Below are 57671 nucleotides of genomic sequence, written 5' to 3'. Positions count from 1 at the left end.
GGCCACAGCTCCACCACCGAGACCGACGAGGCCGGGGGAGCCAGCCAGCTGGAACGGTCGGCGGGGGTGATGCGGTACGCCTCGGCGTGGGTGGCGACCCGGTGGGCGATCGCCCGGTGGGTCACCCCGACGAGCTTGGGCCGACCCGTCGACCCGGAGGTGTGCACCGCGTACGCGAGCTGGTCCCCGTGCACCCGGACGCCGGGCCCCTCGGCGGAGGGTTCGGCGTCGAAGGAGCCGAAGGAGCCGAAGGAGCCGGAAGAGCCGGAAGAGCCGGAAGAGCCGGAAGAGCCGGAAGAGTCGAGGGGGCCGGGGGCGTCGAGGGGGCCGTCGATCACCACGGGAGCGCCGTCGAGGACCTCGGCGACGCGGTCCTCGGGCCAGCCGGGGTCGAGCAGCACCGCCGCGCCGCCCGCCTTGCAGACGGCGAGCAGCGCGACGAGCAGGTCGGGGGAGCGGTCGAGCCGCAGGGGGACGAGGGTCTCGGGGCCGACGCCGCGTCGCAGGAGCGCGCGGGCGAGGCCGTTGGCACGGGCGTCGAGGTCCCGATAAGTGAACAGGACGGCCCCGGAAACCAGGGCCGTCCTGTCCGGTGCCTCGGACGCCTTTCTCTCGAACAGCGTGTGGACGGTGTCCACCTGTCCTCCGTTCCTCACCCGGCCTTGGCGTCGTGGATCCCGCGAGCCGGGATCTCGCCGGTGGCGACCTGGTTGAGGATGAGCCGCGCCCACTCCTCCACGCTGCGGTTCATCCGGCGGGCCGCGTCACGCCACGACTGTTCCTGGTCGACCGGTACGTCGATGTGGATGACGGCCTTCTCCTTGGCGGCCTCCGCGGCGCGGCCGGAGGCCGACAGGGCGGCGGTGCGGTGCGCCTTGATCTGGCTGCGGAGCCGGTTTCTGGACCAGCTGAAGCGCTCGGCGCGGTCGAGCCAGAGCATCTGCTCGTGCTCGGGAAGCGCGGCCACTTCCGCGTGGTGCTGAAGGCTGAGCTTATCCCGCCGGCGGGATACCGGGAATCGCCGCGCGACCCACGCGTAATTGCGCAGGGTCTGGATATCGAGGGAGCTCTCCTCGACCGCTCTCTTGTAACGGTCGGTGTATTCGGTTTCGCCGTAGACCAGCCAGTCGCCGAGCCACCAGGCGGAGGAGTCGGCGATGAGGGAGATCTGGTGGCCGATCCGCCGCCAGGTGTCGAAGGGGAGGCTCGACGGGAGCTGGAGCCCGGTTCGCCGCGGCTTGGCGGACGCGTCCAGGGCCAGCTTGGAGCCCTGGGAGGAGGAGCGGCGCGGGGCCGGGACGGGGGGCCTCTCATCACTGGACGACGGGGCTTGGCGGTTCGCCTCTCGGTTGGGGGAGAGCACCTGCATGCGACTGTTCCTCCGGATTTCTGTGCACTTGGAGTGAGTCAGGCCGATCCCTTACCCGCCCTTTCGGAAAGCGCACTTTCGATCATGAGTAATTTTCGTTTGGTCTTCCTGAGGTACAACGGAAAGACGGGATCGAGCCGTTGACCAGCTGAGTCTCCAATCAGCTTGGCAATTTTTTTTGCTCTGTGATATACGCGCCTGTTCGGAATTCAACCTCTCGGAAATGGAATTGATCCATGACGTATACAAGGTTTCGGTCCGCGAATAAGCGCACGCTGCGTCGCTCCCTGATCGCGTACGGTCTCGCGGTCGTGCTGCCCTCCGTACTGGCGCTGCTGATGCTGGCGCTCGACCCGGGGACGGCCACCGGTCCCGTCCCGGTGCTCTCGGTGGAGCCGGGACGGGAGGAGGCGGTGCCCGCCACGCCCCTGCTGCTGTTGTCGATCACGACGGTCGTCGCGCTGGCCCATCTCGGCGGGGCCGTCTTCCGCAGGCTGGGCCAGCCCCGGGTGATCGGGGAGATGGCCGCGGGCATCGTGCTCGGCCCCTCGCTGCTCGGCGCCGTGTGGCCCGAGGCCTACGGCGCGCTGTTCCCCAGCGCGGTCATGCCGTACCTGAACCTGCTGGCCCAGTTCGGGCTCGCCTTCTTCATGTTCCTGGTCGGGCTGGAGCTGCGCGGCGACCTGCTGCGCGGGCGGGGCAGGATCGCGGTGCTCTGCGGCCAGGCGAGCGTGGCGATCCCGTTCGCGCTCGGGGTCGCGCTCGCCCTGCTGATCTACACGCCGCTGGCGGCCGCGCCCGTCGAGTTCCCGGTCTTCGCGCTGTTCATCGGCGCCGCGCTGAGCGTCACCGCGTTCCCCGTGCTCGCCAGGATCCTGCTGGAGCGCGGGCTCTTCCACACCCCGACCGGGGCGCTCACCGTCACCTGCGCCGCCATCGCCGACGTGACCGCGTGGCTGCTGCTCGCCGTGGCGGTCACCATGGCCAAGGGCTCCTCACCCGCCGAGGCGCTGCGCACGCTCGGCCTCACCGTCGCCTTCGCCGCCGTCATGGTCTGGGTGGTACGGCCGCTGCTGGCCCGGCTGCTGCGCCGGGGGCTCTCCCAGGAGGCGACGCTGCCCATCGTCATCGTCGGCCTGCTCGTCTCCGGGCTGCTGACCGAGCTGATCGGCATCCACCTGATCTTCGGCGCGTTCCTGTTCGGCGTCCTGTTCCCGCGCGACGGCGACGTGCGGCTGCGGCGGGTCCGCGAGCGCACCCAGGACTTCACCACCTCCTTCCTGCTGCCGCCCTTCTTCGCCTTCGTCGGGCTCAACACCCAGATCGGGCTGCTCAGCCAGGATCTGGCGATGTGGGGCTGGTGCCTGCTGATCCTCGTCGTCGCCGTGGCGGGCAAGGTCGGCGGGGTGCTGGTCATCGCCAGGCCGATGGGCGTGCCGGGGCGGGAGGCCATGCGGCTCGGGGTGCTGATGAACTGCCGGGGGGTGACCGAGCTGGTGATCCTGAGCATCGGCCTCGGCCTCGGCATCATCACCCAGGTGCTGTTCACGATGCTGGTGATCGTCGCCCTGGTCTCCACGGCCGCGACCGCGCCCCTGCTGGGGTTGCTGGACCGGTGGGACGCGCGGCGCGACGGGGAGGCGGCGCGGGACGGGCTGCCCGAAAAGCCAGGGGAGCCTGGGGAGCCGGGGGAGCCCGAGGGGGCGCCGGAGGGGGCGGGGGCGGCGCGCCGATCCGCCTGAGCGGGGGATCCGGGGGATCCGGGGAATCCCGGGGATCAGGGGAGCGGGCCGGGGGTTCCGGCCCGGTGGTCCGAGGGCCGGGAACGTGGTCCGAGGGCCAGGGGCCGGGAGCCAGGGGGCCGGGGGAAACGCTTCAGGGCCCCAACGCTTCAGGGACCCTTCGAGGACCGGGAGGCGGGGGAGCGGGTTTCCGGGAGGACGGGGTCAGGAGGCGCGGCGCAGCGCCCGGGGCTCGGTGCCCAGCTCGCGCAGCTTGGCGCGGACCTCGTCGGGGCTCTCCCCGGCGACGGTGAGCCGGGAGGTGGCGAACACCTCGCCGTCGGCGTCGGTGATCGGGTCGCCGCTGTAGGGGATCTCGCCGCTGAAGCGGGCCGCGCAGAGATGGTCGCGCAGCTCGGGCCGGGCGTGCAGGGAGAAGATCGGCAGCTGGGTCGCCATCGCGGCGAGCCGCATGGTGCCCGACACCCGGGGGTTGATCTCCAGCAGGTGCACCTCGCCGCTGCGGGTCAGCAGGAACTCCACCTCCAGGTAGCCGTGCGCCTCGGCCAGGTCGGCGAGCCGCTTGCCGACGGCCCGGAGCTTGCGCTCCCAGGTGCCGCCGAGCGCCGGGCTGGGGCACAGCCGCAGCCGCTGCCACGGCGGGACCAGGTCCGGCGAGGTCGCCCCCTTCCAGACCGGCGGGAACGTCGCCGTGCCGTGCTCGTCGCGGTAGATCAGCACCGAGTACTCGATCCCGTCGACGTACAGCTCGCTCATCTCGTTGGGGGCGAGGTCGTACTCGCCCGCGCGGGCCAGCCGGGTGCCGACGCTCTGCGTGCCGTGCCGGTCCTTGATGACCACGGGGGTGTCGGGGCCGGCCTCGGGCAGCGGCTCGCCGGCCCGCGCCCACGGCGGCGAGACCAGGCGGTAGCGGTCGAAGAACTCCTTCATCAGGATCTTGTCGCTGCCCAGCGAGGCGCACAGCCGCGACTGGCACTCGGCCTGGTGGCCGAGCTCGCGGAGGCGGAAGGCCAGCAGCTGGTCGCGGCCGAGCGTCGTGTGGCTGGAGTGGAAGACCACCGTCGCGCGCGGCGTCCGGCCGATCGCGCCGAGCAGTGGGGACACGTCGACGTGGTGGTCCTCGCCGGTGTAGACGATCCGGTCCTGCGGGCCGAGGTCGACGAAATGGCCGAACCAGCTCTCCAGGCTGGCGGGGGCGACGGCGTGGATGACGGGGGACGTTTGTCGGCTCATGTGGATTACTCCGGAATCGACGCTGGAAACACTGGAACGCTGGAAATACTGGAACGCTGCGAACAACGAGAACGCTGTGAGCGCTGTGAGCGCTGGAAACAGGAACGACGTTACGCGGTTCGCGCCATCGAGAATGCGTCGTCGAACGCCTCGACATACGCGCCGACCAGCGGGGAACCGGCCTCCCAGAGGAAATTCACCGGCAATTTCATCCACCTGGCGAACAATTCCGCGGAACGCGGGAACGGCCGGTCGTTCACCGCCGCCGCGGCCCGTACGGCGGCGGCGACCTGGGGGGACCAGTCGGGCGCGGTGCCCTGGAAGAGCGGGAAGACGTGCAGCGGCCGGGTGGCCGGGCCGCGCACCTTCAGGCCGCGCTCCTGACCGGCCGCGACCAGCCCGTCCCGGCTGAACGGGCACTCCGGCGTCACCTCGACGACCCCGTCGTACCAGGCTCCCATCGTGACGCCCTCGGCGATGGGGGAGGGCCGCACGCCGGGCAGCTCGGCGAGCCCGGCGGCCAGGGCGGACATGTTGGCCACCCTGCGCTCCACCAGCTCGTCCAGGCGGTCGAGGTGGCTCTGGGCGAGCACGGCGCCCGGCGTGGAGATGCGGAAGTTGCCGCCGAGGCCGGTCAGCAGGAACGGCTTGTAGCGGACGGCGTCGATGGTCAGGTCGGTGCGGTGCCGGAAGTTGGTCAGCAGGCAGGCGCGGGCGAAGACGTCCTCGGAGTCGGTGAGGAGCATGCCGCCCATGCCCCCGGAGATGAGCTTCCTGCCGCCCACGCTGAAGATCGAGATGTCGCCCATGGAGCCCACCGGCCGGCCCCGGTAGGTGGAGCCGTGGGCGTGCGAGCAGTCCTCGACCAGGGCGAGCCCGCGCCGGTCGGCCACCGCGCGCAGGGCGTCCATGTCGCAGCTGTGGCCCCACAGGTGGGTGACGACGATCGCGACCGTACGGGGGGTGACCAGCGCCTCCACGTCCGCCGCGGCCACGTTCCCGGTGGCGTCGCCCGCGTCGCAGAGCACCGGCACCGCGCCCAGCAGGAACAGCGGCGAGGCGGTGCTGAAGAACGTGAGGTCCGGGACGATCACCTCGTCGCCGGGCCCGATGCCCAGTGCGAAGTAGGCGGCGAGCAGCCCGGCCGTGCCGGAGGTGAGCGCCAGGGCGTGGGCGCGGCCGTGCCGCTCGGCGAACGACCGTTCCAGCTCGGCCAGCTCGGGGCCGTAGTCGTAGTCGAACGTGCGGCCCAGCGTCACCAGCTCGGCGACCTTGGCCGCCACGCCCTCGTCGTAGACCGGCCATTCGAGCGGGTGCGGGAGGCCCACGGGGGCCGCGAGCCCGCTCTCCCGCGTGTCCGCGCGGCCGGTCTCCTGTGTGGCCCGCGTGTCCGTGAGCCCGGTCTCCCGCGTGTCCGCGCGGCCGGATGCCGGCGGGCTCACGCGTCCGCCCCCTTGAGGGCGACGAGCCTGGTCACCGCGTGGGTGTGCGGCTCCTCGTGGCCCTTGTGCGTGTGCGTGGAGTCGGCGTCGGTGGCGCTCAGCACGGTCCATCCGGAGTACCTGGCGAGGTACCAGTCGTGGGGCAGCAGGACCGGCATCCGCATCTCGCCGGCGGGAGGTAGGTAGGCGTGGCCGCGGTTGAACATCAGCAGGGCGTTCACCCCTCCCGGCCTGGTCGCGGCCTGGAGCCTGGCGATGACGTCGGCGACCTGTTCCTCGTCCTCCAGCCAGTGCAGGACGCTGCACGCCAGCACCCCGTCGAACGAGGCGGGCTCCAGCCCGGCGGTGCGCGCGTCGCCCTGCCGCCACTCGATCCCGCCGGCGTCGCCCCACGCCCGCGCGCCGTTCTCCAGCGCGGCGGCCGACATGTCCATCGCCAGCACCCGCGCGCCCCGCTGGGCGAGGCGCACCGCGTTGCGTCCCTCGCCGCATCCCACGTCGAGGACGGCGGGCGCGTCCGTACCGGCCGGGGTGGCGGGCGGCCCGACCTCCGCGGGGGCTCCGGGCAGGGAGAGCGCGTCTCCCAGGACGTCGGAGATCCGGTCGGGCCTGCGCCCCCACAGGCAGGCGGTCCTGGTGTAGCGGGCGTCGCAGCCACCGTCGTCGTCGTAACCGTTCGGTTCTGTTTGAGGTCCCATCTGGCGGAGGCTAGGCGGGGCCTTGATCATCGTCAACGGGGGTGGACGGCCGCCCGGGGCGCCGCGTGCCGTGGGGCCTGTGCGGGTACGAGCTTCAACTTGTCGCGCCCGGAGCTCACCGGGGTGGGGTACTCACCGGTGAGACAGCCCTCGCACAAGCCCTCGCCCGCCGCGCTCCCGACCGTGTGGCGCATGCCCTCCACCGACAGGTACGCCAGGCTCGTCGCGCCGATGATCCGGCACACCTCCTCGGTCTCGCGGCCGGTCGCCACCAGCTCGCCGGTGTCGACGATGTCCACCCCGTAGTGGCAGGGCGCGATCAGCGCGGGCGCGGCGATCCGCACGTGCACCTCGCTCGCCCCCGACTCGCGCAGCAGCGTGACGATGCGCCGCATGGTGGACCCGCGCACGATCGAGTCGTCGACCACCACGACCCTCGCCCCGTCCACCGGCGAGCCGATCGAGAACTTGCGCCGCAGCTTGCGCTCGCGCCGCCGCTGGTCGGGCTCGATGAACGTCCTGCCCACCTGCTCGTCGCGGACGAGCGCCCCGGCGAGCGGGAGGCCCGCGGCCCGCGCGTACCCCCGGGCGGCGGGCACGCCGGAGGCGGGGACGGCCACCACCAGGTCGGCGTCCACCGGGGACTCCAGCGCGAGCCGCTCGCCGAACGCCATCCGGGTGGCACCGGTCCTGGTGCCGTCGATCCTGGAGTCCTGCCTGGTCAGGTAGAGGTGCTCGAACACGCAGAAGCTGCGCGGAGCGGGGGCGGCGACGCGGTGCGTCCCGGCCAGGCGGCCGTCGCGCAGGATCACCAGCTCACCCGGCTCCACCTCCCGCTGCTCCGGGCAGCCGAGCGCGTCGAGCGTGCAGGTCTCCGAGGCGACGACCGCCCTGCCCTCGGCGAACCCCACCACCAGGGGGCGCAGGCCGTGCGGGTCCCTGAAGGCCACGAGCCGGTCGCCGACGGCGCACACCACCGAGTACGCGCCGCCCAGCACCCGCACGGCCCGCGCGACCGCCGCCACGATCGGGTCGCCGGTGTGAAGGTCGCCGGCCTGGCAATCGGGGGCCTGGGGATCGAGGGCTCGGGAGTCGCCGGCCTGGGAATCGGGGGTGTCCAGGAAGTCGGGGGTGTCCAGGGCGTCGGCGAGGAGGGCGAGGATGACCTCGGAGTCGCTGGTCGAACGGAACCCGTACCCCTCGCGGCCGAGGCGGGCGCGCAGCTCGGCGGCGTTGGTGAGGTCCCCGTTGTGCGCCAGCGCGACGCGACGCGCCTCGTGGACGAAGGGCTGGGAGTTCTCCAGCAGCGTGGCGCCCGTGGTCGAGTACCGGGTGTGGGCGACCGCGAGCCTCCCGGCCGGCCAGTCGCCGCCGGTGGAGTCACCGCGGTCCGAGCGCGAGGCGAATCCCAGCGACCGCCTGACCTCCACGCCGTCCGGCCCGGCCACCGCGATGCCCCACGACTCCTGGCCGCGGTGCTGCAGGGTGACGAGCCCGTCGAAGGCCGGCTGCCCGGCGGTCCCGTCGAGAACAGATACGCCGGCTATTCCACACATAGCTCCCCTTAAACACCTTAACATTTCGCGGAAAGTACGTTAAATCGCTTCTGCTTGACCATGGCATTGTTTGATTGCAACGTCGGGTCGAATGACGAATGAGGCGAAGGAGAGCCGAATGGCCGAGACGGTGAAGACCGCCGAGTACACCGTGGTGCTCAATCACGAGGAGCAGTACTCCATATGGTGGGCCGACCGTGACATTCCCGAGGGCTGGCGGAGTGCCGGTCACAGTGGCACCCGCGAGGAGTGCCTGGCCCACATCGAGGAGGTGTGGACGGACATGCGCCCGCTGAGCCTGCGCCGCTGGATGGACGACGGCGAGCGCTCCTGACCCGCGGCCCCGCCGATGAACGGTCCCCGATCCTGACCCGCGGGCCCGCCGACGAACGGCCCCGAGGACGGTCCCCTAAGGAGGAGCCGATGGACACGATCCAGGAGCACGACGCGCGCCTGGTCGTCGAGGAATGGAACCGCACCGAGCTGGCCGACGAGCCGGCGACCGTCGTCGAACGGTTCGCCGCCCAGGTCGCGAGCTCCCCCGACGCCACCGCGCTGACGGACGAGGAGGGCACGACCCTCACCTACGACGAGGTACGCCGCGCCGCCAACCGCCTCGCCGGGCACCTGCTCGGTCTCGGCCTGCGCCGCGAGGACCGCTGCGCCATCTACCAGCGCCGCTCGGCCGGCACGGTCGTGTCCATGTTCGGGACGCTGGCCGCCGGGGGCGCGTACGTGCCGGTCGACGAGGGCAACCCGCCCGAGCGGGTCGAGGCGATCCTGCGCGACGCCGGGACCGCCGTGGTGCTCGCCGACTCCACCACCGAGGCCGAGGTGCCGCCGGGCCCGTGGTGCGTGGTGAACGTCGACGACCACCCCGGAAGCGACGAGAGCGACCCCGGGGTGCCGCTGCACCCGGCCAACCTCGCCTACGTCATGTACACCTCGGGCAGCACGGGGACGCCCAAGGGCGTGCTCATCGAGCACCGCGCGGTCACCGCGTTCGTCCGGGGCGCCCAGCACCTGTACGGGCTCTCGCCCCGGGACCGCTTCGTGCAGTTCTCCTCGATCGCCTTCGACGTCTCCACCTTCGACGCCTTCGGAGCGCTGCTGTCGGGAGCCGCCCTGCACGTCGCCTCCACCGAGACCCGCACCTCCTCCGAGCGCTTCCGCGACCTGCTGCGCGAGCGCCGCATCTCCGTCTACATGGGCACCCCCGGGGTGCTGAGGCTGCTGGAGCCCGGCGACTTCCCCGACCTGCGGGTCATCGCCGTCGGCGGCGAGAGCTACTCGGGCGAGTTCACCACCCGCTGGGCGGCCGGGCGCAGGTTCGTCAACAGCTACGGGCCCACCGAGACGACCGTCGGCGTCATCACCCAGGAGTGCGAGGGGCACTGGGACACCTCGCCGCCCATCGGCCGCGCCATGCCCAACCACCGGGCGTACGCGCTGGACGAGGAGATGCGCCCGGTGCCGATCGGCACGGTCGGCGAGCTGTACGTCGGCGGCCCCGGCCTCGGACGCGGCTACCTGGGTCTTCCCGGCACGAGCGCGGCCTCCTTCGTCCCCGACCCGTTCGCCACCGCGCCCGGTGAGCGGCTCTACCGCACCGGCGACCTGGTGCGCTGGACCCCCGAGGGCGAGCTGGTCTTCGCCGGGCGGGCCGACCGCCAGGTCAAGGTGCGCGGCGTCCGCGTCGAGCTGGAGGAGATCGAGGCGACCCTCTGCAGGCACCCCGACATCGCGCACGCGGTGGTCGAGGCGGAGGCGCGCGACGACGGCGACGCCCGCCTGATCGCCTACGTCGTCTCCACCGCGGAGGAGGCGCCCGGCGTGACCGAGCTGCGCGAGACCGCGGCCCGGTGGCTGACGGCGCCGCTGGTGCCCAACGAGTTCGTCCACGTGCCCGAGATCCCGCTCACCTCGGCGGGCAAGGTCGACCGCGACGCCCTGGCCGAGGCAAGGGGGGCCAGGGCGGCTGGAGGAGAGCACACCGGCCCGGCCGCCGAGACCGACGACGGCGAGTGGACGCCGACCCGGCGCAGGGTCGCCGAGGAGATCGTTAAACCGCTGCTCGGCGTCGACTCCCTCGGCCCGCACGACCACTTCTTCGAGCTGGGCGGCACCAGCATCCAGGTCATCCAGCTCCTCGGCAAGGTACGCACGATCTTCGGCATCGAGGTCCCGGTCGTCGAGTTCTTCGACCGGCCCACCATCGCCGGGGTCGCCGACGCCGTCGACTCCGAGGTCCGTTCCGACATCAAGGACATCGTCCGCGAGGGCTGGGACGACATCGCCGACCGCTACGCCGCCTTCCAGTCGGAGTTCTCCGACGGCCCCCGCATGACCTGGACCGACCACCTGCTCGGCATGCTGCCCGCCGAGGGCTCGGCCGTGCTGGAGCTGGGCGTCGGCGGCGGCCACGAGTCGTCGCGCCGCCTGTCCGAGGCGCACGACCTCACCGCCGTGGACATCTCCGCCGAGCAGCTCAAGCTCGCCGAGAAGACCCTGCCGGGCGCGACGCTCGTCCAGGCCGACATGGCCGAGGCGGAGTTCCCCGACGCCTCCTTCGACGCCGTCGTGTCCATCTACACCCTCACCCACCTGCCGAGGGAGGAGCTGCCCGGCCTGCTGCGCGACATCGCCCGCTGGCTGAAGCCGGGCGGGCTGCTGCTGGCCACGCTCATGACCGAGGACATCCCCGGCGCGGTGGAGGAGTGGTTCGGCTCGACGATGTTCTTCTCCGGCTTCCCCACCGAGGAGAACCTGCGCCTGCTGCGCGAGAAGGGCCTGGTCCCCGAGCGCGAGGAGGTCGTGGCGCAGCGGACACCGCTCGGGGAGTCGCGCTTCCTCTGGGTGATCGCGAGAAAGACGGAGGGACCCTCGTGACCGGTCTGCCCGTCCGCACCGCACCGCTGTCCTACCTCCAGGAGCAGCTCTGGTTCGTCGAGCAGGACGATCCGGGCAACGGCTCGTACAACGAGCTGAAGGTGCTCGTCCTGGACGGCACGCTCGACGCCGCCAGGCTCGGGCGGGCGCTGGAGCGGGTGGTCGCGCGGCACGACGTGCTGCGCACCACCTTCGTCTACCAGGGCTCGGAGCCGGTGCAGGCGGTCTGGGACCGGGGTCCCGTGCTGCGCGAGGCGGCCGTCGGCGGCGAGCAGGCGCTCATGGAGTACGCCCGCGAGGTCGCCGAGGCCCCCTACGACCTCGCCTCGGGACCGCTGCTGCGCGCCTCGCTCGTCACGCTCGGCGCGGACCGGCAGGCGCTCGTGCTCGGCGTCCACCACATCATCAGCGACGGGTTCTCGATGAACCTGCTGCTGGACGAGCTGGACGCCGCCTACCGGGACGAACTCCCCGGCGGTTCGCAGGGCGGATCTCCCGGTGAGACCCGGAGCGGGTCACATGGCGAGTCACCGGCCGGGGCGCCGGGTGAGTCACAGGCTGGGTCGCCGGGCGAGGCACCGATCGGGTCGCCGGGTGAGGCACCGGCCGGGGTGTCAGCCGAGCCGCCCGCCCAGTACGGCGACTTCGCTCGCTGGCAGCGCGAGCAGTTCGCCGGGGGCCGGCTCGCCGCCGACGTCGACCACTGGCGGCGCGAGCTCGACGGCGCGCCGACCGTGCTGGAACTGCCCGCCGACCGGCTCCGGCCGCGCCGCCGGGCCAGCGCGGGCAGGCGCGAGCGCTTCCCGCTCGACCCCGCCCTGACGGGCCCGCTCGGCGAGGTCGCCGAGCGGGTCGGCGGCACCGTCTTCACCGTGCTGCTGGCCGCCTTCGCCGCCACCCTCTACCGCTACACGGGGCGCGGCGACATGGTGCTCGGCACCGGCGCCCCCGGCCGCCCCGGGCGCGAGTTCGACGGCGCGCTCGGCTTCTTCGCCAACATCGTGCCCGTACGGCTGCGCCCGGCGGGCGAGCTCCCCTTCACCGACCTGGCCGACGCGGTCAGCGAGGCGGCCTTCGACGCCTTCGACCACCAGTACGTTCCCTTCGAGAAGCTCGTGGAGTTCCTGCAGCCCGAGCGCGACGCCGGGCACACCCCGCTCGTGCAGGTCGTCTTCACCATGTGGGACGCCGGGGCGGCCGAGCGCTCCATCGGCGGCGTGCCCGCCGCCGAGGTCGAGGTGACGCGCGGCCGGTCCCGCTTCGACGTCGCGGTCGAGGCCGTGCGCCGGGGCGACCGGGTCGACCTCTTCGTCGAGTACGACGACGCCCTCTTCGACGAGGCCACGGTCGCCCGCGTGATGCGCCACTACGACCGGGTGCTGCGGGCGGTCGCCGACGACCCCGCCCAGACCCTGGCGGACATCCCGATGATCACCCCGGAGGAGTGGGTCACCCTCACCCAGGGCGACGTGACCGTGCTCGACCACGACGGCAACGTGCTGCCCGCCGGAGCCGTCGGCCAGCTGGTCCACCGTTCCACGGGGGCCGGTCCCACCGGCCGCCTCGCCACCCGCAGGCCCGACGGGCGGGTGGTCGAGCGCGGACGCGAGGACCGGCTGGTCGGCATCGGCCCGTTCCAGGTGCAGCTGGAGGACGTCGAGGAGGTCCTGCGCGCCCATCCCTCCGTGCGGGACGCCGCCGTCGTCGCGGTCGAGGGCGGCGCGGGCCGCGAGCTGGTCGCCTACACCGTCGCCGGGCCGCCCCCCGACGCGCTGCGCGCCACCCTCGTCGAGCGGCTGCCGCAGTACATGGTGCCCGCCGTCATCGTGCCGGTGGACCGCATCCCGCGTGCCGACGACGGCCGCGTCGAGACCGCCCGGCTGCCCGACGCGGGCGAGCGCGACGAGCGGACCGAGCTGCCCGCCCTGGAGGCGGCGCTCTGCGTCATCTGGGCGCGCGTCATGAACCTCGACGAGGTGGAGCCCGACGACGACTTCTTCGCCCTGGGCGGCCACTCGATGCTGGCGGCCCGGCTGGTGCGCGAGATCGCCTCCGTGCTCGCCGTACGCGTACCGCTGATGGCCCTGTTCGAGAACTGCACCCCCGCCGACCTGGCCGACTACATGGCGGCCAAGCACCCCGCGCTGGAGCACACGCTCGGCGACGCGGGCCGCGCCGGTCGCGCGGGCCGTACGGCTCCCGAGAGGGAGATCGAGCGCGGCGGCGAGGAGCCCGACACCAGCGCGCTGTCCACCGCGCAGCTGCAGATCTGGATCAACGAGCAGCTCGCGGGCGGCGACGCCCGCGACTTCATCGCCGCCGTCACCTACCGGGTGCGCGGCCCGCTCGACGTGGACGCCCTGCGCGGCGCGTTCGACGCGCTCGTCGCGCGGCACGAGAACCTGCGCGCCCGGGTGGCGCTCGTCGGCGACGTGCCGGTGCTGCGCTTCGACCCCGGCGTACGCGTGGAGCTGCCCGTCGACGACCTCACCGGCCTGCCCGAGGACGAACGGGCGGAGGAGGCGGCCCGCCGCACCGCCCGCGACGCCGACACCGGCTTCGACCTGTCCACCGCGCCGCTCGTGCGGGCCACCCTCTACCGGCTCGGCGAGGACGACCACGTCCTCGCGCTCGTCCAGCACCACCTGGTCACCGACGGCGTGTCCATCGGGCTGCTCGTGGGCGAGCTGGGCCGCCTGTACTCCGAGCGGGACGCCGCGCCCGCCGCGCCGCACCTGCGCTTCGCCGACTACGTGGCCTGGGAGCAGGCCTGGCTCGGCGGGCCCGAGGCGGCCGCGTCGGAACGGTTCTGGCGCGAGCGGCTGCGCGAGGCGCCCGAACTGGTCCTGCCCAGGACGCGCGACGGGCGCCGCGAGGGCCGCGACACCGAGATGATCGCCCATCGCCTGCCGCACGCGGAGTCGCGGCGGCTGCTCGCGCTGGCCCGGCAGAGCAGGGCGACGCCCTACATGCTGGTGACGGCCGCGTTCGCGGCGATGCTGGCGCAGTGGAGCGGCCAGGACGACGTGGTGATCGGCACCACCGCCGACAACCGGCCGCTGCCCGGCCTGGAGGGCGTGGTCGGCTGCTTCGTCAACATGGTGGCGCTGCGCGTCGACTGCGGCGGCGACCCCACCTTCGCCGAGCTGGCCGGGCGGGTCCGCAGGACCGTGCTGGAGGCGTACGCCCACCAGAGCACCCCGTTCAACGAGGTGGTGCGGGCGTTGAGGATCCACCCGGATCCGCGCCGGATGCCGCTGTTCCAGGTGACGTCCGACTGGGCGGGCGACGGGCCCGCGATCCCCGAGCTGGCCGGGTGCGAGGTCGGGTTCGACTACGTGCACACCAGGGCCAACCGCTACGAGCTGGAGATGTACGCCGGGATGGCGGGGGAACTGGTCGTGCTCGACCTGGAGTACGCCGTCGAGCTGTGGGACCGAAAAGAGGTCGAGGAACGCCTGGACCGGGTGGCGGCGCTGCTCACCCGTGCCGTGGTGGAACCGGAGACCAGGATCTCGAAGCTGCTCTCCTGACCGGACACCGCTGACGAGGCGGCCTCCCCGCGCGGGGGAGGTCGCCTCACCACGTTCGGCGGGGTCCGGGGGACGGGAGGGCGAAGGCGACGGCCTTGCCGGTGGTGCCGGTGGTGCCGACCGTGGTGGGACGGACATGGCAGTAGCCGCGCGAGAGCCGGTGGGCCAGCAGCAGGCCGCGCCCGTTCTCGGCGAGCAGCGGCAGACCGATCTCCGTCACTGAGCGCAGCAGATTGAGGATGATGCCGACCTCATGCGGATCCGGGTCACTGTCGACGATCTCGCACCAGGTGGGGATGCCGTCCAGGCTGTGGATCCGCAGCTCGTACGGCGGGCGGGCGTGCCGCTCGGCGTTGGCGGCCAGTTCCGCCACGATGAGCTCGGCGGAGTCGATGTCGTCGATGGGCAGACCTGCGTCCCCAAGCACCTCGCGGACGACGGCGCGAGCGCGGCGCGAGGCGGAGCCGGGCGCCAGGACCTTCACCAACGTGCGGATTTCTCCGCCGGTGCATTCGCGATCCCTTGATGAGGTCAGGTCTTCATCAGCACTCAGGGGGACGTCACCGAATGGCCGCATGATCACACTCCGCTCATAGTTGGTAGCCATGAGCGGTAGAAAACCTGACGGGGACGGAATAGTGGGATCCGTCCTGTGCTCGTTCGGTGTGCCGGGCGAAGATGGTGGCCGCGATGGTCGGTGCCTGGTCGTTTCCCGGGGCTCTCGGCGCCACGACAGGAACGCGCCGGACAGGCTCATGGTGATGCCGTAGCCTCCTGGACGTGACTGATGAGGCCGCTCGGGAACGGGTGCCCGTACGGGGCAGGATTACCGACAGCGAGCTAGAACAGGTTGTGAAGGCGTTCGGCCTGGGGCGCGTCCTCGAGGTGGTGTTCCTGCCCTCGGGGATGATGAACCGCAACTGGCGCCTGGAGACCTCAGAGGGTGTGTTCGCCCTCAAGGAGATCGTTGACGTGCCGGTGCCGAAGGCCCGCCGCAGTCTCAACGTCCTGCAGGTGCTCGCGGTCGGCGGCCTACCGGTCTGCGCCCCGCACCTCACCGCGTCCGCGGACACCGTGGCCGAGATCGACGGCCGCAGCTACTGCCTGTTGCCCTGGGCCGCCGGAAGTCATCGCGCCGGCACCGATCTGGACGTGGGAGAAGCAGCCGATCTCGGGGTGCTCCTCGGGCGGATCCACCGCGAGCTGGCCGCGCCCGGTACGGGCCTGGAGTCGGCGGCCGAGCGACCCGGAGCGAAGGTGACTTCGCCGGAGGCCGCGACAGCCGAAGCCGACCGGTTCCTGCGCGTGATCGCCGGGTTGGAAGGACCGGAGCCGTTCGACATCGCCGCCGCCGAGGCGCTGGAGCGGCGCAAGACGCTGATCGCCGCCCATGCCGCGCAGCGCCCCGTGGGCGAGGTACAGAGAGGGCCGTTGGGCTGGACCCACGGGGACTTCCAGCCGCTCAACGTGCTCTGGGACGCCGGGAAGGTCACGGCGGTGCTCGACTGGGACCGGCTTGCCGTTCGCCCCTACGCCGAGGAGGTCGTCCGTACCGCCCAGGTGCAGTTCACCGTCGACGACGGCCGATCGGACCTGGAGCGGGTGTCGGCGTTCACCGCCGGGTACCGGAGCGTGGTGTCCATCGCCGACGAGGATCTGGTGGACGGCGTCGAGCGGCTGTGGTGGAAGCGCATGACCGACTTCTGGCAGCTGCAATGGCACTACGACAAGGGTGATCACGGGCCTGACCGGCTGTGGGTGTCGGGCGAGCGGCTGCTGCACTGGTGGAGCGCTCACCGCGACCAGGTGCGGGCCGCGTTCACCACCCACCCTTGAGCACGGCACCGGCTACGGCGGGATGATTCCGGCCGCGGCAAGCTCGGGCAGGCAGGAGCGGGTCATCGGCATGGCCCGGAGCCGCGCCTGGTCGGAGATGGCGTTCAAATGGGCTGAGGTGAGCAGACGGATGAGGGACGTCCAGGTGCCATGGTCGTGGGGAGGGGCGATCCGAGCCCGATCACCGATCGCTTCGGGGATGCCACCTCGGGATGAGCCCACAGCGAGCAGCCCGGCCAGAGCGGCTTCGACGATGACCCGGGGAAAGGCGTCCTCAACGACACTCGGGACGAGCAGCAACCGGTGTCGGCTGTACAGGTCGTTCATGTCGTAGGTGCGGGGCAGGTAGGTGACGTTGGGGTGGCGGGCGAATTCGTCGGCGGTGTCCCACCAGCCCGTAACCAGCGTGAAGTGCCGGTCGGGCAGAAGCTCAGCGAGCCGGTGCGTCAGCTCGGCGCCCTTGGCGGGCACCGGGTTGACCATGAGCAGATCTCCGTCACGGCTGACAGAGGGACCGGCGAAGTGGCGGAACGGCGGGTAGAACAGCACCGCGGCCTGGGACGGCGGAGTGCGTGAGAGCACGAACCGGGAAGTGGCCAGCGCGTAGTGCGGTTTGCCGTCCAAGACATGCAGCCCGGTTCTGGAGACCGAGTGCAGCCACCCGGCGACGGTCGTCCGCGAGCGGGCGGCGGCGGCCAGATCCGCTGATCTCTCCTGAGAGGTGATCAGCAGGTCGGGCGTGAACTCGTCGATGGCCGCCCGCAGCGCGGTGGAGAGCCGGGCCTGCGGCACCACTCGCACGTCGACGCCGTTCCACCTGTAACGCAGTTCGGCCGAGTGTTCCCGATGCTCGACAGGAGTGGCCATGCCGGTCAGGTGACGCAGCATCGACGGCAGCTGCGATGTCGTACCCCACGGAGGTTCGTGGGAGGCCAGGTAAATGGTGCGCCATCCGGCGTCGGCAAACTCCTCGGCGAGGAGCTGCTGGGAGACCTCGGCGCCACCGATCAGGAACGGGGGCGGAATACGTCGCCAGGCGAAAATGACCGTGCCGGTCGGGAGGGTCATGGTGTCTCTCCTCGATGGATCGGTGTGCTGTCTCGCTATGGCGACATTCCGTCCCACGCCACCAGAGATGAGCGAACGCTCACCCGTGCCGTGGTGGAACCGGAGACCAGGATCTCGAAGCTGCTCTCCTGACCGGACACCGCTGACGAGGCGGCCTTCCCGCGCGGGGGAGGCCGCCTCACCGTGTTCGGCGGGGAGGGCGAAGGCCTTGCCGAGGTGCCGGCAGGGCGATTGCGCGAACTTCGGGCGGTGTTTACATTGAGGGCGCGTTTCCGTGTGACATGCCGTCGGGGGCATCCGGGCGAGACCGAGAGAGGACGCCGCCGTGCCCGTGCCAGGTTCGCCGGAAACGGAAGCGCCGGATCCGGAACGGATCGGGGCGCGGGAGGACTTCGCCCGCGAGCTCACGCTGCTGCGGCTGCGCGCCGGGCTGACGGTCCGCCAGGTCGCGGCCAGATCCGACACCTTCCGCAACCACAGCACGATCGGTGACTGGTTCGCCGGGCGGGGACTGCCCTCCACCTCCTCGCGCGAACTGCTGGTACGGGTCCTGGAGTCCTGCGGGGTCGACGATCCGGCGCTGGTCGCGCGGTGGCTGTCGGCCTGGCAGCGGGTCAGGCGCACGCCGGGCCGTCGGCCCGCCGGCCCGGAGCCGTACCGGGGCCTGGCCGGTTTCGAGCCCGAGCACGCGGAGTGGTTCTTCGGGCGCGAGGCGCTCACCCGCGACCTGGTCGACCGCCTGGCCGCCGCCGCCGACGCGGGCGCCGCCACCGCCGCGGACGCCGCGGGCGTCCAGGTCGTCGTCGGGGTCTCCGGATCGGGCAAGTCGTCGCTGCTGCGCGCCGGGCTGGTCCACGCGGTGCGGCACGACGGGCTGCTCGGCCCCGGCTGGTCGGTGGCACTGTTCACCCCAGGCGCGCGCCCGTGCGACGAGCTCGCCGACCGGCTGGCCGCCGCGGCCGGCCTGCCCGCGGGCGACGTGGCCACCCGGCTGCGCGCCGATCCGGAGTGCGCCGCCGCGTACGCCGCGGCCGGGGAGCCGTCCCGCCTGCTGCTGGTCGTGGACCAGTTCGAGGAGCTGTTCACCACGTGCGCCGACGACGCGGAGCGGCGCGCCTTCGTGACCGCGCTGTGCGCGGCGGCCGGGCGGGGCGCGGTCCGCGTCGTCATCGGACTGCGCGCGGACTTCTACGCCCCGGCGCTGCGCCACCCCGAACTGGTCGCGGCGGTGCGGGCCGACCAGCTCACCGTGGGGCCGATGAGCGCGGCCGAGCTGCGCCGCGCGATCGTCGAACCCGCCCGCAAGGCGGGGGTCGAGGTCGAGGAGGGCCTGGTCGAACTGCTGGTCGGCGAGGTCGCCCCGCGCGGCGGAGACGACCGGGACGCCCCCGAGCACGCGGCCGGCGCGCTTCCGCTGCTGTCCCACGCGCTGTACGCCACCTGGCAGCACAGCCGGGACCGGCGGCTGACGGTCGCCGACTACCGTGCCGTCGGAGGGGTCGACCGCGCGGTGGCGACCAGCGCCGACGCGGTCTACGACGCTCTCGACGAGCCCCGGCGCCACCTGGCGCGGCGGCTGTTCCTCAGCCTGGTGCACGTCTCGCCCGGCACGGTGGACACCCGGCGCCGGGTGCCCACCGCCGACCTGCTCGCCGAGTGCGGCGACCCGGCCGGGCAGGTGACCGACGTCATCGGGCGCTTCGTCGAGCAGCGGCTGGTCACCCGCGACGCCGAGACGGTCGGCATCAGCCACGAGGCGCTGCTCACCGCGTGGCCGCTGCTGCGCGGCTGGCTGGAGGTCGACCGCGCCGGCCTGCTCACCGGACGCCGGCTCAACGAGGCGGCCGTGGCCTGGGATCGCGAGCACCGCGACGCGGGCGCGCTGTATCGGGGGACCCGGCTCGCGGTGGCGCGGGAGTGGGCGCAGACCGCCGGTCCGCACGCCGCCCCCGGCCCGGTGGCCCGCGAGTTCCTGGAGGCCTCCGCCGCGCGCGAGCTCGCCGAGCAGCGGGCCGCCCGGCGTCGGGCCCGGCGCCTGCGGCGGCTCGTCGCGGGCCTGACCGCGCTGCTGCTGCTCACGACCGCCGCCGTCGTCGTCGCGGTCCGCGGCGAGCAGACCCTGCGGACGCAGCGCGACACCGCCCTGGCCGGGAAGGTCGCCAACGAGGCCACCGCGCTGCGCCCGGCCGACCCGGCCCTCTCGGCGCAGCTGAGCCTGGCCGCGTACCGTCTGGCGCCCATCCCCGAGTCGCGCGGCGCGTTGCTGAGCACCTACGCCGCCCCGTACGCCACCCGGCTGACCGCGCACACCAGCGCGGTCTACGCCGCCCGATTCAGCCCGGACGGGAGCCTGCTGGTCACCGCGGGCATGGACCGGACGGTCCGGCTGTGGCGGACCGGCGGCGCGCGGCGGCCCGCGCCCCTGGCCACGCTGACCGGCCACGGCGCCGGCGTCACCTCGGCGGAGTTCGGCCCGGACGGGAAGATCCTGGCTACCGCCGGCGACGACCACACCGCCCGGCTGTGGGACGTCGCCGACCCCCGGCGCCCGGCGGCGCTGGCGACGCTCACCGGCCACAGCGCGGGCGTCATCGGCGCGGCGTTCGGCCGAGGCGGGCGGGTCCTCGCCACGGCGAGCTACGACCGCACCGTCCGGCTGTGGGACGTCTCCGACCCCCGTGCGCCCGTACCGGCCGCCGTCCTGCGGGGTTTCCCGAAAGGCGCCTCCGACGTGGCCTTCAGCCCGGACGGCCGGACCCTGGCCGCCACGGGCTCCGACAACCCGGTCCGGTTGTGGGACGTCGCCGACCCCGCCCGCCCGCGGCGCCTGCCCGACCTGCGCGGCCACACCGACCGGGTGCTCTCCGCGGTGTTCGGTCCCGGCGGCCGGGTGCTGGCCACCGGCGGTTTCGACAACACCGTCCGCCTGTGGGACGTGCGCGACCCGGAGGCGGCGCGCCCGCTGTCCACGCTGACCGGGCACGGCGGCGGCGTCGTCGCGCTGGCCTTCGACCGCGACGGGCACACCCTCGTCAGCGGCAGCTACGACCTGAGCGTACGGACCTGGGACGTCCGCGACCCGCGCCGGGCCGGCACGCCGGTGACGCTGGCGGGGCACGCGGGCATCGTCTACACGGTGGCCGTCGACCCGCGCGGCGGCACCGTCGTCAGCGGCGGGGCGGACACCAGCGTACGGCTGTGGGACCTGCGGCAGCCGATCCTGACCGGGCACCACGGCCAGGTCAGCGCGTTGGCGTTCACACCCGACCGGCGACTGCTGGCCACCGGCAGCCACCGCACCGCCCGCCTGTGGGACGTCGCGGACCCGCACCGGCCCCGGCTGTCGGCGACCCTGACCGGCCACACCGACGGGGTGACCGGGGTGGCGTTCCGGCCGGGGGCGCCCGTGCTCGCCACCGTCGGCCTCGACGACACCCTGCGCCTGTGGGACGTCACCCGGCCCGGCCGTCCGGCCCCGCTCTCGGCCCTGGACCTGAAGGCCGGGGACCTGTACGGCCTGGCGTTCAGCCCGGACGGCACGACCCTCGCCACCTTCGGCGAGGACTTGGACGTCGGGGTGTGGGACGTCACCGACGTCCGCCGGCCACGGCACGCCGCCACCCTGCGCGGGCACACCGACCTGGTCAACGCGGCCGCGTTCGCTCCCGGCGGGCGGATCCTCGCCACCGCGGGCGACGACCGCACCACCCGCCTGTGGGACGTGCGCGACCCGCGCCGGCCGGCCCCGCTCGCGACGATCGGAGCCCATTCCAACAGTGTCAACGCGGTCGCGTTCGGCCCGGACGGGCGGACCCTCGCCACCGCGGGCGACGACCACACCACCCGCCTGTGGGACCTGCGCGACCCGCGCAAGCCCGCCGCCCTGACCACGCTGAACGGGCACACCAGCCGCGTCAACGCGGTCGCGTTCGGCCCGGACGGGCGGACCCTCGCCACCGCGGGCACCGACCACACCGTGCGGCTGTGGGACACCACCCGGCCCCGGCGGGCCGCCTGGACCGCGACGCTGACCGCCCACACCGACGGCGTGCTGGCCGTCGCGTTCGGCTCCGACGGGCACACCCTCGCCACCGGCGGCAACGACGCCACCGCCCGCCTCTGGGAGACCGACCCCGGCAGGGTCTCCCGGCGGGTCTGCTCGCTCGCCGACGCGCCCATCGCCGAGGCGGAGTGGAGGCGGTACCTGCCGGACCTCGACCACCGGCCACCGTGCCGCTGACCCCGGCCGGCCCGCGCCCGCCCCGGCCACGCGCGGGATCGCCACGCCACGCGCGGGATCGCCACGCCACGCGCGGGATCGCCACGCCACGTGCGGGGCCTGACGCGAAGCCACGTGCGGAGCCTGACGTGAAGCCGGGCGCGGGGCCCGACGCGAAGCCGGGCGCGGGACCTGATGCGAAGCCGGGCGCGGGGTCGTCAAGCCCGGCGTTGGGGCCGCCGGGTGCGAGACGCCGGGCCCGCGCGCGGAGCCGCCGGGCCCGGCGCCGCTTACAGCGGTCACCCGGCCCGGCGGCGGGGGAGAGGAAGGTCAGGGGTTGACCAGGCCCACGGCGAAGGAGAGGTCGTCCAGGGTGAACTGGCTGATGCCGGCCATCCGCAGCGCCTGCGCCCGCACGGTGTAGGTGCCGGGGCCCAGCGACGGGGAGAACCGCTCCAGGGAGTGCGCCTCCTCGGCCCCGCCGGGAGTGTCGAACCGGTAGTCGGTGCTCGTGACGGGGTTGAGCTCCACGGTCGTCCCCGCGGAGTTGACGGCCACGATCCGCACCGAGCACCAGCCGGCCGGGTCACCGACGCAGATGGACTCGGCGGTGAACCGGGCGTCGACGAACCGGGTGGTGCCCGCGGGCACCGTGACGCTCGTCACGGCGGTCGGGACGTTCGACCACGTGGCGACCGTGTTGATGGTCCACGGGGTGCTCTCCCCGGTGAAGAACTGGGCGCTGGTCTGGGTGCCGTTCTGGGAGCTGGCGACGGCGCCGACGGCCGTCCCCGTCAGGGTGAGCGCGACGGCGAGGGCCGTCAGAGCGGGGGTGATCCTCCCGGTCCCGAAAAGCTTGGACATCGGGTTCCTTTCCGTGGTGCCGCCAGGCCCTGTGCCGACGGCGGTGAGCTCACACTCACGAGCCGTACGGGTCACCGGAAAGGGGGGCCCGAACTATCCGTACAGCCCCGTACACGCCCCACGACCTGGGCCACACGCCGCTCACCACCGGAGACCAGGCGGGATCCCGCCGTGGTGATCACCTCGCCGCGGGTCCGGCCGGGCCGCACCCCGGGACGGGCCACCGGAGGATGCCGGGCGCCGGGGAGAACGTCGCCGACCGGGTGCCGCGGGGCGGGCTGGGCGCCGCCGCCGGGCGCGAGCCGTCGTGGGGAACGCTCCTGCTGGGCCTGTGTGCCGAACACGGTATTGCCACGCGGTGCGGCGGCGTCGCGGGTGGCACGTCAGGTGCCGGGAGCGCGCGAGGCGGGAGGTGATGTGCCCCGAGTTCCCGGATGCCCGCTCAGTGGCAGTGCGGCCGGTGGTGGTCCTCGGACGAGGGGCCGAGATCGTCGTCGCGTCCGGCCTTGATCCGCGACCACTGGGCGGTCGGGCGGCCGTCCGTTCGGAACTGGCCGCCTCGGGCGTCCCAGTGCTGTGGCCAGCCCTCCGGCGAGTCCTCCCAGAACTCCTTCCGGCCGTGGACGGTCAGATCCAGCAGCCCGTACGACGGTGCCATCGGCTCGTTGCCGCGGCCGGTGGTCCAGTAGGTCTCGTAGACCTTGTCGTCGTCGCGGAGATAGGTGACCAGGATGCCGAAGTGCCGGTTGGCGACCAGCCGGTCCACGGAGTCCTCCGGCACCGAGTACCAGGGAATCGTCCAGCCCATGAAGTCGCGGTAGCGCGAGCTCTCCTCGTACGGTCCCTGGCAGAAGGTCGCGTAGCCGACGTCCCGCGAGTGCAGGTAGGACAGCTCGTTGATGTGGGTCGTGGAGAAGGTGCAGCCCTCGCACTGCTCCGCCGCGGGACTGCCGGTGTGCCACATCTGGAAGTAGGCGATCAGCTGGGACCGGCCGCCGAAGACGTCGATCAACGGCACCGGGCCGTCGGCTCCGGTCAGCGGGGTGCGCGGATCGACCTCGACCATCGGCAGCCGGCGGCGTTCGGCGGCCAGCGCGTCCCCGGCCCTGGTGTGGGCCTTCTCCTTGACCCGGAGTTCGTCGATCCTCGCCTGCCAGGTCCGCCGGTCGGCGACCTGCGGAAGGGGGTGTCCGGCTGCCGGTGTCTCTGTCATGCGACCTGTCTAGTCCAGGTGGGGAGTGCGGGACAACCCATCGGCCGATCGTGGAGCCGCTTCTCCAGCGCGTTCGGCCGCGGACGAACGGCTACGCCGGCACGCCGGCCGGGACCGGGATCGACGGGCCTCCGGCCTCCCGAGGCTCCCGGCCCAGCCGCCTGACCGGCCTGATCGACAGCAGCGCGGCCACCACGCCGACCGTCACCAGCGCCGACCCCAGCAGGAAGGTGCGCGGCTCGACCAGCGCGGTGACCGGACCGGCCAGCGCCTGCCCGGCCGCCATGCCCGCGACCGACCCGGCCACCTGGTAGGCGTTGACCCGGTTCACCACGTCCGGCGCGATCTGCGTCTGCACGCTGGTCGACCACATCACCGACCAGAACGCCAACGCGCACCCCCCGAGCAGGTGACCGGCCATCAGCGCCGGCAGCGGCAGCCCGAGCGCGACCGTCAGCGGCACCGCCACGTACCCGCTCAGCGCCACCGCCCCGGACACCAGCGGCCTGCGCGGCCTGAGCCTGATCGCCACCAGCCCGCCCAGCACGGTGCCGAGGCCGAGCGCCGCCATCACCCAGCCGTAGTCGGCCCCGATGATCTGCGACGACAGCGGCACGTACGGCCCGATCACCAGAACGCCCCAGAACACCCAGACCAGGATGACCGACCACATCCAGCTCCTGGCCCTGAACTCCTCCCAGCCCCTGCGCAGGTCGCTCAGCACGTCGGAGGGCTCCGGCCTGGGCACGGCGACCCGGACCAGCAGCAGGCACACCCCGCTGACCAGGAACGTCGCGGCGTCCACCGTGTAGACGAAGACCGGCCCGGCGACGACGACGAGGACCCCGGCCAGCGCGGGACCCGCCAGATGGGTGACCGCCTCGGCGATCTTCAGCGTCGCGTTGGCCCGCTGCGGGTCCTCGGCGACCAGGGAGACCATGCCGTTGACGCCCGGTTCGAACATTCCGGCGGCCATGCCCGAGAAGAACGCCGTCACCAGCAACAGGGCGTACGGCGGAGTGCCGTCCAGGAAGGCGACGGCGACGACCCCCTGGGTGACGACCCTGACCACGTCCGCGCCGATCATCAGGCGCCGGGCGCCGATCCGGTCGGCGACGACCCCGCCGAACAACATGACCAGCACGGCCGACGCGGTCCAGATCGCGAGCACGTAGCCGACGCCCGCGATCCCGTGGACCCTCCCGATCGCCAGCGCCGAGGCGACGGGCATCATCGCGTCACCGAGCAGCGAGATCGTGCGGGCCCCGAAGTAGAGGGTGAAGTTCCTCGTCCACATGGGCCCCAATTCTTGATTTTTCCAGATCAGAGCACTGGTGTCCTAGGTGACATCATTAGGTACATTTACGCCATGCCTCTGGACTGCCCGGAAACGCCCCCGGCGCACCCCGGCCCGCATCGCGTGGTCGCCCTGGTCGCCCCGGACCAGGAGCTCTACCCGGTCACCTCCGCCTCGGCCGTCTTCGGCTACCACGGCCCCGACATCCCCCGGTACTACAGTTTCAGCCAGTGCGCCGAACATCCCGGCTCCCTCCCCACCACCCTCGGCGTCCCCATCCAGGTGGACCGCGGCCTCGAGGCCCTCGACGACGCCGACACCGTGATCATCGCGAGCTGGTCCCGCACCCCCTCGCCCGCCGTACTCCACGCGGTGTCCCGAGCCCACGCCAGAGGCGCCCGCATCGTCGCCGTCTGGGCCGGGATCTTCGTCCCCGCCGCCCTGGGCCTCCTGGACGGCCGCCGCGCCTCCGTCCACTGGGAACTCTCCGGCGAACTCGCCGCCCGCCACCCCCGCGTCATCCCCGACGACACCGTCATCTACGTCGACCACGGCGACGTCGCCACCGCCGGAGCCTCGGCCGCCACCCTCGACCTCTGTCTTCACCAGGTCCTCCGGGAGCACGGCGCGGCCCACGCCATGCGCATCGGCCGCCAGCTCGCCGCCGGTCCGCACCGCGAGGGCTGCCAGCGCCAGTACCCTCCCCTCCCCACCACCGGCCCCATGCCGGACTCCCTGGCACCCCTGCTCGAATGGCTCATCTCGCGCCTGCACGACCAGATCACCGTCGAGGACATGGCCGCCCGCTCGGGCGTCTCCCCCCGTACCCTCACCCGCCAGTTCGCCGACCAGCTCGGTGTCCCGCCCGCCCGATGGCTGCTGGAACGCCGCCTGGCCGCCACGCGTGCCCTGCTGGAGGAGACCGACCTGCCCGTCGAGACCATCGCCACCCGCGTCGGCCTCTCCTCGGCGGTCAACCTGCGCCGCCGCTTCCACAACGCCCTGCGCACCACCCCGGCCGCCTACCGTCGTTCCTTCCGCTGAGGTCCTTCCTCCGAGGTCCTTTCACGCTGAAGGTCCCGGACGGGGTTCCGTCGCGTCTCCGGCGCCGACGAGTCCGCTGGTTCCGAACCCGTCCATCGGGTCACCTCCCGGCCCGGCCCGGCTTCGGCGTACCGCCGCGCGCCGTGCCCCCCGGCGTCTCACCGGCGTTGATCGAATCCTCGTATCGAATCTCGTGCGGATCTTCCGCGACTCCCGGGAACACGGCCGCGACATGGGGGGCGGTTGAAAGTTGGGTGACGATTAGCTTAGGCTTCCCTAAGTTACCCCAGTTATGGCTGTTACCTAAGCAGCCTTTTGATCCGGCTCGATATCGGGTTTCGCCCCTCCCCGCCCCTCCCCGCGAAGGCGGGACGCGACCCCGCGGTCCATGAAACGCAAGGAACACCATGCCGTTCACGCTCACCCGCGCGCGCCGCCACGCGCTCACCCTCTCCGCGGCGACCGCGCTCGTCCTCGCCCTCGGCGCCTGCTCGGCGGCGACGGAGACGAAGGAGGAGCCCGCCGCCGCACCGGCGAAGGCCGCGGCCGGAGCGTTCCCGGTGACGATCGACAGCACGCTCGGCCAGGCGACGATCACCGAGCAGCCTGAGCGCGTCGTCACCCTCGGGCAGGGGTCCACCGAGACCGCGATCGCGCTCGGCCACACGCCGGTGGGGATCGAGAGCTACCCGTGGGGCAGCGACAAGACCGGCTACCTCCCCTGGATCCACGAGGCGGTGACCAAGGCGGGCGGCACGCTGCCGAAGCAGTTCGCCGGCGCCGACAACCTCGACTTCGACACGATCGTCGAGCTCGACCCGGACGTGATCCTGGCCCCGTGGTCGGGAGTCACGCAGGAGCAGTACGACATCCTCTCGGACATCGCCCCGACCGTGGCCTACCCGGACCTGCCGTGGAGCACCGACTGGGACCAGCAGATCGACATCATCTCCCGGGCGCTGGGCAAGCCCGACGAGGGCGAGAAGCTGATCGAGCAGATCAAGCAGCGCTTCGCCGACGCCGTCGCGAGCCGTCCCCAGTACAAAGGCGTCACCTTCTCCTACACCTACACCTCGGGCCCCGGCACCCTCGGCGTGTTCAAGCCCGGCGAGCAGCGCGTCGCGATGGTCTCCTCCCTCGGGCTCACCGTCGACCCGGTGGTGAACACCTTCGAGGAGACCAAGGGCACCGACTCCTCCCTCATCGGCCTGGAGAACGCCCAGAAGCTCGCCGGCAGCGACCTGATCTTCACGTTCTACTCGGACGACAAGACCCGCACCGAGATCGAGGCGCAGAAGCTGTACGGGGCGATCCCGGCGATCAAGCGCGGCTCGGTCGTGGCGAGCGACGACACCTCCTTCGTCACCGGCTCCTCGCTCGTCAACCCGCTCACCGTGCCGTGGGTGATCGACCGCTACCTGCCGCTGATCGACAAGGCCGTCGCCGCCCTCGACAAGTAGGCCCGGTCAGCCTCGATGACCACCGACATCCGCGTCCCGCCGGGCACCGCCGCGCCTCCGGGCGCGGGCGCCGCCCGGCGGGTGTACCTCCTGACCGTCCTGGCCGTCACCCTCGCCGTGCTCGCGCTGGCCGTGTTCGCGAGCGTCGCGTTCGGCAGCCACCCCAACTCCCTCACCGACGTCATGGACGTCCTCTCCGGCGTCGCGGACCCCAACACCACCGCGGTCGTCGAGAGCCGCTACCCGCGTACCGCCCTCGGCCTGCTCGCCGGGCTCTGCCTCGCCGTCGCGGGCACGCTCCTGCAGGGCGTCACCCGCAACCCCCTCGCCGACCCCGGGCTGTTCGGGATCACCGGCGGGGCGGCCGCCGCCATCGTCACGGCCACGGCCTTCCTCGGCGCGTCGGGCCACTCGGCCGCCGTGTGGTGGGCGCTGCCCGGGGCGCTCCTGGCCGGGCTCGTCGTCCACGTCCTCGGGTCGGCGGGCTCCGGCGGCGGCCTCGTGCGGCTCGTCCTCGCCGGCGCGGTCGTCTCGGCGGTGCTGATGGCGTACGTCCAGGCGGTGACCCTGAGCATGCCGAAGGTCTTCGACAGCTACCGCTACTGGGTGGTCGGCGCCCTGGGGGGAAGGGACTTCGACGTCCTCGTCTCGGTCCTCCCGCCGGCCGTGCTCGGTCTCCTCCTCGCGGCGGCGCTGGGCTCCGGCCTCAACACGCTCGCGCTCGGCGACGAGTCCGCCTCGGCGCTCGGCGCGAACCCCGCCCTGACGCGTTCGGGCGGGCTCCTCGCCGCGATCCTGCTGAGCACCGCGGCGACCGCGGCGGTCGGCCCCATCGCCTTCGTCGGCCTGGCCGTGCCGCACATCGTCAGGGCGCTCGTCGGGGTCGACTTCCGCGCGCAGCTCGCCTTCTCCGCCCTGGCCGGTCCCGCCCTGCTGCTCCTGGCGGACGTCGCCGGCCGCCTGGTCCTGCGCCCGCAGGAGCTGATGGTCGGCGTCGTGACCGCGTTCATCGGGGCACCGGCGCTGCTGATCGCCGTACGCATGATGAGGGGGACCGTATGACACGGGCCCGCGCCGCACGCACGATGAGAGGGCCTGTGACACGGGCCCGCGCCGCACGTGTGACCGGAGGCCGTATGACATGGGCCCGCGTCGCACGCGTGACGAGGGGGACCGTATGACACGGACCCGCGCCGCCGCGCCGCGCGGCTTCGTCACGCTCGGGCCCGCGGTGGCGATCCCGGTCGCGCGCGCCTCCCTCGTCACCGCGGCCGTCACGGTCGCGCTCGTCGCCGTGGCCGCCGTCGCCACCCTGTCGCTCGGCCGGCTCGGCATCCCCCTCGCCGACCTCGCGGGCGCGCTCACCGGGGAGGCCGACGGCAAGCAGGAGTTCGTGCTGGAGCGCCTGCGCGGGCCGCGCCTGGTCGTGGCCGCCGGTACCGGAGCCGCGCTCGGCCTGTCGGGCGCGCTGTTCCAGACCGTCACCCGCAACCCGCTCGGCAGCCCGGACGTGATCGGGCTCGCCGCCGGCGCCGGTTCGGGCGCCGCGGCCGTCGCGCTGCTCCTGCCCGGGGTGCTGCCCGCCCCCGCGGGCGCCCTCGGCGGCGCCGCGCTCGCGATGGCGCTGGTGTACGTCTCGACCGGGACCGGGTTCCGCGACCCGGGGCGTCTCATCGTCGCCGGGATCGGCGTCTCCGCGATCGCCACGGCGTTCACCCAGTACGTCGTCTACGCCGTCGAACGGGACAGGGCCAGCGTGCTCACCGCCTACCTCAACGGCAGCCTGGCGGCGCGGTCGTGGGAGCACGCCGCCACGATCTGGGCGGTCCTGCTCTTCGTGGCGCCGTTCGTCGCGCTCCTCTCGCGGCGTCTCGTCGTCGCCGAGATGGGCGACGAGGTCTCCGGCGGGCTCGGCGCAGGTCCCCGGGGTACGAGGGCCGGTGCCGTGACGCTGTCGATCGTCCTGTCCGCGGGCGCCGTCGCCGTCGCGGGACCGGTCGCGTTCATCGCCCTGACCGCCCCGCAGGTCGCCAGGCGGGTCACCGGCGGGCCCGGCCCGCACCTGACGCTCGCCGCGCTGATGGGCACGCTGCTGCTGGTGCTCGCGGATCTCGCCGCGCAGCAGGTGCCGGTACCCGTCAGCCTGCCCGTCGGCATCCACACCCTGGCCCTCGGCGGCCTCTACCTCGGATACCTGCTGGTCCGCGAATGGAGAAGGGGAACCCTGTGAGCACCCGGGCGACACCACGTGAGACACCACGCGAGACAGGGCTGGCCGCGCGGGAGGTGACGCTCTCCTACGGCGGCGCCCCCGTCGTGCGCGACGTCAGCCTCGACATCCCGCACGGCGGGCTCACCATGATCATCGGGCCGAACGGGTGCGGCAAGTCGACCCTGCTCAAGGCGCTGGCCCGGACGCTGAGGCCCGACAGCGGGACCGTGCTGCTGCACGGGCGCGACCTCCGGTCCTATCGAGGCAGGGAGGCCGCCCGCCACGTGGCGTTCCTGCCGCAGAACCCGATCGCGCCCGAGGGGATCAGCGTGCGGGGTCTCGTACGGCGTGGCCGCTACCCGCACCACACGCTGCTCCGCCAGTGGTCGCCGGAGGACGACGTCTCGATCGGCCTCGCCCTCGAACGCACCGGCCTGCGCGACCTCGCGGAGGCGCGGGTGAGCGAGCTGTCCGGCGGCCAGCGGCAGCGGGCGTGGATCGCCATGGTCCTCGCCCAGGAGACGGGCACGCTGCTGCTCGACGAGCCGACCACCTTCCTCGACATCGCCCACCAGTACGAGCTGCTGGAGCTCTGCCACGAGCTGCACCGGGACGGCCGGACCGTCGTCGCCGTGCTCCACGACCTCAACCAGGCCGCCCGCTTCGCCTCCCACCTGGTCGTGATGAAGGACGGGCGGGTGGTCGCGCAGGGCCCGCCGCCGGAGGTCCTGACCTCGCGGCTCGTCGAGGACGTGTTCGGGCTGGCCTGCGACGTCGTGCCCGACCCGCGCACCCTCACCCCGATGGTGGTGCCGCACGCCCGGTTCCCCACCGGCGACCCGAGCACGAGCGCGCCGGAGAACGTCCCGGGGTGACCGGCCTTCGACGCCACGGAGCGGTAACCGTGGGGGGCGGGGTCGAGCGTTGAGGAGTTCTGTCCGGGGCTGACCCGGGTGTGCCGCTACAGCCGGATCGTCGGCCGTACGGTCTCCGTCGCGGGCTGACGAGTGGTCCGGAGGGCGACCATGCCGGCCAGTTTCCTCAACGCCCGTTCGGAGTCGCTCCCCGGTTCGGCCGCCAGGGCGACGAACTTCTGGCCGGTGCCGCCGACGGAGAGCACCTCCCAGGAGAAGGTGAGATCGCCCAGCGTCGGGTGGCGCAGCTCCTTGGCCTCGTTGACGCGCGTCCGCACCTCGTGGCGGGCCCAGATCCGGCGGAACTCCTCGCTGCGGGCGGTGAGCTCCTCCACCAGCCCGTCCAGGTACGGGTCGTCGGGGTCGGCCGCCACGGCGGAGCGCAGCTGCGCGGTCTTGGAGCGGGCGGCCTTCTCCCAGTCGGGGTAGAAATCGGCCGCTCGCGGATCGAGGTAGATCATGCGCAGGCAGTTGTCGATGTTGGTCATGCCCTCGTACAGGGCCTCGATCATCGGGTTGACGGCCAGGATGTCCAGGCGCCGGCCGATCACCATCGCGGGAGCGTCCGGGCAGAGGTGGATGAGCCGGAGCAGGCTGGGAGCGACCCGCTCCACGGCGCCGGTCTCGACCCGGGGGCGGACCCCGGGGTGGGCGAGCGAGTAGAGGTAACCGGTGGCCTCGGGGTCCAGGCGTAACACCCGCGCCAGGGCGCTCAGCACCTGGGAGGAGGGGTTGCGCTCGCGTCCCTGTTCCAGCCGGATGTAGTAGGAGGCGCTGACGCCGGAGAGCATGGCGACCTCCTCGCGCCGCAGCCCGGGGGTGCGGGAGGAGGGGGAGTGCAGGAAGCCCACCTGTGCTGGACTGGTGGCTTCGCGCCGGGCGCGCAGGAACTCGCCGAGCAGGTTGCGTTGACCGTTGTCCATTTAATCACTATATGTCCGCATTGTCTGATTAGCCCAGGGTGACGCTTCTTCGGCCGCCGGTCGCGGCTTTCGCCCCGGGGCCGTCGCCTTCCGCGAGGTGGTCCGGCCGCCTTTTTCCGGGCCGTACGGGTTCGTGGAGGAAGACGGCCGGAGGGTCGAGGCGCGGGATGCGCAGGACGAAGCGGCTGCCTTCGGGGGAGTCCTCCAGGGTGAGGCTGCCGCGGTGCCGGTGGGCGATGTCGCGGGTGATGGCGAGGCCGAGGCCGCTGCCGCCGTTGTCGAGGCGCCGCGCGTCGTCGAGACGGGTGAAGCGTTCGAAGACGCGCCCGCGGTCGCCGGGGGGAATGCCGGGGCCGTCGTCGGTGACGGCGATGACGGCCTGGCCGTGGGCGGTGGTGAGGGTGAGGTCGACCGCGGTGGCCGCGTGCCTGCGGGCGTTGCCGAGCAGGTTGGCGAGGGCGCGGATGACCTGGATGCGCGACCCGCAGACCCACACGTCGCCCCGGGTGTGCAGCCGGACCGGGATGTCCCGGGGGGCGTTGCCGGACCCGCCCGCCCGCATACCGGCCGATCCACCGGCGGGCGCGCCGTTCGACCGGCCGGCGCGGGCGGCGTGCTCCGCGTCGACGGTGCCACCTGTGTGGGCGCGCGTCCTGTTCGTACGGGCGGCCTCCTGGGTGACGAGTTCGGTGAGGTCGATGAGCTCGTGCCCGGGGGCGGTGCCGGTGGGGCCGGCGGCGTCCGTGCGGGCCTGGGCGAGCAGGTCGGTGATGATGGTGTCGAGGCGGTCGGCGATGCCCAGGGCCGTGCGCAGGGTACGGCGGGGGTCGGTGTCCTCGGGATGGTCGAGGGCGTCCTCGAGCTCGGCGCGCAACCCGGTGATCGGGTTGCGCAGCTCGTGCGAGGTGGTGGCGACGAAGCGGCGCTGCCGGGCGACGGCCTCGTCGAGGCGGGCGAGGGTCTGGTTGGTGGTACGGGCCAGCTCGGCGATCTCGTCGTCTCCCGGCGGGACCCGCATGCGGCGGCCGAGATCGTTCACGGTCACCTTCTCCAGATGGGCGCGGATGGCCTGGACGGAACGCAGCGCGCGGCCGAGGACCCACCAGGTGGTCAGGCCAGTGCCGGCGGCCAGGGTCGGGACGAGGACGGCGACGAGGCATTCGAGCCGGTGCTCTCGGAGCAGGCCGGGAATGCCCGGGGCGGTCACCTGGGCGGCCTGGGGATAGGCGCCGGAGCCCAGGGCATGGCGGACGCACAGGCAGACGCTCACGCCGAGCAGGGTCAGGGCGATCAGCACCAGAAGGGACGTGGCCGCGGCGCAACGCCCGCGGATGGATCGGGGACGGCGGATGACGGTCATGATCTCTCCGGCGTGACGTGGGTCTGCGGTCGGTGGGACGCGGACGGATGATCGCGTTCGGATCGAGACGGCGGCGAGGTCGTACGAAGAAGGCGTCGGCGTGGTGGCGAGGCCGTGCGGAGAAGGCGTCGGCGTGGTGGCGAGGCCGTGCGGAGGGGGTGCCGGGGTGGTGGCGAGGCCGTACGGAGGAGGCGTCGGCGTGGTGGCGAGACAGTGCGAAGGGGGCGTCGGTGTGGCGTTGAGGCCGTCCGGAGGAGGTCGTCGCGTTCAGGTCGAGGCGGTGGTGGGGTCGTACGGAGAAGGCGCCGGCGTGGCGGCGAGACGGTGCGAAGGGGGCGTCGGTGTGGCGTTGAGGCCGTGTGGAGGAGATCGTCGCGTTCAGGCCGAGACGGCGGCGAGGTCGTGCGGTGGAGATCGTCGTGATGCCCGCTGGTGTTCATGCCGTCACCATAGGTCGGGGCCGCCCGGCCAGCGTGACCGTGGCACTCCCACGCAGCCGCCGCCCGAAAGGCCAGGTCACGGGCGGTGTGAGCGGACCGGCGTCGTCGCCGGGGATCGCGCCCGCCCCCGCTCTCCGCGAGGGTCTGCCTGGTAGTAAAACAACCAGTCAAACCAGATAAATCGGACATATGCTTCCTCGATGGCCAGTGAAAGGCTGCTTGGCGAGTTCCTTCGCGCCCGGCGCGCGGTCACCACTCCCGCCCAGGTCGGACTGCCGGACACCGGACCCCGCCGGACGCCGGGGCTGCGACGGGAGGAGGTCGCGATGCTGGCCGACGTCAGCACCGACTACTACATCCGCCTGGAACAGGGACGCGAGCGCCACCCGTCCGACCAGGTGATCGGCGCCCTGGCGGAGGTGTTCGGCCTCGGCGCGGACGCCACGGCGCACCTGTACGCGCTGGCGCGCGCGGACATGCCGGTCCACCGGGGGCCGCGCGCTCCGGCCGCCGCCACGGCGCGGGTCAGCCCGCACCTGATCCGGCTGATGCACACCTGGCAGACCCCGGCCTTCGTGATGAGCCGGTGCATGGACGTGCTGGCCATCAACCCGCTGGCCGCGGCCTTCTACGGGCAGGGGCTGCGCACGGGGCTGAAGGTCGGCGACAACGTCCTCGGCGCGATCTTCCTCGACGCCGCCGCGCGGAGGTTCTACCCCGACTGGGAGTCCGCCGCGCACGCCGCGGTCGCCCACCTGCGCGCCACCGCGGGCAGGGACCTCGACGACCCCCGCCTGGCCGCGCTGGTCCGCGAGCTGTCCGGCCGCAGCGGTGACTTCCGCCGCGTGTGGGCCCGGTACGACGTGCGGGCCGAGATCAGCCGCGTCATCCGCTTCCGCCACGACCTCGTCGGGGAGCTGACGCTCGACTACGACATGTTCTCCGTCACCGAGGCGGCCGGCCAGCAGCTGGTCACCATCCAGGCCGCCCCCGGCAGCCCCTCGGCGCAGGCGCTCGCCGTGCTCTGCCGGCAGGGCCGCGAACGCGATCCCGACCCCGCTCCTCCTGCCCAGTGCCCCGACCCCGGTCCTCCCGCCCGGTACCCCGACCCCGGTCCTCCCGCCCGGTACCCCGACCCCGGGAGCGAGCGTCCGGCCACCGGGGGAGCCTCATGCTGAACCGGTACCTGCCGTCGTTCCGGGCCCGCCGGACGGTGGCGACCGCCGTCCTCGCGGCGTTCATGTGCGCCGGCTGCGGGCTGCTCTTCCTGCTGTTCGCCGGTGGCAGGGAGGCCGATCTCGCCCACGCCCGCGTCACGGACGCCTGGAACCGGGTGGTCCCCCTCATCCGGGAGGGCCCGCTCCCGCCCGTCCTGTACAGGGGCGAGGTCGAGGCGATCCAGGTGCTGGACGCCCGCGGCCGGGTGGCCGCGTCGACCCCGGGACTCATCGGCAAGCCGCCGATCGCCACCTTCCGGGCCGCCGACCGGAACGTGCGCACCACCCGGGTGCTCTGCCCGCGCGGGTCCGCGGGCTGCGTGACCGTCACCTCCTACAAGGTCTACCAGCCGCAGGGGGTCTGGCTGCTCTACGTGGCGGTCCCCGAGGTGCCCTGGTACGGCACGACCACCGACCTCCTGCTGGTCATCGGCATATCCGTGGTCGTGACCACCATGATGACCGCGTGGTCCTTCCGTAACCTCACCAAGGCCATGGCCCCGGTGAACGCCATCCGGGCCGAGCTCGGCGAGATCACCCTCACCGCCCTCGACCGGCGGGTCCCGGTCCCGGCGAACTACCAGGAGATCAGGCTCCTGGCGGAGACCGTGAACGACACCCTGGACCGCCTCGAGAGCGCCTCCACCCGGCTGCGGCGCTTCACCGCGGACGCCTCCCACGAGCTGCGGACCCCGATCACCGCGATGCGCGCCCAGCTGGAGGAGGCGCTGCTGTACCCGCACGACACCGACTGGCCCAGGATGACCCACGCGGTGCTCGCCGGGGTGGACCTGCTCCAGGTGACCGCGGCCGACCTGCTCACCCTGACCCATCTGGACGCGCGTCCCCTCCTGCGGCACGATCTCACCGACCTGGGCCGCCTGGCCGCCGCCGAACTGAGGCGCCGGCCGCGTCAGCACAAGATCGTCGAGGACCTGGCCGAGGGGGTCCACGTCGAGTGCGACCGGCTGCGGATCACCCGGCTGCTGTGCAACCTGCTCGACAACGCCGAACGCCACGCCGCCTCGCGGATCACCGTGAGCGTTCGCGCCGAGGGGACGTCGGTGATCATGGAGGTCGCCGACGACGGCGCCGGGATCCCCGCCGAACACCGGGAGATGGTCTTCGACCGCTTCACCCGGGTGGACACCGCGCGCGACCGGGGCGCGGGCGGGACCGGCCTGGGGCTGGCGATCGCGAGGGAGATCGCCGAGGCCCACGAGGGCGCGCTGACCATCGAGGACAGTGAGCGGGGCGCGTGCTTCGTCCTGCGCCTCCCCGCGTACGACACCTGCCGGTCCGTCCGTCCGGGATGAGTTCAGCCGACCGGGATGAGACCGTCCGGCAGGGATGAGTTCAGCCGACCGGGACGAGACGGGATGAGCTGGGATGAGCCGGAATGAGCAGGGATGAGCCGTCTCCCGGGTGGCGCGCGGCGATCCGTCGGCGTTCGTCGGTGTTCGTCGGTGTTCGTCGGTTTTCGCCGACGAGGGCGGGGCTCGGGTGGGTGGCAGTTACCCGGTCCCCCTAACCTCATATTTCCGACATACAGTATTTAAATGGACAAAATCCAGCTGTTGGGCGAATTTCTTCGCGAACGGCGTGAGGCTGTCTCTCCCCGCCAGGTGGGGCTACTGGACTCCGGCTCCCGGCGGCGACCGGGCCTGCGCCGCGAGGAGGTGGCGATGCTGGCCGGGATCAGTACCGACTTCTACGTCCGGCTGGAGGAGGGGCGCGAGCGGCACCCGTCGGGACGGGTGCTCGACGCGCTGATCCGGGCGCTCGCCCTCGGGCCGGACGCCTCCCGGCACCTGTACGACCTGGCGCAGCGGCGCCCGATCCGGTACGGCGGCAGTACGGAACGGGTGAGCCCCGGGCTCGTCGCCCTGATCAGGAGCTGGCCGACCACCCCCGCGCTCGTGTGCGGGCGCTTCCTGGACGTGCTCGCGACGAACCAGTCGGGCGCCGTGCTGTACGACGGCCTGGACTACCGCGACAACCTCCTGCGCATGGTCTTCCTCGACCCCGCGGCGCAGACCTTCTACCTCGACTGGGAGCGGCTGGCCAGGGCGCGGGTCGCCTGGCTGCGCCTCGTGGCCGCCACGGACCTGGAGCACCCCTACCTCACCGAGCTCGTCGGCGAGCTCGCGCTGAAGAGCGAGGAGTTCCGCAAGCTCTGGGCCTGCCGGGACGCCGACGACCTGACCTGCACGCCCCAGGGCATCCGGCACTCCATGGTCGGCGACCTGGACGTGACCGGCACCACCTACGACGTCGGCCAGGACTCGGGCCAGCGGCTCCTCCTCCTGCAGGCCGACCCCGGCAGCCCCTCCGAGGAGTCCCTCGCCCTCCTGAGCGGCCTCGACACGAGCTCGTGAGGCCCGCGTCTCCTCAAGGCATGGAAAGTACTTGACGGTACGGAAAGGAGAAAGTACTTTCCATCTAGGAAAGTAAAGGAGCCGGGCATGGACATCACCCCCGAAGAGGCCGCGCGGACGCTGGCCCAGGTCGACGAGACACAGCGCAGGGTCCTGCGCGCCGCGCCGCCGATGTTCCCCGCCTGGTATCCGGTGGCGGTCTGGACCTTCGTCACCGGCATCCAGTTCGTCACCGAGATCCCGCCCACCTGGTGGCTCCTGGTCGCCGTTCCGGCCCTGACGGCCGGTCTCACCTTCGCCGTCCTCAAGTTCGTGAGAGACGTCAGGGACACGAAGCTGCGCCCGCACTCCTCGGTGGTGGACCCGTGGGCGTGGGTCGGCTTCACCGCCTGGATCGTCGGCACCAGTCTCGCGTCCCTCCCGCTCGCGGTGTGGTTCGTGGCGCTGGACATCGCCTATCCGCGCACCACCATGGGCGTGATCATGACGGTGGTCATGGCGATCACCTCCCCCCTGCTGGCCCGGTGGATGTCCGGGCGGACCGCGAGGCGGGCGGAGCGGGCGGAGAGGGTGAAGCGATGACGCCGCGACTCGACCCGGCGATCCACGCGCCGACCCGGCTGCAGATCGTCTCGCTGCTCGCCGCCGCCGACGAGGCCGAGTTCGCCTTCGTCCGCGACAACCTGGGCGTCAGCGACTCGGTGCTGTCCAAGCACGCGAGCGCCCTGGAGGCGGCCGGTTACGTGAAGATCCGCAAGGGACACGTCGGCAAGCGCCCGAGGACGTGGTTCAGCCTCACCGGCGAGGGACGCGCGGCCTACACCGGCCACGTCGCCGCGCTCCAGGCCATCGTCGCCCAGTCCGGCCTCTCGGTCCTCCCCGGCTGAGACGGCCCCCCGCCGACCGGCCGCCCCGAACCTTCCCTGCTGACCGGCCTCACCGACCGGCCGCCCCGCCGACCGGTCTCACCGAGCGGTCACCCTGGCGAGGGACACCGCGAGCGTCCCGCCTACCCCGGTCGCCGCGAGCGTACGGCGTCCAGAAAGGCGCCCACCTCGCGCAGGTACGCCTCGGCGGTGTCGCGGCGGACGTTGTGGCCGGCGCCGGGCACGTGGACCGTCGTCACAGCGCCGGCCGCCGCCTCCCGGAACGCGTCCGCGTCGGCGTCGGTGACCATCCCGCCGCGGTCGGCGTCGCCGTACAGGAGCAGCGTGTCGCAGCGCACGTCCGCTGCCAGGTCGTGCAGGGGGTCGAGGAGGGTGACGTCCCGTTCGCAGTAGCGCGGGTCGATCCGCTCCTTGCCGAGGGCCCACGGCGGCAGCTCCGCCTCGCTCCAGGCGGGGTCGTGCTCGCGGGCGTACGCGACGCGCCCGGCGAGGTCCAGGGCCCGCAGCTCGGTGAGCCAGGCCGGGACACCGCGCGGCCTGCCGCCCATCCCGTGCGGCGGCGGGTCCTCCAGGACCAGCGCGGCCACCAGGTCCGGCCGGGTGGCCGCCAGCGTGACGGCGGTGAGCGCGCCCATGGAGTGCCCGATGACGACGACCGGCTCGGTGACCCCGAGGTCGTCGAGGACGAGCGCCTGGTCGGCGGCGTGCCGGCGCGGCCCGACGGGCCCCTCGGGAAGGCCGGAGTCACCGTGCCCGCGGGCGTCGGTGGCGACGATGCCGCCGACGCCGCCGTGGCCGGCCAGTGCGGGGACGACCGGGTCCCAGCAGGCGGCGGAGTCGGTGAACCCGTGCAGGAGCAGCAGAGAGGGCGGGGCCCCGGTGTCCCCGTGGTGGCGCCACGCGATGTGCGCGGTGCGCCCGTCGGTCACCGCCGGATGGGTCATTTGGTGGCTCCCGAGACGAGGCCGCTGTAGATGAACCGCTGCAGGGCCAGGAAGACGATCAGGCTCGGCAGGATGACGAGCGCGGCGCCCGCGGAGATGACCTCCCAGTGCGCCCCGTACGGCCCCTTGAACCGGAACAGCGACGTCGAGATCGTACCGAGTCCCTCGGAGGGCATGTACAGGAACGGGATATAGAAGTCGTTGTAGATCGCGACCCCCTTGACGATGACCACGGTGGCGATCGCCGGGCGCAGCAGCGGCATGATGACGCGCCAGTAGACGGTGAGCGACGTCGCGCCGTCCAGTCTGGCCGCCTCGTCCAGGGACATCGGGATCGACCGGATGAACTGCAGGAAGATGTAGATGGAGACGATGTCGGTCCCCATGTAGAGGAGGATGGGCGCCCAGTGCGTGTCCATCACCCCCAGGTTGTTCACGACCTGGTAGGTGGCGACCTGCGTCGTCACGCCGGGGACGAGGGCGGCGACCAGGAAGAGGGCCATCACGACCCTCTTGAACCGGAACCGGAAGCGGTCGACCGCGTAGGCGGTCATCGAACCGACGAAGACGGTTCCGAGCAGCGAGAAGAACAGGATGAAGGCGGTGTTCCACAGCGCCTGCGGCATCTGACCGTCGGTGAAGGCGACGCGGTAGTTGTCCAGGTTGAACCAGTCGCCGGGCGCGGCGAGCGGGTTCTCGCCGGCCGCCATCTCCCCGGCGGTCCGCAGCGAGGTGAGGAGGATCGCCACCAGCGGCACGACCACCACCGCGCAGGCCAGCACCAGTGACAGGTACGTGAGAAGCCGCGCCGCCGCCCCGCGTACGGGAGCGTCGCGGCGGCCGTCGTGCCTGGCGGCGGCTCCGGCGGGGCCGGTCATCGTCCTCACGACTGTTCCACCCTCTCGTCGGGGACCAGCAGGCGCTGGAGCCAGGTCACCAGCAGGACGATCGCCAGGAGCACGACCGCGGCCGCCGACGCGAGGCCGACCTTGTTGAAGTTGAAGGCGAGCTTGATCGTCTGGATGACGAACGTCTCGCTGTTGTTGGAGCCCCCGGTCATGATGAAGGGGATCTCGAAGACCGACAGGGCGCCGGAGATCGCCAGGATCGCGCTCAGGCTGATGATGGGCTTGATGCTGGGCGCGATGACGAATCTGAACTGCTGCCACCGGCTCGCGCCGTCGAGCGAGGCCGCCTCGTACAGCTGCGGGGGGATCGACTGGATGGCGCCGATGAACAGGACCAGGTTCAGGCCCATGAAGCGCCACACCGAGACGCCGGCCAGCGAGGTGTTGACCAGGTCGGGGTCGCCGAGCCACAGGCGCGGTTCGACCCCGAACGCGCCCAGCACGGTGTCCAGGGTGCCGCCGGGCTGGAAGAAGTAGAGGAAGACGAAGCCGACGGCCACGCCGTTGATGAGGTAGGGGAAGAAGAGGATCCCCTTGAAGAGGTTCCGAAACCGGATGTCGAAGCTCAGGACGGTGGCGAAGTACAGCGCCACGGCCATCTGGACCGCCGAGCCCGCCAGATAGAACAGGCTCACGGTGAGGACCTGGAAGAACCGGGGCCTGGTGAACAGGTCGACGTAGTTGCCGGCCCCCACGAAGTTCCTCACCGGGCTGAAGCCGTCCCAGTCGGTGAGGCTGTAGACGAACATGTCCACGACGGGGACGTACGTGAACAGCACCAGCAGTGCCAGGGGGGCGAGCAGGTACGGCCAGGGGGTGTACCACCGTCGCGTACCGGCCGCGCGCGGCCTCCCGGCGGGTGGCGGCCGGCGCCAGTGACGAGGGGGCGCGACCTGCGGTTCCTGGTGCGGGACGCCGGGCCCCGCGACACGGAATGCGGACATCTGTTCCTTCTCTCGGAGAGGCTCCGCGTGTCGAGCCGGTGCCGCCTCTCGTCGTTCGGCGGGGGCGTGCGCTCGGGGGCGTCCGCCTGGGTGACGGGCGCGGGGGAGTCGCCGCCCCGTCCTCGCGCGGGCGGGCGGGGGCGCGTACGCGGGAGCGGGGGGAGGGCGAGGGGGCGTCCGCCTGGGCGCCGAGAGAGGGGGCCGAGCGGGTGACGGTCACCTGAGTGACGGCCGTCTGGGGACAGCCACCTGGGTGACGGCCGTCTGGGTGACGGCCGTCTGGGTGACGGCCGCTCCCTCGTCCGGCGCCCGGCAGGTGTCAGCCGACCGTGGCCTGGGCTTCGGACCACCGCTTGTTGAGGTCGGCGAAGACGCCGCCGAGGTCGCCCTCGGCCGCTCCGCGGGCGACGTCGACGATGCGCTGGCGGTACTCCTGGGCGTTCAGGCCGACCTCCGAGGCCTTGTCGATGTCGTTGACCAGGGCGTTCTTCGCGAAGCCCATGTGGATGAGCTTCACCTTGGCCTCCTGGAAGGGCTGGAGGCTCTCCGGCAGCGGCGAGCCCTTGACCGACGAGATCGACAGAGCCTTCTGGGCGTCCCCCGACGAGTTGACGAACCACTCGATCCAGGCGCGGGCCGCCTCCTTGGCCTGGCTGTTGACGTTGACCGCGTACTGGTAGTCGGGCCGGACCACGCTGCAGAAGGTGCCGTCGACCTGGGCGGGGAACGGCATGAAGCCGATGTCGTCGGGGTCGCCGCCGGCCTTCTGGGCGGCCTCCTTCATCTGCACCACGGCCCAGGAGCCGAGCCACATCGTCGCCACCTTGCCGGTGCCGATCAGGTTCTTGGAGTTCTCCCAGTTGGTGGTGTTCGGGTCCTCCTCGGAGAGCTTGTTGCCGACGATGTCGTACAGCAGCGTGTCGACGACGTTCAGGTCCTGGCCGGGCGCCCAGGGCTCCTTGGTCTCGGCGAGCCTGTCGTTGGCGCCCGGGTCGCAGCTCGGCGAGCCGAGCGCGTTGCCCCAGTTGGTCAGCGGCCATCCGTCGTGGTAGTTGGTGTAGTACGGCGTCGCGTCCGTCTTCTCCTTGATCGCCTTCAACGCGCCGACGAACTCCTGGGGCGTCCTCGGCCAGCCGGTGACACCGGCCCGCTCCCACACGGCCTTGTTGTAGACGAAGCCGTTGGCGGTGCCGATGTTGGCGATGCCGTAGACCTGGCCGCCGACCGTGGCCCGGTCGGTGAAGTCGTACTTCCCGGACAGCTCGGAGGCCGGGCCGAGGGGGGAGAAGAACGACGGGTACTGGCTGAGCGGCACCGAGTTGGGGATCAGCAGGACGTCCCCGTAGTTCTTGCTGTTCATGCGGATCCTCACGTCGCCCTCGTAGTCGGTGAGTCCCTGGAACTCCACCTTCACGTTGGGGTAGACCTTGTTGAACTCCGCGGCGTACTTCTCCGTCGTGCCGTCCTGCACCTGGTCGGTACGGTTCGTCAGCACCGTGATCGTGCCGGTCACCTTGGCCGGGTCGCTCGGGACGGCCGCCACGCCCGCCCTCTCGCCGCCGCCTCCCCCGCCGCAGGCGGTGAGGCCGACCGCCAGGGCGAACCCGGCCGCTGTCACGCGTGTTCCTCGCACGTCGTACCACTTCCTCGTCATGAGCTGCGGCGCCGCGCTGCGTCGGCGCGGCGACGGGTACCTCGTCGCGGCCTGGCGGCTGATGGCTGCTTAACCTAGACGCAACATTTCACGCTGTCCATAGAACGGTCTAGTATTACTTATGCGTGACCAGAGTGGGTGTCGAGGGTGCTCCCACTAAAATTTGACTCAACAATCCGAGGATGACTCATCGGCGACAGGCGACATATACGCTCTTCAGTGGTTATTTCCTGACAATGTTCCTTTAGCCGGTCGAGTGTCGTGATGGGCTGACGAACATCTCTAACCGGGTCGAATCCGGCTTCGACGAGACGCGGGCGGTCACCTCCCGCTGACAGGCCGCCCCGCCCGGCACCCCGACCGGCACCCCGGCCGCGCATCCGGGCCGGTCGGCGGCAGTTCGACGGGGTTTCGGGGACGGTCCGGAGGTGGTCCGGAGGTGGTCCGGCGACGGTCCGTCGGCGAGACGGAGCCCGTTGGCGCGATGTCCGCCGTCCTCGGCCGCGCCCTGACTCTTTTATCAATCGTTGTAGTACGGTATGTGGAGATCCGGGGAGGTGGGGGCGCCCTGCTCACGCTGTCGGCGGGTGCAGGTGCTCACGTCGGCGTCGAGCGGATTCGGCCCGTCCTTGTTCGCCCGTGACCACGCTGGCCCGGGCCTCGCACGCCCTCCGGCACCCGCCGTGAGTGAGCCGCCATTCCGGGCGGGGGCCGCCCGTGACGCGACGGCCGGGACGGACGCGCTCCCCGCGGCTAGGGTCGGGCAGGTGGACCGTTACAGAAGGGGGATGCGCCAGGTGAGGCAGATGGACGCGACAGACAAGGGGCGCAAGGCGACGATCAAGGATGTCGCGGCGCGGGCGGGTGTGTCCCCCTCGGCCGTGTCGATCGCGCTGCACGACAAGCCCGGGGTGTCCGCCTCGACCAAGGAGCGCATCCTCCAGGCCGCCAGCGAGCTCGGCTGGAGACCGAACCAGGCGGCGGCCTCGCTGTCCGGGCACAACGTGCACACCGTGGGCCTGGTGATCGCCCGACCGGCCCGGATGCTGGGCCTGGAACCGTTCTACATGGAGTTCATCTCCGGTATCGAGAGCGTCCTGGTCCGCCGTTCGTGCTCGCTCCTGCTGCGGCTGATCGAGGCCGACGAGGAGATCCAGGTGCACCGGGAGTGGTGGCAGGGCGGGCGCGTCAACGGCAGCATCCTGGTCGACCTGCGGATGGACGACCCGCGCGTTCCCGCCCTGGCCGAGATCGGCCTGCCGGCCGTCGTGGTCGGACACCCGAGCCTCGCGGGCCCGTTCGCGTCCGTGTGGACCGACGACGCCGCCGCGATCGTGGAGGCGGTGCGCTATCTCGCCGCCCTGGGGCACCGCCGCATCGACCGGGTCAGCGGCCCGGCCGAGCTCGGGCACAGCGTCATCCGCACCGAGGCCTTCACCGCGGTGACGCGGGAGATGGGCCTGGAGGCCCGCACCGCCGTGGCGGACTTCTCCGCCGACCAGGGCAGCCGCGCGTGCCGCAACCTCCTGCTCGCCCCCGACCGGCCCACCGCGATCATCTTCGACAACGACATCATGGCCGTGGCGGCGCTGGGGGTCGCCGGGGAGTTCGGGCTGTCGGTGCCCGAGGACCTCTCGCTGCTGGCCTGGGACGACTCCCAGCTGTGCCAGCTCACCCGGCCGACCCTCTCGGCGATGCAGCACGACGTGTTCTCCTTCGGGGCCGAGGTCACGCACGCCCTCTTCGACGTCATCAACGGGGAGGAGCACGTCTCCCACCCCGCCCAGTCCCCGAGCCTGATCCCGAGGGCGTCGACCGCCCCGCCGCGCCGCTGACGGCGGGCCCCGGAGGTGCCGGCCCGGCGGGGGAGACCCGGCCGGGTCACTCCCGTGCCCGCGCGGACGCGGACATGGACGTGGATGTGGCCGCGGATGCGGATGCGGGTCGAAAATTTCAGCTCCGTAGCTAAACGTACTAGCGGAAAAGGTGAACGCGAGTCTCCCGGGGGGCGTGCGGGGCGTGGCCGTGCCACCGGGTGCGGAGGGCGACGGTGGCGCGGGCCGAGGTTGGGACCGTGCCTCTCCCCATCCGACCCTTTCCGCGGCGGCCGAGACATGCCTTGTGAACAGGTTTTTTGCCGCTTCGTCGCCCGGGGATGCCGTGCTGCCCCGCACGTGGGCGGCCGTGTGGAGAGGGCGGATGACTCGGAGGACTCGTCCGATCGAACTTACTAAAACGGTCTAGACAGGAGTCGAGTGAATGGTTACGTTGATCCGAGAATCGTGGCGGTTGGCCGATTGCGGCCACTTCTGTCCTGATATGTCCTTCATCGAGCAAGGAGCACCGGTTGAAGCAGAGCACGCCCCTCACCTCGGGGTGGACCCTCCGTCTGGCCGAGGGGGCGGCTCCCGAAGACCTCGCCCGCCTCCGGCGGAAGGCGGTGCCCACCGAGCCGCCCACCGAGCCGCCCACCGAGCCGCCCACCGAGCCGCCCACCGAGCCGCCTGCCGAGATGCCTGCCGAGATGCGCACCGAGCTGACCGCCGAGATGCCTCCCAGGGTGTCCGCCGAGGTGCCCGGCTGCGTCCACGTGGACCTGCTGGCCGCGGGGCTGATCGACAACCCGTACCTGGACCGCAACGAGCTCGACGTCGCCTGGGTCGGCCGGGCCGACTGGCGCTACGAGACCGTGCTGCCCGCCACGCCCGGGGGTTTCGAGCGCACCGACCTGGTCTTCGAAGGGCTCGACACGGTCGCGACCGTCACGCTGGACGGCGTCGAGCTGGGCACCACCCGGAACATGCACCGCTCGTACCGGTTCGACGTGACCGGCCGCGACGACAGCGGTGACATCGGCGACCGGGGTGGCCGTGACGGCAGCGGTGACAGTGGTGACAACAGCGGTGACAGCGGTGACAGCGGGGGCGGCGATGGTGCCGATGCCGGGGGCCGGGTCCTGTCGGTCCTGTTCACGTCGGCCTACACCGAGGCGGAGAAGGTACGCGAGCTCGTGGGCGCCCGGCCCAACGCCTACCCCGAGCCCTTCAACTACATCCGCAAGATGGCGAGCAGCTTCGGCTGGGACTGGGGACCTACCCTGGTCACCGCCGGGATCTGGCGGCCGGTCCGGCTGGAGAGCTGGAGCACCGCGCGGCTGGCGGGCGTACGGCCGCTGGTGACGGTCACGGACACGACCGGCAGGGTCGAGGCCCACGTCGACCTGGAACGGACCGCCAACGGGATGACCGGGGAACTGGTCGTCACCGTCGAGGTGGCGGGCCGTACGGCGCGGGCGGAGATCGAGCCCGGCCAGGTCCACGCGGTCGTCGCGCTGGAGGTGCCCGGCCCGGAGCGGTGGTGGCCGCGCGGGTACGGGGACCAGCCGCTGTACGCCTGCCGCGTCACCCTGGCCGACGCCGGGACGGGCGCGGAACTCGACCGCTGGGAGCGGCGGATCGGGTTCCGTACGGTCGCCCTCGAGTACGCCCCCGACGAGCACGGCACCTCCTTCACGCTCGTCGTCAACGGCGAGCCGGTGTTCGCCCGGGGCGTCAACTGGATCCCCGACGACGCCCTTCCCGCGCGCGTCACCCCCGGGCGATACCGGCACCGCCTCACCCAGGCCGGGGACGCGGGGGTCAACCTGGTCAGGGTGTGGGGCGGGGGGATCTACGAGGACCGCGCCTTCTACGAGACCTGCGACGAGCTGGGCCTGCTGGTCTGGCAGGACTTCCTGTTCGCCTGCGCCGCCTACCCCGAGGAGCGGCCGCTGCGCGGCGAGGTCGAGGCCGAGGCCCGCGAGAACGTCGCCCGCCTGGCCCCGCACCCCAGCCTCGTGCTGTGGAACGGCAACAACGAGAACCTGTGGGGTTTCCGCGACTGGGGGTGGGAGGCGGAGCTGGCCGGTGACAGCTGGGGCGAGGGCTACTACCTCGGCCTGCTGCCCCGGGTGGTCGCCGAGCTGGACCCCACCCGTCCCTACAGCGCGGGCAGCCCGTGGTCGGGCTCGTGGGACCACCACCCCAACGACCCGGCGCACGGGCCGTCCCACTTCTGGGAGGTGTGGAACCGCCGCGACTACACCGACTACCTGAACGACATGCCCCGCTTCGCGGCCGAGTTCGGCTGGCAGGCGCCACCGGCGTACACGACCCTGCGCGACGCTCTCAACGACGAGCCGCTCGGCCCGCGCTCGCCCGGAATGCTCCACCACCAGAAGGCCGAGGACGGCGACGGCAAGCTCGACCGGGGCCTGGCCCACCACTTCGGCGCTCCGGCGACCTTCGACGACTGGCACTACCTCACCCAGGTGAACCAGGCCCGCGCCGTCGCCACCGGCGTCGCCCACTGGCGGTCGTACTGGCCGATCTGCGCCGGGACGGTCGTGTGGCAGCTCAACGACTGCTGGCCGGTCACCTCGTGGTCCGCGATCGACGGTGCCGGCCGTCCCAAGCCGCTCTACCACGAGCTGCGCCGGCTGTACGCCGACCGGCTGGTGAGTTTCCAGGTCAGGGACGGGGAACGGGTGCTGGTCGTCGACAACCAGTCCGCCGGGCAGTGGGACGGGTTCGCGGGCGTGCGGAGGATGTCGGCCGACGGGATCGTCCTGGCGGAGGAGACCCTGCCGTTCACCGTGCCGCCGCGATCGGTGGCGCCGCTGCCGCTCCCGGCTGGGGTGGCCACGTTCGAGGACGGGCACCGGGAGCTGCTCGTCGCCGACGTCGAGGGGCTGCGGGACGTCGTCCTGGGCTGCGAGGACCGCGACTTCGCCTACCCGGTGGCCGACCTGTCGGTCGACGTCGAGCCGCGCGCCGGCGGGTTCGACCTGGTGATCACCGCGCACGCGTTCGTCCGGGACCTGCTCTTCCAGGCCGACCGGGTCGCCCCGGGGGCGAGGGCCGACCGGGGCCTGGTCACCCTGCTCCCGGGGGAGAGGTGCGTCGTCGGCGTGACCGGGGCCGACGCCTCCGAGGTGGACCTCGCGTCGGTGCGGTCGGCGCTGTTCACGGTCAACGCCGCGCAGGCACCCGCGCAGGCACCCGCGCGGGAGGCCGCACCGGAGGCCCGGCGGGAGGTCGCGCGAGAGGTTCCGCGGGAGGCCGCGCGGGCCGTGGAGGAGGCCGCCCGGCCGTGACGACACGGTCCGGCCGGGCCCGGTGACCGTTCTCCACGGTCACCGTTCTCCGACGGTCGCCGGGCGGTGCGAGAGGCGGGCGCACCGGACCCGACAGGCGGTCACCACCCAACGACGGCCCCGACGGGCCGTCCCTCAGTCCTCGGGGGACACGTCAGACAAGAGGAGAAAAGAAGTGCGTCTCACCTCACCACGGCGTCCCGACGGCCCGCCCGGCCGTCCGCACGCCGCCGCTCACCGCCCCGCGGGCAGGACACGCCGCCGGATCCAGGCCGGCCTGGCCGCCCTCATGGTCACGCTGGGCCTGACAGTCGTGGGATCCCCGCAGGCCCAGGCGTTCCCCGCGTCGTCCAGGCAGGCCGTCATCGACTACCTGACCTCCGTCACCGGCAGGAACGTCGTCTCCGGGCAGCACAACAAGGAGCCGGCCGGCAGCCCCGGCCAGTACACCCAGCAGGTCAAGGACGTCACGGGCCAGTACCCGGGCCTGTGGGGCGGGGACCTGATGTTCCGCCCCGAGGACGTCGCCAACCGCCAGCGCGTGATCGACCAGGCCAAGACCGAATGGGCCAACGGCTCCCTCGTCGCCCTCAGCTGGCACGTCTGCACGCCGACCGGTGGCAGCACCTGCCAGTTCGACGGCGGCGTGAAGACGCAGATCTCCGCCGACCAGTTCAACCAGATCGTCACCAACGGCAGCGCGCTGAACAACGCCTGGAAGCGGCGCCTGGACGAGGTCGTGCCCTACCTCCAGCAGCTGAAGGACGCCGGGGTCCCCGCCCTGTTCCGCCCGCTGCACGAGATGAACGAGTCGTGGAACTGGTGGGGCAACCGCCCCGGCCCCAACGGCGGTGCCCGCCTCTACCAGATCACCCGCGACTACCTGGTCGGCAAGGGGCTCACCAACCTGGTCTGGGTGTGGAACGTCCAGGACAACCCCGCAGGCAACTGGGCCGCCTACTATCCCGGCTCCCAGTACGTCGACGTCGTCTCCCTGGACGTCTGGTACAAGAACCACCCCAGCCAGGGCGACTACCAGCAGATCCAGAACATCGCCGGCTCCAAGCCGATCGCGCTGGCGGAGATGGGGAAGGTCCCCGACGCCGCCCTGCTCGACGGCCAGACGCGCTGGAGCTACTTCATGCTCTGGTCGGAGCAGCTGCGCGGCAACAACACCAACGCCGAGATCCAGAACGCCTACTACCACCCGCGCGTCCTGAACCAGGGCGAGTTCACCGTCTCCGGCGGCGGTGGCACGCCGGCGCGGACGGGCCCGGTCAGGGGTGTGGGCGGCAAGTGCGTGGACGCCGCGGCGGCGAGTTCGGCGAACGGCACCGCGGTCCAGCTGTGGGACTGCAACGGCTCCACCGCCCAGAGCTGGACGGTCGGCACCGACGGTACGGTCCGGGTGCTGGGCAAGTGCATGGACGCCACCGGCTCCGGCACCGCCAACGGCACGAGGATCCAGCTGTGGGACTGCAACGGGTCCACCGCCCAGCAGTGGCAGGCCACCTCCGCCTCCCAGCTGCGCAACCCCCTGTCCGGCCGCTGCCTCGACGCGCCCGGCGGCGCCGCCACCAACGGCAACCGGCTGCAGATCTGGGACTGCAACGCGAACGCCTGGCAGAAGTGGACCCTCCCCGCCTGACATCCGGGCACGAGCCCGGCTTCACGACCGGGCACGAGCCCGGGTAGCGGCCCGGCCGGTGCCTTCCCTGAGACGGTGCCGGCCGGGCCGCGCCATCCGTACCCGCCGGACGCTCCACCCCTCGCCGTACGGGACGCCGGTGCCCCGCGTCGCCGTCGTCTCTAAGGGCGGCCAGGGCCACCAGGGCGGTCAGGTCAGGTCAGGTCAGGGCAGGTCAGGTCAGGTCAGGTCAGGGCGGCGCGGTCTCGCCGGGAGTTGCGAGGCGCGCCGCGAGCTCGTCCGCGGCCGGCATCCCCAGCTCCCGGTAGATCCGGTGGGCACTCGCCAGCAGCTCCCGCGCGTCGGGGGCGCCCGCCCGCTCGGCCGCGGACGCGAGCGCGACGAACGTACGCGCCCGCAGGACCGGCACCTGGTTGTCGGTCCAGTAGCGCAGGGAGCGGTGGAGGCGGTCGGCGGCCCCCTCGGCGTCGCGGACGAGTTCCACCTCGCCGAGGCTCAGCTCGGTGAGGGCGAACCCCCAGGTGTGCCCCCGCTCCCGGAACAGCGCCGCCGCGCGGCCCAGCACCCGTTCGGCCTCGGCACCCCGGTGCGGCTCGCGCGCGAGCGCCTCGCCGAGCACCCGCATGCTCTGCGCGGTGCCGATCACGTCGCCGATCTCGTCGAAGAGCGTCACGGATCGCCGGGCCGCCCGCTGCGCCGCCTGGACCCGCCCCTGGACCAGGAACGCCCCGGCGATGCCCCGCGCGGCGCAGGCCTGGGCGAACCGGTCACCGCACGACCGGGCGACGAGCGACGCCGCGCGGAGGACCCTGACGGCCTCGGCGCCGTCGCCGCGCTGCCGCAGCACGAACCCGAGGCTGGCGAGGGTGACGGCCTCGGCGGACCGCTGCCCGGTGAGGCGGAGTTCCCGCACCGCGGCGCGTAGCTCCGCCTCGGCCTCGTCGAGCCGGCCGACCAGCCCCAGGGTGAAACCGACGTGGCGGCGGGACAGCGCGGCTCCGGCGGGGTCGCCGGCCCTTTCCGCCAGCACGTGCGCGGCGTGCAGCATGGACAGGCCCCCGTCCAGGTCGTCGAGCTCGACCAGGCAGTTGCCGAGCCCCCGGAGCATCGTCGCCTCGCCGAGGCGGTCCCCGGCCTGCCGGCAGGCGGCCAGCGCCGTCTCCAGGATCCGCCGCAGGTCGTCGTAGTAGCCCTGGAAGTCGTGGAAGTCGGCGCCGCAGCCGGCCAGGCCGCGCGCCGTCGCCGCCAGGCCCGTCTCGGCGCAGGCCTGGACCAGCGCCGCGATGCTCTCCCGTTCGGCCTCGAACCACTCGACGGGCCGGCGCGCGGCGACGGCGGCCGCGCGCGGGTCGGCGGCGACCTGGGGCCCGCTCCTGTCGTCGAGGTGGAAGCGGTCGCTGTGCAGGTGGTCCTGGGCCCGCCGGGCGAGGGCGAGCCAGCCGCCGGCGGCCCTGGCCAGCGCGGCGACCCACTCGGACCGGTCGATCTCGGCCTCCCTGCGCTCGCGCGCGTACAGCTGGGTGACCGCGTGGAACCGGTAGCGCGCCTGGCCCGCCCGGTCGGGGCCGAGGTCGTCCAGCAGCCGGGCGTCGAGCAGCTCCTCCAGCGCGGCGGCCCCCGCGGCCGGACCGGCGCCCAGGAGCGCGGCCACCGGCCACTCGGGGAACGAGGGGACGTCCAGCCCGCCGAGCAGCGCGAACACCCGGGCGGTGGCCGGGGTGAGCCCCCGGTAGGCGAGCTGCAGCCCGGGACGCACCGCGAGGTCGCCGTGCCGCAGCTCGTCGAGCCGGTGGCGCTCGTCGGTCAGCCGTTCGGTGAGCGTGCCGATCGCCCAGTGCGGCCGGGCGGCGAGCCGGGCCGCGACGATCCGGACCGCGAGCGGCAGCCCGCCGCAGACCGTGACCAGCTCGGTGGCGGCGGCGGGCTCGGCGCGCACGCGTTCGGCGCCGGCCACCCGGGCGAGCAGGTCGACGGCGGCCGTGTCGGGCAGCGGGCGCAGGTCGATGGCCGTCACCCCGGGAAGCCCGGTCAGCGGCAACCGGCTCGTCACGATCATCGCGACGCCCTCGGCGGGCAGCAGCGGCTCGACCTGGCGGTATCCACCGGCGTCGTCGAGGACGATGAGCACCCGCCGCCCCGCCAGCCGGGTCCGGAGCAGGCCCGCGCGGGCGTCCACCCCGGCGGGCAGGGCCGATCCGTCCACCCCGAGCATCCGCAGCAGCTGGGCCAGTGTCTCGGCCGGGTCGGCGGGGTCGCCGGTGACGCCGCGCAGCCTCGCGTACAGCTGCCCGTCGGGGAACAGCGGCGCGAGCCGGTGGCCGGCGTGGATCGCGAGGGCCGTCTTGCCGACACCCGGCGGGCCGGAGGCCACCACGAGTCTCGCGCCGCCGACGGCCGGGTCGAGCACCTTGTGGGCCAGGGCGAGCTCCTCGCCGCGCCCGACGAAGTCGGGGAGGTCCGCGGGCAGCCGCCAGGGCGGCGGGTCGGCGGCGCGGGCGTCCCCGTCCGGGGAGCCGTCGTGGCCGGGGCGTCCGGAACGCCCGGCGCGTCCGGAGCGGCTCGCCCAGAAGAGCGCGTGCCCGGCGCCGGTGAACTCCGCCCGCTCGTCCCCGGTCAGCTCCAGCGCCGTCGCGAGCCGCTCGACCGTCTGCGGCCTGGGGCTCCGCCCGGGGCCCCGTTCCATCTCGCGGATCGAGCGGGAGCTGACCCCGGACCGCTCGGCGAGCGTCTCCTGGGTGAGCTGACGTCGCAGCCGGTGACGACGGAGCAACGTTCCGAACACGTTCCCCAAGAGCGGTCCCCCCTGATCCCCCCGGCAGGCTACCGGACGTCCGGTCCAACGTCCGGTTCAAGATCCTGGTCGGTCCGTTAACTCCAGGTTTCGATGAGTCCGTCGGCCCGCATCCCGCGGCCGGCACGGAGGAGGACGCCATGACCCGCACACTCACCGCCCTCGCCGACCGGATGGTCGACGGCCTCGTTCCCAAGGCGACCGCGCACGCCGCCGCGGCCTGCTACACCATCTCCTGCTACTGCAGGGGGATCGAGCTCTACAAGCAGACCTGCTGCGACTTCCAGGCCTGTGGGCCCTGCAGGTACCACAGCCGTTCGTGCTGAATGACGCACCTGACACCGGCATGCCAGGGCCTGCTCGCGGTGGTCTTCCTCGTCTCCGCGACGGGGAAGCTGCGCGGCGGGCGGGCCCTGCGTGCCTTCGCGACCTCCCTCACCTCGATGCTCGCGATCCGCGCGGACCGCGCCCTGCCGGTCGCGATCGCGGTCGCCGCGGCGGAGGCGGCCGTGGTGGTGCTGCTGGCGGTCCCGCTCGCGGTCCCGTTCACCCGGGACGCGGGCTTCGCCGCGGCCACCGCGCTGCTCGTCGTCCTCACCTCGGGGGTGGCGGTGGTGCTCGCCGGGGGCGGCGCCGAACCGTGCCGCTGCTTCGGTGCCTCGTCCGCCCCGCTGTCGGCCCGGCACCTGGTCCGCAACCTCCTGCTCACCGCCGCCGCGCTGGCCGGGCTCGCCGGGCCCGACGGCCCGCGCCCGTCGCCGTGGTCCGTCGTCGCCCTGCTCGCGGGAGGCCTCGCCGGCCTGCTGGTCACCCTGCTGGACGACCTCGTCGCTCTCTTCGCACCCGCCCCCACCTCCCGGAGGAGACCTGATGGCGTACGTAGCCGCGGCCGCGGTCCTGCTCGGACTGCTGCTCGTGACCAACCTGATACTCACCGTCGGCGTCATACGACGGCTCCGTGAGCACACCACCGAACTCGCCGCCCTGCGCGACAACGGCTCCGGTGGTGTCGACGCCGACGTCGCGATGCCGGCGGGGTCGCCGGTGGGCGGGTTCGACGCCACCAGCGTGACGGACCTGCCGGTCAGCCTCGCGACGCTCGGCGAGCGCCCGCTGGTCGGCTTCTTCTCGCCGCACTGCCAGCCGTGCAAGGAGCGGCTGCCCGCCTTCGTCGAGTACGCCGGGACCCGGCCCGGCGGGCGCGACGCCGTGCTGGCCGTGACCATCGGCGGCCGGGAGGAGACCGCGGCGCTCGCCGAGCTCCTCGGGCCGGTGGCCACCGTCGTGGTGGAGCCCGACCAGGGGCCGGTGCAACGGGCGTTCGGGGTGAGCGGCTTCCCGGCGTTCGTCCTCGTCGAGGAGGGGGTGGTGGCCGCGTCCGGCTTCGACCTCGCGCCCGTCCTCGACCGCGACGCCGTGGCCCTCCCGGCCACCGGCTGACCTCGCCGTACCGATGTCGTTCCGTGCGGCCGGGCGGGCGCTCTCGCTGGCCCGGCGGGCCGCCCCGGCGCAGATCGCCCTGTACCTGGCGATGACGCTGCTGGGCGGGCTCGCGCCGCCCGCGGCCGCCTGGCTGACCAAGACCGTGATCGACCGGCTCGCGGCCGGGCCGCTGCGGTGGCCCGCCCTGCTGGGACCGGCCGTCGCGCTGGGCGCCGTCGGGGTGGCCGCCGCGCTGACGCCGCACGCCGTGCGTTACCTGAGGGCCGAGAGTGACCGGCGGGTCCACCTGCTCGCCACCTCGCGCCTGTACGCCTCGGTGGACCGCTTCGTGGGGCTGCGCCGCTTCGAGGACCCGGTCTTCCTGGACCACCTCCAGGTCGCCAGGTCCAGCGGGGTCGCCGGCCCGGGAATGGTCGTGGACGGCGGGCTGGGGGTCCTCCAGGCACTGCTCACGATCACCGGTTTCGCCGGTTCCCTCCTCCTGCTCGGGCCCTGGGTGGCGGTCGCGGTCCTGCTCGCCGCCGTACCGGCACTGCTGGCCGAGCTGGCGCTGAGCAGGCGCCGGGCGGCGATGATGGCCAAGACCGGGCAGGCCGAGCGGCGGGAGGTGTTCTACTCCGGCCTGCTGACCAGCCCGCAGGCGGCGAAGGAGCTGCGCCTGTTCGGCGCCGGGCCGTACCTGTGGCGGCGCATGGCCACGGAGATCCGCGCGATCCAGGGCGCGCACCGCCGGATCGACCGGCGGGAGCTGAGGCTCCAGGGCGGGCTCGCGGTGCTCGGCGCCGCGGTGGCGGCCGGCCTGCTGCTGTGGGCGGTACGCGCCGCGGCCGAGGGCACCCTCACCGCCGGCGACGTGGTGCTCGTCGCCGCCGCGGCCGGCTCGGTGCAGGGCGCCCTCGCCGCGCTGGTGACCGAGGTCGTGTCCGTGCACCAGGCGCTGCTGCTCTTCGGCCACTACCTGACCGTCGTCGACGCCGGGCCGGAGCTGCCCGTCCGCGACCGGCCCCTGCCGACGGCACCCCTGCGGGAGGGGATCGAGCTGCGCGACGTGTGGTTCCGGTACGCCGACGACCAGCCGTGGGTGCTGCGCGGGGTGAACCTGACACTCCCCGCCGGGCGCTCGACCGCCCTGGTCGGGCTCAACGGGGCCGGGAAGAGCACGCTGGTGAAGCTGTTGTGCCGCCTCTACGACCCGACGCGCGGGGCGGTGCTCTGGGACGGCGCCGACCTGCGCGACCTCGACCCCGCGGAGCTGAGACGCCGGATCCGGGCCGTCTTCCAGGACGCGACCGCCTACGACCTCACGGCGCGGGAGAACATCGCCATCGGCGACCTGACCGCCCTGGAGGACGACGGCCGGATCGAGGGCGCGGCCGGCCGCGCGGGCGTGCACGACGTCCTGGCCGCCCTCCCGCGCGGCTACGAGACGATGCTGACCCGGATCTTCTTCTCCGAGGCCGACCGCGCCGACCCCGGCACCGGGGTGATCCTGTCCGGCGGGCAGTGGCAGCGGCTGGCGCTGGCCAGGGGGCTGCTGCTCGACCGGCCCGACCTGCTCGTCCTCGACGAGCCGAGCTCCGCACTGGACGCCGAGGCCGAGCACGAGGTGCACGCCCGGCTCCGCGAGCACCGGCGCGGGCTGACCGGCCTGCTCGTCTCCCACCGGCTGGGCGTCGTCCGCGAGGCCGACCTGATCGTCGTGCTGTCCGGCGGGCGGATCGCCGAACGGGGCACGCACGACGAGCTGCTCGGGCGCGGCGGCGCGTACGCCCGGCTCTTCGAGCTGCAGGCGGCCGGTTACCGTCCCTCGGCGCCGGAGGGGGTCGGGTGAACTCCGCCCTCGCCACCGCCCTCACCACCGCCCTGACCGGCGCTCTGACCGGCGCTTTGATCGGTGCGGTCGCGGTGTCGCTGCTCGCCGCGGTGGCCGCGGCCGTCCTGCTCCGCGGGCATCTCGTCGTGCTGTCGGTCAGCGGGCCGAGCATGGCACCGGCGCTGCGGCCCGGAGACCGGGTGCTGGTCCGCCGGACGCCGGGGGAGCGGCTGCGCACCGGCGACATCGTCGTCGTCGAGGAGGCCGGGCCCTGCCGGCCGGGCGATCCAACCGGGAGCTCCAGGTGGGTGGTCAAGCGGGTCGCGGCGGTGCCGGGCGATCCGGAACCGGCGTACCTGCCCTCCTGGGCGCGCACGCCCGCCCGCGTCGTCCCGCCCCGGCACATCGTGCTCCTCGGCGACAACGCCGAGGCGAGCAGGGACTCCCGGCACTTCGGCGCCGTGAGGACCGATCGGGTGCTCGGCGTCGTTCTGCTCAGGCTCGGCGGCAGGTCCGCGGCCGGACCCGGTTCCCGCCGGCGCGGAGCCATGGGGACTTCCCGTACGCCCTCGCCGATGCCGCCGCCGGGTTCGTCGTCGGGTTCGTCGCCGGGTTTGTCGCGGGGGCACGCGTCCGCGGTGATGCCGGACGCACCCCGCCGCCGTCCGGCCGCCTCACGTTCGAGGCGCGCCGTCCCCGACCCCGGCCGGCCGGGCGGGGGCCCGGCCGGGTGACGGATCGGGAACGTCCGCCCCGCTCGTCCGGCGGGACGGACGTTCCCCCTTCGTCTCCGGGAGCGGCCGGGTCACCCGCCGGTCCCGCCGGGCTCCCGGTTCCGCAGGATCACGTTGCCCGAGATCCTGGACTCGCACAGCCGCTCCGCGTCCGGGGCGCCGGCCACGACGGTGAAACCGGTCGGCGCCAGCCGCAACTCCATCACCGCGGCCCGCTCGGCGACGGGCAGCCTGGCGTAGCGCGCGAGCAGCTCGTCGTCGTCGAACAGGTCGGCGTCCGACAGGAACACCGGCGAGGCGGGGTGGCGGCGGCCCAGGTCCAGGATCTTGCCGCCGCCGTCCCAGTTGACGCCGTTCAGCGCGACCCAGCCGATCCCGTCGAGGCCCTCGAACAGGCGGGCCGCGTCGCCGAAGCGGTGGGTGCGCATGACCGGGTGCAGGTAGGCGTCGGCGTCCAGCACGTCCTGGTCGCGCGGGTCGGCGCCGGGCGCGGTGCCCGTGCCGTAGCGGCCCGCCGACCGGCCGAAGCCCAGCCGGTGCACCACCGACAGGCCCTCCTCGCCGGTGTCGCCGCCCGACAGCAGCCGCACCAGCTCGCGGTCGATCAGCCGCTGGTGCTCGCCGAAGCTGTGGAACAACCACAGGTACATCAGCCCGCCGGGCGAGAGCCGCTCGGCGAGCCAGGCCAGGCCCGCGCGGGGGTCGTCGAGGCAGTGCAGCACCCCGGTCATCACGATCAGGTCGTAGGGACCCTCGAAGCCGTCCCCGCCGATGGCGCCGCGCACCAGCTCCACGTTGTCCAGCCCGTTTCGCGCGCGCAGCTCCTCGGCCACGTCGAGCGACGACTGCGACAGGTCCATGCCGGTGAAGTGCGCCCGGGGGTACTGCGAGGCGAGCCCGAGCAGCTGGTGCCCGGTGCCGCACCCGGCGTCCAGCACCCGCTTGCCCGCGAGGGTCTTGTCCTTGGCGACCATGCCGATGCCGAGCGCCAGGTCCAGGATCAGGTCGTCGCCGACGGTGAGCGACGGGCACGGGTAGCGCTCGTACAGCTCCCTGACCTGCTCGACGGCGCTCATGGGGTGTCGATCTCCTCGTACGGGATCTCCTCGACCCGGCGGGCGAAGACCCAGTGGTGTCCTTCCAGGTCCTCGCTGGTGTAGTTGCGGTCGCCGTAGAAGCGCGTGTCCGGCTTGTCGCGGATCACGGCTCCGGCGGCCTTCGCGCGCTCGTAGTGCTCGTCCACGTCGTCCACGAACACGTACAGGCTCTGGCGCAGCTCGCCCTCGCCCTGCGGCTCGTGCTTGCGGCCGTCGCCCGTCCCGGCGAGCTGCACGACACCCTCGCCGAACGACAGCTCGGCGTGGACGACGGACCCGTCGTCGTCGTTCAGCACCTTGCGCTTTTCGAATCCGTACGCCTCGATGAGCCATTCGATGGCTTTCTCGACGTCGGAGTAGAAGATGACGGGGGTGATTCTCGGCATTCCGTCGGGTGGGGTGCGCAATTTCTTCATCTCCCTCGATCGGTGACCATGGAAACGTACGAGGACGCTACCCCGCATCCCGCCGGCGAGACGTGCCGGCGTTCACGGGATCGGTGTTCTGCTCGGAGATTCCGGCCCCAAACGTCTCAGGTGTTCGGCAGGCGCAGGCCCCCGTCCAGGCGGACGACCGCCGCGTTGAGATAGCCCAGCTCGCAGACGGCGCGGACCGCCCGCGCGAACTCCCCGGGCGTTCCCGGCCGGGGCGGGAAGACGATCTGCCGTTCCAGCGGGCGCCGGAACTCCGGCGGGATCGCCGCGAGCAGCGGGGTGTCGAACAGGCCGGGCGACAGCGCGCACACCCGCACGCCGACCGAGGCCAGG

45 protein-coding genes (2 of these 45 running past the window's edge) are annotated in these 57671 nt (G+C 72.9%); 24 read left to right on the top strand and 21 right to left on the bottom strand.

From position 1 onward, the window contains the following. Together ABT053_RS18600 and ABT053_RS18595 are read right to left on the bottom strand one after the other, a co-directional pair. Positions 1-638, bottom strand: the 5' portion of a protein-coding gene (locus ABT053_RS18600; RefSeq protein ID WP_350970302.1) for a non-ribosomal peptide synthetase. The gene continues 1462 nt to the left of window position 1, outside the view; 638 of the gene's 2100 nt are visible here — the first part of the coding sequence; the start codon lies at positions 636-638; its stop codon lies beyond the left edge, outside the window. A gap of 14 nt (positions 639-652) precedes the next feature. Further along, positions 653-1369, bottom strand: coding sequence for an LmbU family transcriptional regulator (locus tag ABT053_RS18595; protein ID WP_350970301.1), 717 nt, complete (start codon positions 1367-1369; stop codon positions 653-655). A gap of 236 nt (positions 1370-1605) precedes the next feature. Between ABT053_RS18595 and ABT053_RS18590 the strand changes: the two genes are divergently transcribed. Further along, positions 1606-3111, top strand: coding sequence for a cation:proton antiporter domain-containing protein (locus ABT053_RS18590; RefSeq protein WP_350970300.1), 1506 nt, complete (start codon positions 1606-1608; stop codon positions 3109-3111). Positions 3112-3315: 204 nt separating this feature from the next. On the opposite strand, the gene ABT053_RS18585 is transcribed toward ABT053_RS18590, so the two are convergent. The 4 genes from ABT053_RS18585 to purF form a co-directional block, all read right to left on the bottom strand. Beyond that, positions 3316-4344 carry an ATP-binding protein gene (locus ABT053_RS18585; RefSeq protein WP_350970298.1) on the bottom strand — a complete coding sequence of 343 codons (1029 nt, stop codon included), beginning with the start codon at positions 4342-4344 and terminating at the stop codon, positions 3316-3318. 110 nt (positions 4345-4454) lie between these two features. Next, the gene (locus tag ABT053_RS18580) at positions 4455-5786 is read right to left on the bottom strand and encodes a DegT/DnrJ/EryC1/StrS family aminotransferase (RefSeq protein WP_350970297.1); all 1332 of its coding nucleotides are present in this window, start codon (positions 5784-5786) and stop codon (positions 4455-4457) included. After that, positions 5783-6484 carry a class I SAM-dependent methyltransferase gene (locus ABT053_RS18575; RefSeq protein WP_350970296.1) on the bottom strand — a complete coding sequence of 234 codons (702 nt, stop codon included), beginning with the start codon at positions 6482-6484 and terminating at the stop codon, positions 5783-5785. Before ABT053_RS18575 ends, ABT053_RS18580 begins: the two co-directional genes overlap by 4 nt. Before the next feature lie 32 nt (positions 6485-6516). Next, positions 6517-8040: an amidophosphoribosyltransferase gene (purF, locus tag ABT053_RS18570; protein WP_350970295.1), complete on the bottom strand. Its 1524-nt coding sequence runs from the start codon at positions 8038-8040 to the stop codon at positions 6517-6519. Positions 8041-8158: 118 nt separating this feature from the next. Here purF and ABT053_RS18565 point away from each other — a divergent pair, with 118 nt between their 5' ends. The 3 genes from ABT053_RS18565 (at position 8159) to ABT053_RS18555 (ending at position 14462) form a co-directional block, all read left to right on the top strand. Continuing rightward, positions 8159-8374 carry an MbtH family protein gene (locus ABT053_RS18565; protein WP_350970294.1) on the top strand — a complete coding sequence of 72 codons (216 nt, stop codon included), beginning with the start codon at positions 8159-8161 and terminating at the stop codon, positions 8372-8374. Between the two features lie 89 nt (positions 8375-8463). Further along, complete coding sequence (locus ABT053_RS18560; protein WP_350970292.1) at positions 8464-10929, top strand: non-ribosomal peptide synthetase; 2466 nt, start codon at positions 8464-8466, stop codon at positions 10927-10929. Continuing rightward, entirely contained in the window at positions 10926-14462 is a 3537-nt protein-coding gene (locus ABT053_RS18555) for a condensation domain-containing protein (protein WP_350970291.1), read from the top strand. Before ABT053_RS18560 ends, ABT053_RS18555 begins: the two co-directional genes overlap by 4 nt. A gap of 46 nt (positions 14463-14508) precedes the next feature. Here the strand turns inward: ABT053_RS18555 and ABT053_RS18550 are convergent, their stop codons facing one another. After that, positions 14509-14946, bottom strand: a complete 438-nt coding sequence (locus ABT053_RS18550) for an ATP-binding protein (protein WP_350970323.1) — start codon at positions 14944-14946, stop codon at positions 14509-14511. A gap of 296 nt (positions 14947-15242) precedes the next feature. Between ABT053_RS18550 and ABT053_RS18545 the strand changes: the two genes are divergently transcribed. Further along, the gene (locus ABT053_RS18545) at positions 15243-16298 is read left to right on the top strand and encodes a phosphotransferase (RefSeq protein WP_350970290.1); all 1056 of its coding nucleotides are present in this window, start codon (positions 15243-15245) and stop codon (positions 16296-16298) included. A gap of 12 nt (positions 16299-16310) precedes the next feature. Here ABT053_RS18545 and ABT053_RS18540 read toward each other — a convergent pair whose 3' ends face one another. Then, positions 16311-17366, bottom strand: coding sequence for a glycosyltransferase (locus ABT053_RS18540; RefSeq protein ID WP_350970289.1), 1056 nt, complete (start codon positions 17364-17366; stop codon positions 16311-16313). A gap of 325 nt (positions 17367-17691) precedes the next feature. Between ABT053_RS18540 and ABT053_RS18535 the strand changes: the two genes are divergently transcribed. Further along, positions 17692-21606: an nSTAND1 domain-containing NTPase gene (locus ABT053_RS18535; RefSeq protein ID WP_350970287.1), complete on the top strand. Its 3915-nt coding sequence runs from the start codon at positions 17692-17694 to the stop codon at positions 21604-21606. 309 nt (positions 21607-21915) lie between these two features. Here the strand turns inward: ABT053_RS18535 and ABT053_RS18530 are convergent, their stop codons facing one another. The 3 genes from ABT053_RS18530 to ABT053_RS18520 all read right to left on the bottom strand — a co-directional run bounded on the left by ABT053_RS18530 (position 21916) and on the right by ABT053_RS18520 (position 24959). After that, positions 21916-22449, bottom strand: a complete 534-nt coding sequence (locus ABT053_RS18530; protein WP_350970286.1) for a hypothetical protein — start codon at positions 22447-22449, stop codon at positions 21916-21918. A 442-nt stretch (positions 22450-22891) separates the two neighbouring features. Next, the gene (locus ABT053_RS18525; RefSeq protein ID WP_350970285.1) at positions 22892-23662 is read right to left on the bottom strand and encodes a DUF899 family protein; all 771 of its coding nucleotides are present in this window, start codon (positions 23660-23662) and stop codon (positions 22892-22894) included. Positions 23663-23753: 91 nt separating this feature from the next. Then, positions 23754-24959, bottom strand: a complete 1206-nt coding sequence (locus ABT053_RS18520; protein ID WP_350970284.1) for an MFS transporter — start codon at positions 24957-24959, stop codon at positions 23754-23756. Between the two features lie 72 nt (positions 24960-25031). On the opposite strand from ABT053_RS18520, the gene ABT053_RS18515 reads away from it, so the two are divergent. The 5 genes from ABT053_RS18515 to ABT053_RS18495 all read left to right on the top strand — a co-directional run bounded on the left by ABT053_RS18515 (position 25032) and on the right by ABT053_RS18495 (position 30550). Next, the gene (locus ABT053_RS18515; RefSeq protein WP_350970283.1) at positions 25032-26003 is read left to right on the top strand and encodes a GlxA family transcriptional regulator; all 972 of its coding nucleotides are present in this window, start codon (positions 25032-25034) and stop codon (positions 26001-26003) included. A 407-nt stretch (positions 26004-26410) separates the two neighbouring features. Continuing rightward, a complete protein-coding gene (locus ABT053_RS18510) occupies positions 26411-27463 on the top strand; it encodes an iron-siderophore ABC transporter substrate-binding protein (RefSeq protein ID WP_350970282.1) in 1053 nt (350 codons plus the stop codon). Between the two features lie 15 nt (positions 27464-27478). Continuing rightward, entirely contained in the window at positions 27479-28525 is a 1047-nt protein-coding gene (locus tag ABT053_RS18505) for a FecCD family ABC transporter permease (RefSeq protein WP_350970281.1), read from the top strand. A 115-nt stretch (positions 28526-28640) separates the two neighbouring features. Beyond that, complete coding sequence (locus tag ABT053_RS18500; RefSeq protein WP_350970280.1) at positions 28641-29693, top strand: FecCD family ABC transporter permease; 1053 nt, start codon at positions 28641-28643, stop codon at positions 29691-29693. Further along, a complete protein-coding gene (locus ABT053_RS18495) occupies positions 29672-30550 on the top strand; it encodes an ABC transporter ATP-binding protein (RefSeq protein ID WP_350970279.1) in 879 nt (292 codons plus the stop codon). Before ABT053_RS18500 ends, ABT053_RS18495 begins: the two co-directional genes overlap by 22 nt. An 86-nt stretch (positions 30551-30636) precedes the next feature. Here the strand turns inward: ABT053_RS18495 and ABT053_RS18490 are convergent, their stop codons facing one another. Beyond that, positions 30637-31512 carry a helix-turn-helix domain-containing protein gene (locus ABT053_RS18490; RefSeq protein ID WP_350970277.1) on the bottom strand — a complete coding sequence of 292 codons (876 nt, stop codon included), beginning with the start codon at positions 31510-31512 and terminating at the stop codon, positions 30637-30639. 28 nt (positions 31513-31540) lie between these two features. Further along, the gene (locus ABT053_RS18485; RefSeq protein ID WP_350970276.1) at positions 31541-32872 is read right to left on the bottom strand and encodes a sensor histidine kinase; all 1332 of its coding nucleotides are present in this window, start codon (positions 32870-32872) and stop codon (positions 31541-31543) included. Positions 32873-33512: 640 nt separating this feature from the next. Between ABT053_RS18485 and ABT053_RS18480 the strand changes: the two genes are divergently transcribed. The 5 genes from ABT053_RS18480 to ABT053_RS18460 all read left to right on the top strand — a co-directional run bounded on the left by ABT053_RS18480 (position 33513) and on the right by ABT053_RS18460 (position 37794). Then, positions 33513-34490, top strand: a complete 978-nt coding sequence (locus ABT053_RS18480; protein ID WP_350970274.1) for a helix-turn-helix transcriptional regulator — start codon at positions 33513-33515, stop codon at positions 34488-34490. Further along, entirely contained in the window at positions 34484-35845 is a 1362-nt protein-coding gene (locus tag ABT053_RS18475; RefSeq protein ID WP_350970273.1) for a sensor histidine kinase, read from the top strand. The genes ABT053_RS18480 and ABT053_RS18475 overlap by 7 nt, the downstream gene beginning before the upstream one ends. 243 nt (positions 35846-36088) lie before the next feature. Further along, positions 36089-36907 carry a helix-turn-helix transcriptional regulator gene (locus tag ABT053_RS18470; protein ID WP_350970272.1) on the top strand — a complete coding sequence of 273 codons (819 nt, stop codon included), beginning with the start codon at positions 36089-36091 and terminating at the stop codon, positions 36905-36907. An 87-nt stretch (positions 36908-36994) separates the two neighbouring features. After that, a complete protein-coding gene (locus tag ABT053_RS18465; protein WP_350970271.1) occupies positions 36995-37489 on the top strand; it encodes a hypothetical protein in 495 nt (164 codons plus the stop codon). Further along, positions 37486-37794, top strand: coding sequence for a winged helix-turn-helix domain-containing protein (locus ABT053_RS18460; RefSeq protein ID WP_350970270.1), 309 nt, complete (start codon positions 37486-37488; stop codon positions 37792-37794). The genes ABT053_RS18465 and ABT053_RS18460 overlap by 4 nt, the downstream gene beginning before the upstream one ends. Before the next feature lie 122 nt (positions 37795-37916). On the opposite strand, the gene ABT053_RS18455 is transcribed toward ABT053_RS18460, so the two are convergent. From ABT053_RS18455 to ABT053_RS18440, 4 genes are all read right to left on the bottom strand, one after another. Further along, positions 37917-38738 carry an alpha/beta fold hydrolase gene (locus ABT053_RS18455; protein WP_350970269.1) on the bottom strand — a complete coding sequence of 274 codons (822 nt, stop codon included), beginning with the start codon at positions 38736-38738 and terminating at the stop codon, positions 37917-37919. Next, positions 38735-39616: a carbohydrate ABC transporter permease gene (locus tag ABT053_RS18450; protein WP_350970321.1), complete on the bottom strand. Its 882-nt coding sequence runs from the start codon at positions 39614-39616 to the stop codon at positions 38735-38737. The genes ABT053_RS18455 and ABT053_RS18450 overlap by 4 nt, the downstream gene beginning before the upstream one ends. A 5-nt stretch (positions 39617-39621) precedes the next feature. Continuing rightward, positions 39622-40590 carry a carbohydrate ABC transporter permease gene (locus ABT053_RS18445; protein ID WP_350970268.1) on the bottom strand — a complete coding sequence of 323 codons (969 nt, stop codon included), beginning with the start codon at positions 40588-40590 and terminating at the stop codon, positions 39622-39624. 319 nt (positions 40591-40909) lie between these two features. Then, the gene (locus ABT053_RS18440) at positions 40910-42208 is read right to left on the bottom strand and encodes an ABC transporter substrate-binding protein (RefSeq protein WP_350970267.1); all 1299 of its coding nucleotides are present in this window, start codon (positions 42206-42208) and stop codon (positions 40910-40912) included. A gap of 842 nt (positions 42209-43050) precedes the next feature. Here ABT053_RS18440 and ABT053_RS18435 point away from each other — a divergent pair. The 3 genes from ABT053_RS18435 to ABT053_RS18425 all read left to right on the top strand — a co-directional run bounded on the left by ABT053_RS18435 (position 43051) and on the right by ABT053_RS18425 (position 49026). Beyond that, positions 43051-44079 (top strand): LacI family DNA-binding transcriptional regulator, encoded by a 1029-nt coding sequence (locus ABT053_RS18435; RefSeq protein ID WP_350970266.1) that lies wholly within the window; start codon positions 43051-43053, stop codon positions 44077-44079. A gap of 512 nt (positions 44080-44591) precedes the next feature. Further along, positions 44592-47378: a glycoside hydrolase family 2 protein gene (locus ABT053_RS18430; protein ID WP_350970265.1), complete on the top strand. Its 2787-nt coding sequence runs from the start codon at positions 44592-44594 to the stop codon at positions 47376-47378. A 175-nt stretch (positions 47379-47553) separates the two neighbouring features. Continuing rightward, positions 47554-49026: a glycosyl hydrolase gene (locus tag ABT053_RS18425; RefSeq protein WP_350970264.1), complete on the top strand. Its 1473-nt coding sequence runs from the start codon at positions 47554-47556 to the stop codon at positions 49024-49026. Between the two features lie 229 nt (positions 49027-49255). Here the strand turns inward: ABT053_RS18425 and ABT053_RS18420 are convergent, their stop codons facing one another. Continuing rightward, positions 49256-51808: an ATP-binding protein gene (locus ABT053_RS18420; protein ID WP_350970263.1), complete on the bottom strand. Its 2553-nt coding sequence runs from the start codon at positions 51806-51808 to the stop codon at positions 49256-49258. 149 nt (positions 51809-51957) lie between these two features. On the opposite strand from ABT053_RS18420, the gene ABT053_RS18415 reads away from it, so the two are divergent. From ABT053_RS18415 to ABT053_RS18395, 5 genes are read left to right on the top strand one after another with little or no spacing between them, the layout of a single operon-like run. Then, on the top strand, positions 51958-52143 hold the full coding sequence (locus ABT053_RS18415; protein ID WP_350970262.1) for a hypothetical protein: 186 nt from the start codon (positions 51958-51960) through the stop codon (positions 52141-52143). Beyond that, positions 52144-52779 (top strand): MauE/DoxX family redox-associated membrane protein, encoded by a 636-nt coding sequence (locus ABT053_RS18410; RefSeq protein ID WP_350970261.1) that lies wholly within the window; start codon positions 52144-52146, stop codon positions 52777-52779. Beyond that, on the top strand, positions 52688-53257 hold the full coding sequence (locus ABT053_RS18405) for a TlpA family protein disulfide reductase (RefSeq protein ID WP_350970259.1): 570 nt from the start codon (positions 52688-52690) through the stop codon (positions 53255-53257). The genes ABT053_RS18410 and ABT053_RS18405 overlap by 92 nt, the downstream gene beginning before the upstream one ends. 13 nt (positions 53258-53270) lie before the next feature. Continuing rightward, positions 53271-55091, top strand: coding sequence for an ABC transporter ATP-binding protein (locus ABT053_RS18400; protein WP_350970258.1), 1821 nt, complete (start codon positions 53271-53273; stop codon positions 55089-55091). After that, the gene (locus ABT053_RS18395) at positions 55088-55807 is read left to right on the top strand and encodes a S26 family signal peptidase (RefSeq protein ID WP_350970257.1); all 720 of its coding nucleotides are present in this window, start codon (positions 55088-55090) and stop codon (positions 55805-55807) included. The genes ABT053_RS18400 and ABT053_RS18395 overlap by 4 nt, the downstream gene beginning before the upstream one ends. Positions 55808-55878: 71 nt before the next feature. On the opposite strand, the gene ABT053_RS18390 is transcribed toward ABT053_RS18395, so the two are convergent. The 3 genes from ABT053_RS18390 to ABT053_RS18380 form a co-directional block, all read right to left on the bottom strand. After that, positions 55879-56883, bottom strand: a complete 1005-nt coding sequence (locus tag ABT053_RS18390) for a class I SAM-dependent methyltransferase (RefSeq protein ID WP_350970256.1) — start codon at positions 56881-56883, stop codon at positions 55879-55881. Further along, a complete protein-coding gene (locus ABT053_RS18385) occupies positions 56880-57320 on the bottom strand; it encodes a VOC family protein (protein WP_350970255.1) in 441 nt (146 codons plus the stop codon). Before ABT053_RS18385 ends, ABT053_RS18390 begins: the two co-directional genes overlap by 4 nt. Before the next feature lie 116 nt (positions 57321-57436). Next, positions 57437-57671, bottom strand: partial view of an SDR family NAD(P)-dependent oxidoreductase gene (locus ABT053_RS18380; RefSeq protein WP_350970253.1) — the final stretch only. Its footprint extends 530 nt past the window's final position; only the last 235 of its 765 coding nucleotides appear in the window; the start codon falls outside the window, past its right edge; the stop codon is at positions 57437-57439.

It is taken from the genome of Streptosporangium sp. NPDC002524 (assembly GCF_040295985.1).
In the GTDB taxonomy this organism is placed as follows: Bacteria; Actinomycetota; Actinomycetes; order Streptosporangiales; family Streptosporangiaceae; genus Streptosporangium.
This window is presented reverse-complemented; position numbering and strand designations above follow the sequence as displayed.

What these genes read in the sequence shown, in the direction of transcription:
- ABT053_RS18595 (WP_350970301.1), bottom strand. Translation starts at nt 1,369, where the DNA reads ATGCAGGTGCTCTCCCCCAACCGAGAGGCGAACCGCCAAGCCCCGTCG.
- ABT053_RS18590 (WP_350970300.1), top strand. Translation starts at nt 1,606, where the DNA reads ATGACGTATACAAGGTTTCGGTCCGCGAATAAGCGCACGCTGCGTCGC.
- ABT053_RS18585 (WP_350970298.1), bottom strand. Translation starts at nt 4,344, where the DNA reads ATGAGCCGACAAACGTCCCCCGTCATCCACGCCGTCGCCCCCGCCAGC.
- ABT053_RS18575 (WP_350970296.1), bottom strand. Translation starts at nt 6,484, where the DNA reads ATGGGACCTCAAACAGAACCGAACGGTTACGACGACGACGGTGGCTGC.
- purF (WP_350970295.1), bottom strand. Translation starts at nt 8,040, where the DNA reads ATGTGTGGAATAGCCGGCGTATCTGTTCTCGACGGGACCGCCGGGCAG.
- ABT053_RS18565 (WP_350970294.1), top strand. Translation starts at nt 8,159, where the DNA reads ATGGCCGAGACGGTGAAGACCGCCGAGTACACCGTGGTGCTCAATCAC.
- ABT053_RS18560 (WP_350970292.1), top strand. Translation starts at nt 8,464, where the DNA reads ATGGACACGATCCAGGAGCACGACGCGCGCCTGGTCGTCGAGGAATGG.
- ABT053_RS18540 (WP_350970289.1), bottom strand. Translation starts at nt 17,366, where the DNA reads ATGACCCTCCCGACCGGCACGGTCATTTTCGCCTGGCGACGTATTCCG.
- ABT053_RS18530 (WP_350970286.1), bottom strand. Translation starts at nt 22,449, where the DNA reads ATGTCCAAGCTTTTCGGGACCGGGAGGATCACCCCCGCTCTGACGGCC.
- ABT053_RS18525 (WP_350970285.1), bottom strand. Translation starts at nt 23,662, where the DNA reads ATGACAGAGACACCGGCAGCCGGACACCCCCTTCCGCAGGTCGCCGAC.
- ABT053_RS18520 (WP_350970284.1), bottom strand. Translation starts at nt 24,959, where the DNA reads ATGTGGACGAGGAACTTCACCCTCTACTTCGGGGCCCGCACGATCTCG.
- ABT053_RS18515 (WP_350970283.1), top strand. Translation starts at nt 25,032, where the DNA reads ATGCCTCTGGACTGCCCGGAAACGCCCCCGGCGCACCCCGGCCCGCAT.
- ABT053_RS18510 (WP_350970282.1), top strand. Translation starts at nt 26,411, where the DNA reads ATGCCGTTCACGCTCACCCGCGCGCGCCGCCACGCGCTCACCCTCTCC.
- ABT053_RS18505 (WP_350970281.1), top strand. Translation starts at nt 27,479, where the DNA reads ATGACCACCGACATCCGCGTCCCGCCGGGCACCGCCGCGCCTCCGGGC.
- ABT053_RS18500 (WP_350970280.1), top strand. Translation starts at nt 28,641, where the DNA reads ATGACACGGACCCGCGCCGCCGCGCCGCGCGGCTTCGTCACGCTCGGG.
- ABT053_RS18495 (WP_350970279.1), top strand. Translation starts at nt 29,672, where the DNA reads ATGGAGAAGGGGAACCCTGTGAGCACCCGGGCGACACCACGTGAGACA.
- ABT053_RS18490 (WP_350970277.1), bottom strand. Translation starts at nt 31,512, where the DNA reads ATGGACAACGGTCAACGCAACCTGCTCGGCGAGTTCCTGCGCGCCCGG.
- ABT053_RS18485 (WP_350970276.1), bottom strand. Translation starts at nt 32,872, where the DNA reads ATGACCGTCATCCGCCGTCCCCGATCCATCCGCGGGCGTTGCGCCGCG.
- ABT053_RS18480 (WP_350970274.1), top strand. Translation starts at nt 33,513, where the DNA reads ATGGCCAGTGAAAGGCTGCTTGGCGAGTTCCTTCGCGCCCGGCGCGCG.
- ABT053_RS18475 (WP_350970273.1), top strand. Translation starts at nt 34,484, where the DNA reads ATGCTGAACCGGTACCTGCCGTCGTTCCGGGCCCGCCGGACGGTGGCG.
- ABT053_RS18470 (WP_350970272.1), top strand. Translation starts at nt 36,089, where the DNA reads ATGGACAAAATCCAGCTGTTGGGCGAATTTCTTCGCGAACGGCGTGAG.
- ABT053_RS18465 (WP_350970271.1), top strand. Translation starts at nt 36,995, where the DNA reads ATGGACATCACCCCCGAAGAGGCCGCGCGGACGCTGGCCCAGGTCGAC.
- ABT053_RS18460 (WP_350970270.1), top strand. Translation starts at nt 37,486, where the DNA reads ATGACGCCGCGACTCGACCCGGCGATCCACGCGCCGACCCGGCTGCAG.
- ABT053_RS18455 (WP_350970269.1), bottom strand. Translation starts at nt 38,738, where the DNA reads ATGACCCATCCGGCGGTGACCGACGGGCGCACCGCGCACATCGCGTGG.
- ABT053_RS18450 (WP_350970321.1), bottom strand. Translation starts at nt 39,616, where the DNA reads ATGACCGGCCCCGCCGGAGCCGCCGCCAGGCACGACGGCCGCCGCGAC.
- ABT053_RS18445 (WP_350970268.1), bottom strand. Translation starts at nt 40,590, where the DNA reads ATGTCCGCATTCCGTGTCGCGGGGCCCGGCGTCCCGCACCAGGAACCG.
- ABT053_RS18435 (WP_350970266.1), top strand. Translation starts at nt 43,051, where the DNA reads ATGGACGCGACAGACAAGGGGCGCAAGGCGACGATCAAGGATGTCGCG.
- ABT053_RS18415 (WP_350970262.1), top strand. Translation starts at nt 51,958, where the DNA reads ATGACCCGCACACTCACCGCCCTCGCCGACCGGATGGTCGACGGCCTC.
- ABT053_RS18410 (WP_350970261.1), top strand. Translation starts at nt 52,144, where the DNA reads ATGACGCACCTGACACCGGCATGCCAGGGCCTGCTCGCGGTGGTCTTC.
- ABT053_RS18405 (WP_350970259.1), top strand. Translation starts at nt 52,688, where the DNA reads ATGGCGTACGTAGCCGCGGCCGCGGTCCTGCTCGGACTGCTGCTCGTG.
- ABT053_RS18400 (WP_350970258.1), top strand. Translation starts at nt 53,271, where the DNA reads ATGTCGTTCCGTGCGGCCGGGCGGGCGCTCTCGCTGGCCCGGCGGGCC.
- ABT053_RS18390 (WP_350970256.1), bottom strand. Translation starts at nt 56,883, where the DNA reads ATGAGCGCCGTCGAGCAGGTCAGGGAGCTGTACGAGCGCTACCCGTGC.
- ABT053_RS18385 (WP_350970255.1), bottom strand. Translation starts at nt 57,320, where the DNA reads ATGAAGAAATTGCGCACCCCACCCGACGGAATGCCGAGAATCACCCCC.